Source organism: Streptomyces sp. NPDC037421, from assembly GCF_055602105.1.
The window spans coordinates 340493-386716 of sequence record NZ_JBVJWV010000002.1; the positions used below are offsets into that span (position 1 = coordinate 340493).

Sequence of the window (46224 nt, forward strand, 5' to 3'; positions counted from 1 at the left end):
CTTACTCCCCTCCCCCCCCCCCCCCCCCCCCCCCCCAGCCCCCCCCCCCCCCCCCCCCCCCAAACCCCCCCCCCCCCCCCCCCCTCCCCCCCCCGCCCCCCCCCCCCTCCTCCCCCCCCCCCCCCCCCCCGCCCCCCCCCCCCCCCCCCCCGGCCCGGGCAGCCGAGGCCGTGCCCCCATGTCCGCAACACGCCGATATTTCGTGAGAAGTGCCACTCCGCGGCTCCGGATGCGCGCCTCGCGGCGCACCAGGGCGCCGGTTCTGGCAACTTGGCTGGCATGAGTACGGCAACGCGCAGATCCCCCCTGACCGACTGGACCCTCCTGGTCCCCGTGGTGGCGCTCGTCGCGCTCGTCCTCAGCTGGGGACGGGACCTGCCCGGCTTCGCCGTGGCCCTGGTCGCCCTCTGCCTCGCCGGGGCCGTCCTCGCGGCCGTGCACCACGCCGAGGTCGTCGCCCACCGGGTCGGCGAACCCTTCGGCTCGCTGGTCCTCGCCGTCGCCGTCACCGTCATCGAAGTGGCCCTGATCGTCACCCTGATGGCCGATGGCGGCGACAAGACCGCCTCCCTCGCCCGGGACACCGTCTTCGCCGCCGTCATGATCACCTGCAACGGCATCGTCGGCCTGTCCCTGCTCGTTGGCGCCCTGCGCAACCGGGTCGCCGTCTTCAACGCCGAAGGCTCCGGGGCCGCCCTGGCCACCGTCGCGACCCTCGCCGTGCTGAGCCTGGTGCTGCCGACCTTCACCACCAGCAAGCCCGGCCCCGAGTTCTCCTCCGCCCAGCTGACCTTCGCCGCCGTCGCCTCCCTCGCCCTCTACGGGCTGTTCGTCGCCGTCCAGACGGTCCGCCACCGGGACTACTTCCTGCCCGTGGACACCGGGAGCACCGGCCCGGGCTCCGGCAACGGCGACGACGACCACGCCGAACCGCCCACCGCCCGCGCCGCCCTCATCAGCCTCGGCCTGCTCTTCGTCGCCCTCGTCGCGGTCGTCGGCAACGCCAAGGCCGTCTCCCCGACCATCGAGAAGGGCGTCTCCGACGCCGGACTGCCCCACGCCGTCGTCGGCGTGATCATCGCCCTGCTCGTCCTGCTCCCCGAGACCCTCGCCGCCGTCCGGGCCGCCCGCCGCGACCGCGTACAGACCAGCCTCAACCTGGCCTACGGCTCCGCCATCGCCAGCATCGGCCTGACCATCCCGGCCATCGCCCTCGCCTCCATCTGGCTGACCGGGCCGCTGCTGCTGGGCCTGGGCGCGATCCACATGGTGCTGCTCGCCCTGACGGTGGTGGTCGGCGCCCTGACGATCGTCCCGGGCCGTGCCACCCTGCTCCAGGGCGGCGTCCACCTCGTACTGCTGGCCGCCTACCTCTTCCTCGCCGTCAGCCCGTAGGACCCGGCCGGCGCAGCGATATTGACCTTGGAGCCGCGGCGGGGCGAGGATCGCGCCCATGACGGCAGTGCGGCACCAGACGGTCGACGGGCTCGTACGGGACAGCGCGCGGCGCGTCCCCGACCGGGTCGCCATCCGCTACCGGGAGCGGAGCTGGACGTACGGGGAACTCGACGCGGCGGTCTCCACCGGCGCCGCCGTGCTGAGGCAGAGGTACGGGCTGGCCGCGGGGGACCGGGTCGCGGCCTTCGCCCACAACTCCGACGCCTACCTCATCGCCTTCCTCGCCTGCGCCCGGGCCGGACTCACCCACGTCCCGGTCAACCAGAACCTCACCGGCGAGGACCTCGCGCACATCCTCGGCGACTGCGCGAGCGCCCTGGTCCTCGCCGACCCGGACCTGACCTCGCGGGTCCCCGCAGAACACCCCGTACGGGCGCTGCGCGACGCACCCGGGTCCTTCCTGTCCGCACTGGCCGGGCCGCTGGCGTACGAGTCCGCCGGCGATCCGGACGCCGTGGTGCAGCTCCTCTACACCTCGGGCACCACGGCCCTGCCCAAGGGCGCGATGATGACGCACCGGGCCCTGGCGCACGAGTACGAGAGCGCGATCGAGGCCCTGGACCTGGGGGAGGCCGACCGGCCGGTCCACTCGCTGCCGCTCTACCACTCGGCGCAGATGCACGTCTTCCTGCTGCCCTACCTGGCGGTCGGCGCGCACAACACGATCCTGGACGCGCCGGTCGCCGAGGAGGTCTTCGACCTGGTGGAGGCCGGCCGGGCCGACAGCCTCTTCGCGCCGCCCACGGTGTGGATCGCGCTGGCCAACCACCCGCAGTTCGGGCAACGGGAGCTCGGCGCCCTGCGCAAGGCCTACTACGGGGCCTCGGTCATGCCGGTACCGGTCCTGGAACGGCTGCGGGCCCGGCTGCCCGGGCTGGGCTTCTACAACTGCTTCGGGCAGAGCGAGATCGGCCCGCTGGCCACCGTCCTGGGGCCGGGGGAGCACGAGGGGCGGATGGACTCGTGCGGGCGCCCCGTGCGGCACGTGGAGGCCAGGGTCGTGGACGAGGAGGGCGCGGACGTCCCCGACGGCACGGCGGGGGAGGTCGTCTACCGCTCCCCGCAGCTCTGCCTGGGCTACTGGAACGACCCCGAGGCCACCGGGAAGGCATTCCGGGACGGCTGGTTCCGCTCCGGCGACCTCGCGGTACGGGACGCCGACGGGTACTTCACGGTGGTCGACCGGGTGAAGGACGTCATCAACTCGGGCGGGGTCCTCGTGGCGTCCCGGCAGGTGGAGGACGTGCTCTACACCCACCCCGGGGTGGCCGAGACGGCGGTCGTCGGGCTGCCCGACGAGCGGTGGATCGAGGCCGTCACGGCGGTGGTCGTGCCCCGCGGGGAGGTCACCGAGGCGGAGCTGACGGCCTACGCCCGCGAGCGGCTCGCGCACTTCAAGGCGCCCAAGCGGGTGCTGTTCGTCGATGCCCTCCCGCGCAACGCCAGCGGCAAGATCCTCAAGCGCGAACTCCGCGACCGGTTTGGCACCGGCTGAGGAACTCCCGGCCGGTCACTCCCGGCCGGTCACTCCCGTCCCGGATCGTCGGCGTGCCCGTGCCCGTGCCCGTGTGTGGGCGGCAGGACCCCGTCGGCGCGCAGCCGGCGCAGGGTCAGGTCCTCGTGGACGAGGCGGCCGACCATGGCGCCGCCGTAGACCACGAAGCCGACGCCGACGAGCCAGGACTGCACGACCAGCAGCGTCCCGAAGGGGCCGTACGTGACGGCGTTCGAGGCGATCAGCGGGGAGAACACCAGTTGTGAGAAGACCCGGAGGCCCAGCAGTCCGAGGCTCGTCGCCACCGCGCCGGGCAGCAGGGCCCGCCAGCGGACCCGGCCGCCCAGCAGGAGCCGCCCGGAGCTCCAGAAGAACAGGCAGGTGCCGACGGTGTCGCTGACGGTGCCCACCACGGTGCCCGCCACGCTGTCGGACGGGGCGGGGATCCCCACCAGCAGCGCGAGGTAGCAGACCAGCAGCGCCAGCCACACGACGTGCCGCCACATGGTGTGCCAGCGGGCCGTGGGCAGGTCCCACACCTTCTCGTAGCCGGTCTGCACGGCGGAGCCGAAGGTCAGCCCGAACACCGCGAGGGCCGCCAGGCCGAAGGCGGTGGTCCGCTCCAGCGCCAGGTCCGCAGCCCCGAACAGCATCTCGACCCGGGCCCGCGAGGACGCCGTCACCCCGAGGGCCTGGCCCAGCCAGCGGCCGAAGTTGGAACCGCTGCCCGGCGCGGCCGCCGCCACGACCACCAGCAGCGGCACCAGGGTGAGGAAGCCCAGCGCGGCGAAGCCCATCGCCCGGTGCATCAGCTCGATCTCCCGGCCGCGGCTCCAGGCCAGCCCGGCCGGGGAGCCCAAGAGCCGGTCGTGGAGGCGCCGGAGGGTCGAGGTCACACCTGATCCCCTACCCGGGCGGCCCCGGCCCTTCCCGGAAGGGGCCCCGAAATGAGCCCGAACAGGTGGTTTCGTCCGCCCGCCGGTGTACCCGGCCCGCTCAGGAGGCGTGCGGCTCCCGGAGGTCCCTCACCCGCTTGATCTTGCCGACCGAGCGCTCCAGGCTCTCCGGTTCCACCACCTCGACGGCGACGGACACCCCCACGGACTCCTTGACCGCCCGCACCAGCTCCGCGGCCGCCGCCCGCCGCCTGACGGGGTCGGCCTCCCGGCGCGCCTCCACCCGCACGGTGAGGGCGTCGAGGCGGCCCTCCCGGGTCAGCCGCAGCTGGAAGTGCGGGGCGAGGCCCGGGATGCGCAGGAGTATCTCCTCGATCTGGGTCGGGTAGAGGTTCACCCCGCGCAGGATGATCATGTCGTCGCTGCGGCCGGTCACCTTCTCCATCCGGCGGAAGGCCGGCCGGGCCGTCCCCGGCAGCAGCCGCGTCAGGTCCCGGGTGCGGTAGCGGATCACCGGCATGGCCTCCTTGGTGAGGGAGGTGAACACCAGCTCCCCGGGCTGCCCGTCCGGCAGCACCGCCCCGGTCAGCGGATCGACGACCTCGGGGTAGAAGTGGTCCTCCCAGATGTGCAGGCCGTCCTTGTGCGAGGCGAACTCCTGGGCGACGCCCGGTCCGATCACCTCGGACAGGCCGTATATGTCCACGGCGTCGATGCCCAGCCGGTCCTCGATCTCCCGGCGCATCTCCTCGGTCCAGGGTTCGGCGCCGAAGATCCCGGTGCGCAGCGAGGTACGGCGCGGGTCGATGCCCTGGCGCTCCATCTCGTCCAGCAGGGTGAGCATGTAGGAGGGGGTCACCATGATGACCTCGGGGCGGAAGTCCTGGATCAGTCTGACCTGGCGGTCCGTCATGCCCCCGGAGGCGGGGACCACCGTGCACCCCAGCCGCTCCGCGCCGTAGTGGGCGCCCAGGCCGCCGGTGAACAGGCCGTACCCGTACGCGACGTGCACGATGTGCCCCGGCCGGGCGCCCGCCGCGCGCAGCGACCGGGCCACCACATCGGCCCAGGTGGCCAGATCCCCGTCCGTGTAGCCCACCACCGTGGGGCGGCCCGTGGTGCCGCTGGAGGCGTGGATGCGGCGCACGTCCGTGCGCGGCACGGCGAACATCCCGAACGGGTACTGCTCGCGCAGGTCCGCCTTGGTGGTGAGCGGGAAGAGGGACAGGTCCGCCAGTGAGCGGCAGTCGTCGGGGTGGACCCCCGCCTTGTCGAAGGCCTGCTGGTAGAAGGGCACGCGGTCGTACGCCCGGTGCAGGGTCGCCCGCAGCCGCTTCAGCTGGAGCGCCGCCAGCTCGTCGGGGCTCAGCCGTTCGCCTTCGTCCTGGGAATCCCCGAGGTCTTCGAGACCCGCACGCGCCGTCATGGCCGTCACCTCATCGTCATCGTCGTCGAGAGTCGTATCGCCAAAGCCCAACCGAACGTTCATTCGGTAGACTGCCGGACCCCGCTGGGTAAATCAATGACTCGAACGAGTGATCGTCTGATCTGATGGCCCGCATGCCTGTATTCACCACCTATGACGGAACCGAACTCGCCTACCACGTCAAGGGCGAGGGCGAACCGCTCGTCTGCCTCCCCGGCGGCGCGATGCGGGCCTCCCGGTACCTGGGCGACCTCGGCGGGCTCTCCGCCGGCCGCCGCCTCATCCTCCTCGACCTGCGCGGCACCGGCGACTCCGCGACACCGTCCGACGGGTCCACGTACCGCGTGGACCACCAGGTCGCCGACGTCGAGGCGCTCCGCCAGCACCTGGGCCTGGACCGCATGGACGTCCTGGCCCACTCCGCCGCCGGCAACCTCGCCGTGCTGTACGCCGCCGCGCACCCCGAGCGCGTGCGCCGTCTGGTCCTCGTGACCCCGACCGCCTGGGCCGTGGACCTCGGGCCGACCCCGGAGCAGAGCCTGGAAGCGGTCCGGTCCCGGGCGGGCCGGGAGCCCTACGACGCGGCCATCGCCGCCTACGAGCGGCTGTGGGCGGCCGGCGGTGACCCCTCCCCGGAGGACCGCCGCCAGGCGATGGTCCTCGCCTACGGCCGCTGGGACGAGCGGGCGCGCGCCCACGTCGCCGCGAGCGAGCACGAGCGCAACCAGGAGGCCGCCGCCGTCTTCGCCGGCCCCGGGGCGTTCGACCCGCCCGCCACGCGCGCGGCGCTCCGCCGGTTCGACGGCGAGGCGCTGGTCCTGGCGGGGGAGCTGGACGGCTACCCCACCGTCGCCGTCGCCGCCGAACTCGCCGGGCTCCTGCCCTGCGGAACCGCCGACGTCCAGCGGGGCGCCGCGCACTTCCCCTGGCTGGACGACGCCGAGTGGTTCGCGGCCCGCGTGGAACGCTTCCTGTCCACCGGGGCCTGACCCCGGCCCCTTCCCCGCCCGGACCGGGCTCCGGGCGGGGAAGGGGCGGCCGACGCGCCCTAAGGCCCGTGGGTCCTGTACCCCACCCCGCCGAGCCACTGCGCCAGCGGCGCGTCCGGGTGGTCGGCCCGTACCCCGGCCGCCCGCCACGGCGCGTCGGCCAGGAACTCGCGTGCCAGCCGGTCCGCCTGCACCGCCGGGTCCTCGGCGGTCACTTCCCGGACGGCGCCGTAGCGGCCGGCCGTCCGCCAGGAGCCGTCCGGGTTCTCCAGGACGTGCTCGAAGAAGAGCCGTACGTCGCCGGGCCCGCCCAGATCCGACCAGACGCGCGGGACCTCACAGGACCAGCGCTCCTGCCAGGCCCCGTCGGCACGCAGCGCGTCGCCCAGCAGCCGCGCCACCGTCAGCGCGGGCCACTCCCAGCCGAAGTCCGCGGCGGCCCTGGCCAGTTCGGCTTCGTACTGCGCCGCGTCGAACCGGTCGGGGCCCAGCCCGGGCACATCCTCCGCCATGGGGTGCCACTGCCAGGTCACCACCCCGCCCTCGCGCCGGATCGTCACGTCGTAGGCGTCGTGGCAGCCGCACGCCTTGTGCGCCATCGTGATCCGCCGTGGCCGCTCGCCCGCCTCCAGGCCGCCGCCGGGGAGCAGCCACTCGCGCGGATCCCCGAAGATGACGTCGACGTCGTGGCCCGGGAGTTCGCTGCCGTCCGCGAGCGGGCGGAACTCCAGGTCCTCGAAGGACTTCGTGGGGTCCGGGCTGTTGACGCGGATGCCGAAGCGGCGCAGGTGTACTTCCATGTCCCCAGGCTGCGGGCCCGGGGGGCGGGAAGCCAACCGGGTTTCTCAGTGCGCCGCGTCGGCCTGCGCGGCGACCGCCTTCGCCCAGCGGTAGTCCGCCTTGCCGCTCGGGGAGCGCTGCACCGCCGGTGTGATGACCAGCTGGCGCGGGATCTTGTAGCCGGCCAGCCGCGTACGGCAGTGGCGCTGGATCTCCTCCAGCGTCGGCTCCGGCGCGCCCTCCCGTACCTGCACCACCGCGGCCACGTGGTTGCCCCACGTCGGGTCCGGGACTCCCGCCACCAGGGCGTCGTACACGTCCGGATGCGACTTCAGGGCCTGCTCGACCTCCTCCGGGTAGACCTTCTCCCCGCCGGTGTTGATGCACTGCGAGCCGCGCCCCAGCACGGTGACGATGCCCTCCTCGTCGACCGTCGCCATGTCGCCGAGCAGCACCCAGCGTTCGGCGCCCTTCAGGAAGAAGGTCTCCGCCGTCTTCGCCGGGTCGTTGTAGTAGCCGAGCGGGACGTGCCCGCGCTGCGCGAGACGTCCCGGGACGCCGACCGGCACGGGCTCGTGCGTCACCGGGTCCACCACCTGCGTACGGTCGTTGACCTGGAGGCGGAACCCCTTCTCCGGGCCCGAGTCGTCCGTCGCCCTGCCGTTGGAACCGGACTCGGACGAGCCGAAGTTGTTCAGCAGCAGCACGTTCGGCACCAGGCGCTGGAACTCGGCGCGGACGGTCTCCGACATGATCGCCCCGGAGGAGGAGACGCTGAACAGCGAGGACAGGTCCGTCCCCTTGAGCGGTCCGTTCAGGGCGTCGATCAGCGGCCGCAGCATCGCGTCGCCGACCAGCGACACGCTCGACACCTTCTCCTTCTCTATGGTGCGCAGTACCTCCTCGGGCGCGTACTTGCGGTGGATGACCACCCGCTGGCCGTAGTTGAAGGCGATGAACGAGGTCAGCGTCGAGGTTCCGTGCATCAGCGGTGGAGCGGGGAAGAAGGTGAGCCCGGCGCCGCGCGCCGCGACCCGCTCGGCCAGTTCCTCCGGCCGCTTCACCGGCTCGCCCGAGGGTTCCCCGCCGAACAGCCCCGCGAAGAACAGGTCCTCGGCCCGCCACATGACGCCCTTGGGCATGCCGGTGGTGCCGCCGGTGTAGATGATGAACAGGTCGTCGGGGCTGCGTTCGGGGAAGCCGCGCTCCGGGGACCCGGCCGCCTCGGCGTCCTCGTACGCGACCGGCGCGACCGCCGGCTCCGGCGCGCCGGCGGGCGCCCGCCCGACCCGGACGAGGTGCCGCAGCTTCGTCGTCTGCGGCAGCGCGGCCGACACCCGCCCGGTGAACTCGCCCTCGAAGACGAGCGCGGCGAGGTCGGCGTCGTTGTAGAGGTAGACCAGCTCCTCCTCCACGTACCGGTAGTTGACGTTCACCGGCACCAGGCGGGCCTTGAGGCAGGCCAGCACGGTCTGCAGGTACTCGATCCCGTTGTAGAGGTGCAGCCCCACGTGCTCACCGGGCCGCAGCCCGCTGTCCAGCAGGTGGTGCCCAACGCGGTTCGCCGCCGCGTCCAGTTCCGCGTACGTCAGGCGGCGCTCGGCGCCGGTCCCGGGGTGGTCGACGTACACCAGCGCCTCGCGGTCCGGGACCACGTCCACGACCGATTCGAACAGGTCGGCAAGGTTGTACTCCACCGTTCCTCCTGACCCGAAAGTGCTCACGGCTGGGCTGCTCGGCGGTCATTAGAGCGCCGCCCGGTCCAAGTGGGAAGGGCGCACGCGAAGAAATCTGACTGAGTGTCAGAAAACTATTGAACTGCACCCGGCCCTCCTGCAACCTGTTCTAGGTCTTGAGACGGGAGGACGGCAATGGGTGGGACGGAACACCTGACCGTGGAGCGCCGTGGCGCCACGCTGGTGCTCACCATGAACAGGCCGGAGGCGAAGAACGCGCTCTCGCTTCCGCTGCTGGTGGGCCTGTACGACGGCTGGCTGGAGGCGGACGGGGACGACACCGTCCGCTCGGTGGTCCTGACGGGCGCGGGCGGCGACTTCTGCGCCGGCATGGACCTCAAGGCGCTGGCCGGCAAGGGCATGGCGGGCGACCACTACCGGGACCGTCTCAAGGCCGACCCCGACCTGCACTGGAAGGCGATGCTCCGCCACCACCGGCCGCGCAAGCCGGTGATCGCGGCGGTCGAGGGCTACTGCGTGGCGGGCGGCACCGAGATCCTCCAGGGCACCGACATCCGGGTCGCGGGCGCGGGGGCCACGTTCGGCCTGTTCGAGGTCAAGCGGGGACTGTTCCCGATCGGCGGCTCCACGGTCCGGCTGCCCCGGCAGGTCCCGCGCACGCACGCGCTGGAGATGCTGCTGACGGGGCGTCCGTACTCGGCCGAGGAGGCGGCCCGGATCGGGCTCGTGGGGCGGGTGGTGCCGGACGGGACGGCGCTGGACGCCGCGCTGGAGACGGCGGAGCTGATCAACGCGTGCGGGCCGCTGGCCGTCGAGGCGGTGAAGGCCTCGGTGTACGAAGCCGCCGAGCTGACGGAGACGGAGGGCCTGGCCGCCGAACTGACCCGGGGCTGGCCCGTCTTCGAGACGGCCGACGCGAAGGAGGGGGCCCGGGCCTTCGCGGAGAAGCGGCCGCCGGTCTACCGCCGAGCCTAGGCGCCGGCCGCGCGTGTACCGGACCCCCCTCGGCCCCGCCCCCGAGCCCCACCCCGGGCCCGCGGCCCGCCCCCGTACCGGGCCTGCGGCCCGGGTCCGGCGTCGGGTGTGCGGTCCGGCCCCGTGCCGGGTTCGTGGCCGGTTCCCGAACCGGGCTGGTGGCCCGAGCCCGTACCCGGCTCGTGGTCCGGTCCCGTACCGGGTCTGCGGGGCGTGGTCCGTTCCCGGCCCGCGGCCAGGGTTCTGCTTCGGCCCCGCGGGCCGGTCCCCGTACCGGGCCTGGCGGCCGACCTCGGTGTCCGGTTCGGGGCACCGCCCGCTTCCGGTTCGCGGGCGGAGCCCGGCTTCGGGCCGGTGGGCGCGGTCCGTGGATGCCGAACCGGGTCCGCATCGGATCTGCGGTCCGGTCCCGGCGCCGGGCTGGGGTACCCGGCGCTGCCGGTCCGCGGTGCGGATCGCGCAGCGGACTCGCGTGGCCCGGGTCCGGTGCTGCGCGTGCGGAGCGAACTTCCTTCCGGACCTGCGGTCCGGCGCCGACCGCCGGGGTGGGGAGGGCTGCCCGTTCCTGGCCTGTGTCCGGGCGGCCCGCCCCCGGCGTCCCAGGGCCGGCCGATCGGCGCACCGGCCCGCCGGTCCACGGCTCGGCGTCCGAACGGTCCGTCAGCCCACCGGCTCGGTGTCCGAATGGCTCACTGGCCCGGCCCGCCGGCCCAACGACCTGCTGCCCAAATGGCCCACCGGCCACCGGCCACCGGCTCACCAGCGCACCGGCCCAGCAGCCCACCGGCCCGCCGGGGCCGGTCAGGGCGGTCGGGGTGGTGCGCAGGACCAGCCGTGTGTGCCGCGTGGCGATACAGACCCCCGAGAATCGGAGAGACAACCATGACAGCCGCGTCCCCGCCCGAGGTGCTGCGTGCGCCCCTCGTCGTCGAGTTCCCCTTCACCCGGTCCCTCGGGCCCGTGCAGAGCGCCTTCCTCACAGGGCTCCGGGAGGGCGTCGTGCTCGGCGTCAAGACCTCCGACGGGCGGGTCATGGTGCCGCCCGCCGAGTACGACCCCGTCACCGCCGAGGAGATCCGGGAGCTCGTCGAGGTCGCCCCCACGGGTACCGTCACCACCTGGGCCTGGAACGGCGAACCCCGCCCCCAGCAGCCCCTCGGCACCCCCTTCGCCTGGGTGCTCGTGCGGCTCGACGGCGCCGACACCGCGATCCTGCACGCCCTCGACGCCCCCGGCCCGGAGGCCGTGGCCACCGGGATGCGGGTACGGGTCCGCTGGGCCGCCGAGCGCACCGGGGCCATCACCGACATCGCCTGCTTCGAGCCGTACGGGGGTCAGGACGCGGGCGGAGCCGGCCCGCACGACGGGGTGTTCGCCGACCCCGTCACCGGCATCGTCGCCGAGGCCCGCCTCGACTACACCTACAGCCCCGGCCGTGCCCAGACCGCCTACATCAACGCCCTCTCCGAGCGGCGCACCGTCGGCGAGCGCTGCCCCTCCTGTCACAAGGTGTACGTCCCCCCGCGCGGCGCGTGCCCCACCTGCGGGGTGGCCACCACCGACCGGGTCGAGGTCGGCCCGGCCGGGACCGTCACCACCTTCTGCATCGTCAACATCAAGGCGCGCAACCTCGACATCGAGGTCCCCTACGTCTACGCCCACATCGCCCTCGACGGCGCCGGCCTCGCCCTCCACGGCCGGATCGGCGGAATCCCGTACGACCAGGTCCGCATGGGCCTGCGCGTCGAACCGGTGTGGACCGACGGCGGCCGCTACCCCGACCACTACCGCCCCACCGGCGAGCCGGACGCGGACTACGACGCGTACAAGGAGCTCCTCTGATGCCCAGGAACACCCGCCACGCGCGCGAGGTGGCCGTCGTCGCCTTCGCCCAGAGCGACCACCTGCGCCGCACCGACGAACTCAGCGAAGTCGAGATGGTGATGCCCGTCCTGCACCAGGTGCTGGCCGCCACCGGACTCAAGGCCGGCGAGATCGGCTTCACCTGCTCCGGCTCCAGCGACTACCTCGCCGGCCGGGCCTTCTCCTTCACCATGACCCTCGACGGGGTCGGCGCCTGGCCGCCGATCCCGGAGTCGCACGTCGAGATGGACGGCGCCTGGGCGCTCTACGAGGCCTGGGTCAAGATCCAGACCGGCGAGGCCGACACCGCGCTCGTCTACGCGTACGGGAAGTCCTCGCCCGGATCCGTACGGGACGTCCTGACCCGGCAGCTCGACCCGTACTACCTCGCCCCCCTGTGGCCCGACTCGGTGGCCCTGGCCGCCCTCCAGGCGCAGGCGCTGATCGACGCGGGCGAGACCGACGAGCGCGCGCTCGCCGGGATCGGAGCCCGCAGCCGCGCCTCCGCCGGGGGCAATCCGCACGCCCAGCTCAGCGGCCCCGTCCCGCAGGGCGGCTACCAGGTCCGGCCGCTGCGTACGGGCGACTGCCCGCCCGTCGGGGACGGCGCGGCCGCCGTCGTCCTGGCCGCGGGCGACACCGCGCGGCGGCTGTGCGAGCGGCCCGCCTGGATCACCGGCATCGACCACCGCATCGAGGCGCACGGCCTCGGCCTGCGCGACCTCACCGACTCCCCGTCCACCCGGACCGCCGCCGGGCACGCCGGGGTCTTCGACGCCCCCGTCGACACGGCGGAACTGCACGCGCCGTTCTCCTCCCAGGAGGTCGTGCTCCGCAAGGCGCTCGGACTCGGCGACGCGGTGGCCGTCAACCCCTCGGGCGGGGCGCTCGCCGCCAACCCGATGATGGCCGCCGGCCTGATCCGGATCGGCGAGGCGGCCGCCCGCATCCACCGCGGCGAGTCCCGCCGGGCCGTCGCGCACGCCACCTCCGGCCCCTGCCTCCAGCAGAACCTGGTCGCCGTCCTGGAAGGGGACCCCGCATGAGCGCTTCCGGCACCTCCGGCACACCGGGCAAGGAGCCCGTGGCCGTCGTCGGGATCGGCCAGACCAAGCACGTCGCCGCCCGGCACGACGTCTCCATCGCGGGCCTGGTCCGCGAGGCCGCCGTCCGCGCCCTCGCCGACGCCGAGCTGACCTGGGCCGACATCGACGCGGTCGTCATCGGCAAGGCCCCCGACTTCTTCGAGGGCGTGATGATGCCGGAGCTCTACCTGGCCGACGCCCTCGGCGCGGTCGGCAAACCGATGCTCCGCGTCCACACGGCCGGGTCCGTCGGCGGGTCCACCGCCCTGGTCGCCGCCAACCTGGTCGCGGCCCGGGTCCACCGCACCGTCCTGACCCTGGCCTTCGAGAAGCAGTCCGAGTCCAACGCCATGTGGGGGCTCTCGCTGCCCGTCCCCTTCCAGCAGCCGCTGCTGGCGGGCGCGGGCGGCTTCTTCGCCCCGCACGTGCGCGCGTACATGCGGCGCACCGGCGCCCCCGACTCGGTGGGATCGCTCGTCGCGTACAAGGACCGGCGCAACGCGCTGAAGAACCCGTACGCGCACCTGCACGAGCACGACCTCACCCTGGAGAAGGTCCAGGCCTCGCCGATGCTCTGGGACCCGATCCGGTACTCCGAGACCTGCCCGTCCTCGGACGGCGCCTGCGCGATGGTCCTCACCGACCGTGCGGGCGCGGCCCGTTCGCCGAAACCGGCGGCCTGGGTGCACGGCGGGGCGATGCGCAGCGAGCCGACGCTCTTCGCGGGCAAGGACTTCGTCTCGCCGCAGGCCGGGAAGGACTGCGCGGCCGACGTCTACCGGCAGGCCGGGATCACCGACCCGCGCCGGGAGATCGACGCGGTCGAGATGTACGTGCCGTTCTCCTGGTACGAGCCGATGTGGCTGGAGAACCTGGGCTTCGCGCAGGAGGGCGAGGGCTGGAAGCTCACCGAGGCGGGGGTGACCGAACTGGACGGCGACCTCCCGGTGAACCCCTCCGGCGGGGTGCTGTCCACCAACCCGATCGGCGCCTCGGGCATGATCCGCTTCGCGGAGGCGGCCCTCCAGGTCCGCGGCCAGGCCGGGGAACACCAGGTCCCGGGGGCCCGCCGGGCGCTGGGGCACGCGTACGGCGGCGGCGCGCAGTTCTTCGCGATGTGGCTCGTGGGCGCGGAGCCGCCGCGCTCCTGACCGGGCAGGGGCGGGGGCGGTGTGCCGCACCGGCCGCGGGTGACCCACCGTGGCCTGTGCGGCACCCGCCGCGATCGCTACCCTGGGCCCCCGGACGACGTACCCGCACCGGGAGGAGCACGCACGTGGCCGAGAGCACGACTCCGAAGCCGTTCGCCGGCTGGGGCAAGCCCGAGCTCGATCTCAGCGCGGCCGACTGGCAGTCGAGCAGCCGGGGGGTGGGCGACGTCCAGATCGCCTTCGTCGAGGGGTTCATCGCGATGCGCAACGGCGAGCGCCCCGACGGCCCCTCGCTGGTCTTCGCGCCGCGCGAGTGGCGCAAGTTCGTCCTGGGGACGCGGGGCGGACGCTTCGGCCCGAGCTGAGCCGGCGCCGGCCGGGTCAGGCCGGCCGGGCGGTCAGCCGCAGGGAGACCTGGAGCTCGTGCTCCCCGGACACGGTGCCGAGGTGCTCGCCGGCGAAGGCGTCCTCCAGTACGGCGCGGACCGCGCGCACCGGCTCCGCGGCGCCGTCCAGCTCGGCGGTCACGGGGGCGGCCGGCCGGGCCCGCGGGCTCGCGCCGGGCGCCCGGTGGCGGACGTCCACCGTCGCCGACCAGATGCTCGGAGCCGCCGCGGCCCCGGCCGCCCGCTCCGGGACCGGCGGGGCCATCCCGGGGAACGCCTCCGCCAGGACGCCGAGGACGGCGTCGGCACCCGCCCGGTCGCAGTGACTGACCAGTACGTTCACTTCCGCCTCGGCGGCCCGTACCGCGTCCACCCGCGCCGGGTCGGCCGCCGGACCCGCACCCGTCCCGGTACGGGAGGCAGCGCCCGGCGCGCGGCCGTGCTCGTCCACCATGGCCCCCGCGTCCGGGAGCAGCGCGGCGCGCCGCTCCGGGGCGTCGTGCCCGCGGTTCGTGTTCATCGTTCGCCTCCGGGTCGGGGTGCGGCCCCGCGCGCAGCCCGGGGCCGACCGTGGACCGGCACGTCAGGTGCCTCACCCGGCGGCTGTCCACAGACGGCCGCCCCAAACCCGCCCGGGCCGGATCCGCCGGATCCGCCGCCGGGCCGCCCGCGAAATCCGGTGGCGGCCGTCGCGGCCACCGCCTTACGGTCGCCCCCGATGGACATCTCCTTCCGGAAGCTGCCGGGAAACCAGCACGAGATCACGGTCACCGGCCGCCGCGGCCCCGACGTACGGCTGCCCGCGCAGCCCACCGGTCCGACCCTCCCGCACGACCTCGCCCACGCCGCCGTGGAGGAGGCGCTCGGCATCACCGACGGCTTCTGGGGCGCGATGGCGGCCGGCGCCACCTTCCAGGGCTTCGAGACGACCGGGCCGAGCCGCCACCGCCGGTCGGGCCTCAAGGTGCTGCGCCGCGGGGGCGACGCCGTGATGGCGGCGGAGATGGCCGTCAACTGGGCCTACCGCGCCTGGTCCGGACTGCCCGTCACGGGCCGCGGCGTGGGCCGGCCCCCGCTCGGCGAAGCCGAAGTGGAGCGGGCCCGCACCGCCCTCGACGCGGCCTCGGCCCGCTGGACCGCGGTCCCGGTGGGCGGAACCCTCACCTGGCGGTGGCGCTGACGGCGCCACCCCCGCGGCCCGTGCGGCGAGGGCCCGGAGCAGAAGATCGGATTCTTTCCCGATAGTGGGATCCATCGGCTCGTGCGCGGGCGTACGCTGATCTCCCGAGCCGGCCTGGGGGGTACGAGCCATGACGGAACGCCGGACCCGCACACGGCGCGCTCTCTTCGAACGCGAAGCCGAACTCCTCGCCGTGGACGAGGCACTGGACCGGCTCACCGGATCCGGCCCCGACACCGGCGGCGGCCTCCTCGCACTCTCGGGCCCGGCCGGCCTCGGCAAGACCACCCTGCTCGCCGAAGTACGCCGCCGCGCCCTCGCCCGCTCCTGCACCCTGCTCGCCGCACGCGGCGGCGAACAGGAGCAGACCCAGCCCTTCCACGTCGCCCGGCAGCTCGTCCAGCCCCAGCTGGCCGGCCGCCCGGAGGCCGAACTGCGCGCCGCGCTCGGCAGCTGGTACGCCATCGTCGGCCCCGCGCTCGGCCTGTGCGCCCCCGCCCAGGGCGCCCCGCCCGACCCGCAGGGCCTGCGCGACGGGCTCGACTGGGTCCTGACCCACCTCACCGTCCATCGGCCCCCCGTCGTCCTCGTCCTGGACGACGCCCACTGGGCCGACCCGGAGTCCCTCGGCTGGCTCGCCGGCTTCGCCCCGCGCGCCGAACACCTCCCCCTGCTCCTCGTCACCGCCTACCGCCCCGACGAACTCCCCGCACACGCCGAGGCCTTCCGCACGCTGCCCGGCCGCGCCGGACAACGCCCCCTCAGCCTCGCCCCGCTCAGCGCGGACGCCGTCTCCACCCTGGTCCGCGAGACCGTCGGCGCGCACGCCGAGGACGCCTTCTGCCGCGAGGCCTGGGCCGTGACCACCGGCAACCCCTTCGAGGCCGTCGAACTCACCGCCAAGGTCCGCGCCAAGGGACTCGACCCCGTCGAGGCCAGCGCCCCGCTGCTGCGCGACCTCGCCGCCGCCCAGCGCGGCAGCGGGCTCGTCGCCCGCCTGCACAGCCTCGGCCCCTCCACCGTCCGCTTCGCCTGGGCCTGCGCCGTCCTCGGCACCGCCATCCCGCGGCGCATCGCCGCCCGCGTCGCGGTCCTCGGCGCGGAGGAGGCCGCCGACGCCACCGTCCGGCTCCGCGACGCCCGCATCCTGTCCGCCCCGCCGGCGGAGGCCGGACCCGGCGAAGCCGAGGACACCGGACTGGAGTTCGTCCACCCGCTCATCGCCACGGCCATATACCGGGCCATCCCCGACGCCCTGCGCGTCGCCCTGCACGGCAAGGCCGCCGCGGCCGTCGTCGACGCCGGGCTCGGCTCCTCCGCCGCCGCCCGCCACCTGCTGGAGACCCAGCCGGAGAACGACCCCTGGGTGGTGCGCACCCTGCGCGAGGCCGCCGCCGAGAACCTCCGGGCCGGCGCCCCCGAAGCCGCCCGCCGCCAGCTCGCCCGCGCCCTCGAAGAACCCCCGGACTTCGACGAACGCGCCGCCGTCCTCTACGAACTGGGCTGCGCCTCCCTGCTCACCGAACCCGCCAACACCGTCAACCACCTGCGCGCCGCCCTCGCCGAACCCTTCGACGACCCCGCACTGCGCCAGGGCATCGTCATCAGGCTCGCCCAGGTCCTCGCCCACAGCGACCACCTCGCCGCCGCCTCGGAGCTCCTCGGCCGCGAGATCCCGCGCACCCACGACGCCCGCGCCCGGCTGCGCCTGCAGTCCGAGCAGTTCATGTGGGACGCCTTCAACGCCGCCGAACCCGACTCCCCGGCCCGCTCGCGCCGCCTGGCCCGCCTCGCCGACCGCCTCCCCGGCCGCGACCTCACCGAGCGCTACGTCATCGGACTGCGCGCGTGGGACGCCTGCCTGCGCGGAGAACCCCTCGACGTGGTCCTCCACCACGCCGACCGGGTCCTGCGGGAACCCTTCAGCTGGGCCCACGAGGACCGCGGCTTCGAGGTCCCCGTGCTCGCCGCCATGGTCCACATGTACGCCGACCGGCCCGGGCGCGCCGAGGAGCTCTTCGAGGAGGGCACCGCCGAGTTCGAACGCCAGGGCTGGCACGGCGCCCACCTGTCCTTCGCGTACAGCCTCCGCGCCTACCTCCGCTACCGCCGCGGACGGCTCGTCGAGGCCGAGGAACTGGCCCGGGCCGGACTGCGCCTCGCCGAGCGCGTGGGGCGGCGCACGCCCGTGCACTGGTACGCCATCGCCATCCTCCTCACCACCCTCGTCGCCCGGGGCCGGACCGACGAGGCCTGGGGCCTGGCGCGGGAGCACGAGTACGGGGAGCCCTTCCCCGCCGCCGTGGTCTTCCCCGACTCGCAGACCGTGTACGCCGAACTGCTGCTGGCCGGCGGCGACCGGAAGGCGGCCGCCGCCGAACTGGAGGCCGTCGAGCGGCGGCTGACCCCCCGCGGCATCCAGAACCCTGCCTGGTGCCCCTGGCGGCTTCTCCTGGCCCGCGCCGTCGCCCCCGAGGACCCCGCCAGGGCCCGCGCCCTGACGGCCGAGGCCGTCCGCCGCGCCCGCGCCTTCGGTGCGCCCTCCGCCATCGGCCAGGCCCTGCGCGTCGCGGCGGAGGTGGCGGCCCCGCAGGACCGCGCCGATCTGCTGCGCGAGGCCGTCGCCCTGCTGGAGGACTCCCCGGCCGCCTACGAACTGGCCCGGGCGCTGGCCGCGCTGGGCACCGAACTCCAGGACCCCGGGCTGCTCGCCCGCGCCCGCCTCACCAGCCGCGAATGCGGCGCCGACGCCCTGGAGGCGAGTACCGCCCTGGCCCTGGAGTCGTTCGCCCAGCGCGCGAGCTGAGTCCCAGGGGACGCCAGGGGGCAGGGTGGACCCCATGGACCACCTCACCCGGCTCGACATCTTCCGCAGCGAGGCGGCGGCCTTCGACAAGGCCGTCCGCCGGGCGGCCGACGGCGGGCGGGAGGCACCGCCGGTGCCCTCCTGCCCCGGCTGGTCGGTCGCCGACCTCGTCGGACACCTCGGCAGCGTCCAGCGCTACCTCGCGCACATCCTCCGGGAGCGGCTCACCGAGCCCTGCGACCCCACGGACCCGGAGCTCTACGCACTCCCCGCCGACCCGGCCGTACGGGCGGCCTGGCCGGTGCCGGACCGGACCCCGCACCGGGGGCCCGTGCCCGAGGAGCTGTTCGACTGGTCGGCGGCGGCCGCCCGGGACCTGGTGACGCTGCTGCGCGAACTGGGCCCGGACGTACCGGTGTGGACCTGGTCGGCGGACGGTGACCGCACCAGCGGCTTCTGGATCCGGATGCAGACCGTCGAACAGGCCGTCCACCGCTGGGACGCCGAAGCCGCCACGGGGGACCCGGCCCCCTTCGACCCCGTCCTCGCGGTGGACTCCGTGGCCCAGGCCTTCGAGGTGATGGCCCCCGCCCGGCGGGTCATGCGGCCCGCCCCGCCCGGCGCGGGGGAGCGCTACCGCTTCCGCCGCACCGACGGCCCCGGCACCTGGACGGTGGCGTTCGACGGCGACGAGGTCCGGCTCGACCCCGACGGCACCGCCCCCGTCCACGTCGAGGCGGCGGGCACCGCCTCCGACCTGATGCTGTTCCTCTGGCAGCGGCTCCCCGCCGAGGCACTGCACGTCACGGGTGACAGCGCACTCCTGGAGCGCTGGTTCACCCTCGTCCCGCCGGTCTGAACGCCGCCGCCCGCTACCCCCGCAGCGCCGCGACCGCCGCCAGCTCCGCCGGCGCGAGCGGAGGCTCCGTCAGCTGCGTCCGGCGCGGCCCCAGGAGGGCCGCCAGCAGCACCGGCGGAGTGAACAGCCGGGTGGCGGGCCGCTCCAGGGTCATCACGTCGGTCACCGCCCGGGCCACCCGCCCGTTGCCGGTGCTCGTGCGCATCAGCCGCCGTACGTAGGCGGCGGCGGCCCGCTCGGCCGCCGTCGGGCCGTTCTCGGTGGCCCCCGGGTAGAAGACGTCGTTCCCCGTGGACAGCGCCCAGGCGGCGGCCACCGGCCCGGCGAGGGCCTTCTGGGCGCGGGCGGCGAGCCGCTCGTCGGACAGGCCGTACCGGGTGACGGCGGCCCGCAGGGCGAGGGCGCTCTGCGCCGCCACCGACATCCCGTGCCCGTACACCGGGTTGTAGGCGGCGACCGCGTCCCCGAGCACCAGGAACCCCGCCGGCAGCGCGGCCTTCTCGTAGTGGTGCCTGCGGTTGACGGTCGTACGGGTGAGCACCACGTCCGTCAGCGGCTCCGCCCCGGCGATGAGCTCGCTCACGATCGGGTGCCGCAGCGCCCGGGCGAAGTCCCCGAAGGCCTCCGGGTCCCTGCCGGGTTCGCCGCCGCGCGTCCCCGACAGGGTGACGAGCCAGCGGTCGCCCTCGATCGGGACCAGGGTCGCGGACCGGCCGGGACCGGCCTGGCGGGGATCGGCCGCCTGGACGTTCACGATGACCGGGAAGGCCTTCCCGAGGTCCTCCGGGGCCCGGAAGATCCGGCTGGCGTAGACGAGCCCGGGGTCGACCGTCCGGACGGCGGCCCCGGGCACCCCGAACTCCTCCAGCCACAGCGGCGTACGCGAGGCCCGCCCGGAGGCGTCCACCACCAGGTCCGCGTCCAGGACCCGCTCCACGGCGTCCTCCCCGCGCACCCGGACCCCGGTGACGCGCCGGGCGCCGCCCGCCAGGCCCAGCACCTCGGTGCGGTCGGTGACGGTGACGTTCGCCAGCGCCGCCACGGCCCGGCGGACGTGCCAGTCGAGCAGGTCGCGGCTGGCGATGAGCACGTAGTGGGACTCCCGCGCCCAGCGGCGGAACCAGCCCTCGGGAGAGAAGCCGACCATGTTCGTGGGCAGCGAGATCCGGTGGGCCCCGTCCTTCATCAGCGCACCGATGGTGCCGGGCAGCAGGGAGTCGACGGCCGCGGCCCCGCCGGACCACAGCAGGTGCGCGTGGTGGGCCTGCGGGAGCCCCTTGCGGGGGAACGGCCCGTCGGGCAGCGCGTCCCGCTCGACGACGACGACCTCACCGGAACCGGCCCCGGCGAGCGCGGCGGCCGTGAGCATGCCGGCCAGGCTGCCCCCGATGACGACCGAGGTGTGCCGGCCGGGCGACCGCGGTGTACTGCTCATGGCCTCACGCTCTCTGGGTGGTCTGACGGCCCGGACCGGGCGCGGAAGGAGGAGACGGCGGGGGACCGGCGCAGGGCCTTGGCCACCGCGACCAGGTCCGGCGCCGCCGCCGGGCCCGGTACCGGTGCCGATGCGTCCTCCGGCTCGGCCCAGGCGCCGCCGCGCAGGGCCGTGACCGCCGCGACCACGGCCACCGCCTCGGCGGTTGCCGCCGCCCGCTTCGGCGCCTCGCCCCGCGCCCGGGCCTCGGCGAGCGCCCGTTCGCGGATCCCGGGGTCGAGGTACGGCTGGAGCCGCAGCAGCCCGTCGCTGATCTGGGTCCTGCGCTGGACCAGCCGGCGGCTGATGGGCGACCGCCGGGGCAGCCGCATCGAGGCGGTGTCCAGGTCCGCCAGCTCCCGCACGAACGGGGCCAGGCACCGGTAGTGGTAGTAGTCGGTGCACAGCCCCTGGAGCGCCTGGCCCGCGTGGGGCAGGATGAACCCCACGGCGATGAACAGGGCGCACACGGAGGCGATGGGCGGGGCCACGTACGTGCTGAGCCAGTCCAGGTCGTGGCCGTTCCAGCGGGCGAACACCGCCGTGAGCTTCACGGTGTCGTAGCAGAGGTTCAGGATGAACCCGATGACCAGGAGCACCAGGCCGGCGCGCAGCCAGCCCGCGACCTCCCGCAGCCAGGACCAGGTGACGGCGGCGGTGATGGCGCAGGCGGTGGTGTGGGCCCCCAGGTAGAGCATGATGTGCTCGCGCATCCAGGGGGTGTTGGCGTAGTACGTGTCCAGGTCCCGCAGCCGCTCGACCGGTACGTCGGCGAACGCGAAGGTGATCCACAGGCCGGCCACCACGGCCGAGTAGACGACGCCGATGGTCCAGCTGGTCCGGCGCACCAGCCGGGGATCGCCGCCCCGCCAGTGGATGATCATGATCAGGCAGGAGGCGCAGAACATCGTGAGCAGCGTGTAGACCAGTGGCGCCGCGAAGTTGCTGACGCCCGTGGCGCTGTTCAGCAGCACCAGGGTCTTCGGCCGGCCGAAGTAGAAGACGGCCGAGGCCAGCAGGAGCAGGCCGCCGACCGAGCGCACGTTGGGGTCGATCCGCCAGAACCTCATCATGACCGGGAGGCGGATCGCGAAGGCCAGGGTGAGGATCGCCGCCGGTATGAGGTACGGGATGTAGTACTTGTCCGAGGTCACCGTCAACCGATCGGTCCGCGGTAGCCCAGGGCGTTGCCTATCCGGCCGGCGACGTCGCTGCGGCGGGCGGCCCCGGCCGCGTCGCCGCCCGTCAGCCACGGCCGGCACCTGTCCCCGAGCATCAGCCCGAAGCTCTCGGCCTCGATCTCCTGCGCGTCCTCGTAGTGGGACCTCGCGGCGACGCTGGCGTACGTCAGGTCCGAGGCGTCGGGCAGGGAGCGCGCGGCGTCGGCCGCCCCGCCCCCGTGGCCGGTGCAGTGGCCGGCCTTCATGTGCCACAGCTCGTGCCCGAGGATGACCAGTTGGTGGTCGGGCGTCGTGTACTTCTCCACCACGACGATGTCGTAGTCCTCCATGTTCAGCCACAGGCCCGAGGTGGTGAGCCCGGACGGGAAGCGCTCGAAGCGCAGCACGATCGGGCGGCCGCCGCGGGTGCGGCTCATGGCGTCGCACAGGGCGCGGAAGAGGGTCTGCGGCTCGACCGGCGCCTCCAGGTCGAGCGAGGAGGTCAGCGCGGTGCACAGCTTGCGCATCGAACGGGACAGGTTCACCGGACCACCTCGGAGGAGAGGATTCCGGTGATCATGCCCAGGAGCAGCGTCTCCTGTGTGCGGGTGAGGGCTCTGCCCCGGGTGGAGATGGAGACCAGCCCGTACTGGTTCGTGAGGTCGGCCATCAAGTCGCCCGATCGGTAGTTGAGGGATTCGACCGCGGGCCACAGGGCCCTGTTCACCGCCTGGGCCGGCGTGTCCGTCAGGAAGGTGATGTCACGGCCGAAGAAGGCCGCGAACTCCTCGCAGTGCAGCAGGTGCGGCGGTTTCCCGCCCGACACCAGGTCGCCGACCCAGCGGGGGTCGGCGCCGATGGCCGCCGCGATCTCCGCGACCGCGTACGGCTGTCCCCGGGTGTCGGGCGAGACGGCGTACAGGAAGGCCGCGCGACGGCGGACGGTCTCCTCGGTCTCCTCGGGCGTGGGGTCGGCGAACTCCTCGCCGCGCAGCAGCGCCGCCGTCACCTCCACGGGGACGCCGGTCCGCTCGGAGAGGGACACCGCGTCGAGGATCTCGTCCACGTCCAGTCGTCTCTCCGCGGCGAGCGCCCGGATCCGGGCGAGCGTCGTGGTGAGGGCAAGCGGCGGACCGCCAACGGGGACAGTCATCTGTCTGTGCTCCCATACGTCCGAAGGGCAGATCCGTCTGCGCACCGGGGACGACGGTAGGTCCCCCCGGGCCACAAGATCCCCAGCATCGGGCTGATCGTTGTCGAATCGAAAACGATCGATGACCGGCGGTTGGGGACGCACAGCAAGATACAGCCAGTGCGGCGGCCTGTGGCGGGAAAGGGCGCATGCCCGCAGCTCATCGAGCCGGCCCGCCCCACTGGTAAGGAGTACGCGGCGGAACCGCCCCATACCCGCAGGTCCGACAGCCCGGGCCGTCCTCCGGCCCGGCCCTCCGGCGACCTCACGCCCCGGCCCCCGGCCCTCCCGGGACTCCTCCGGCGCCCCCTCCCGCCGCCGCCGCGCCCCGCTGCGCCGGGAGGGAGCCCCCGGCGCCGGAAAACCCGCGCGGCCACGTACCATGGCGGCATGTCCTTCCTCCGCCGCCACCGCGCCGCCACACCCGCGGGCCCGGACTTCGACGTCCTGGCCATGGACCCGGGGGACTGGCCGGGCAACCTCGGGGCCGGGCTGCTGCCCGCGCCCGACGGCAGCTGCCAGGGCGTCTTCCTCCGCTACGACCTGTTCGGCGGCCGCGGCCCCGCGATGATCATCGGGAACCTTCCCGAGGGGTCCCCGGCGCGCGAGCTCGCCGAGGGCCAGGTCCCCTTCGAGGTGGCCCAGCTCCTCGACGCCCTGGAGAACGACGAGGACGTCGAGGTCACCGGGACCGAGGACTGCCCCGTCATGCAGGGCGACAACCTCCTCATCGTCCGCAAGGTCAAGCTCTCCGAGGGCCGGATCTCCTGCGTGCAGTTCGACCGCAGCGACAACGTCCTCGTGACGATCGCCAGCTGGGACCGCCCGATCACCGACGACCTCTACGCGCTGCTGAAGCCGCTCCCCGCCGAGCTCTTCCAGCAGGGCTAAGGCGTGTCCGCGATGTCGTTCGCCGCGACGTAGCCGAACGTCATCGCGGGCCCGATCGTCGATCCGGCCCCCGCGTAGCTGTGGCCCATCACCGCCGCGCTCGCGTTGCCCGCCGCCCACAGGCCCCGGATCACCGATCCGTCCGCCCGCAGCGCCCGCGCCCGGGCGTCCGTGACGATACCGCCCTTGGTGCCCAGGTCGCCCGGGACGATCCTGAACGCGTAGAACGGCGGCGCCCAGACCGGGGCCAGGCACGAGTTCGGCACCACGTTCGGATCCGTGTAGTAGTGGTCGTACGCCGTGTCCCCCCGGTGGAAGTCCGCGTCGTTCCCGCTCCACGCCTGCGCGTTGAAGCGGTTCAGCGTCGCTCGCAGCGCGGCCGCCGGCACCCCGATCTGCCCGGCGAGCGCGTCCCAGGTCCACGCCTTCCGCGCCGCCCCCGACTCGAACCACGCGTCCGGGAAGGGCAGGGTCGGCAGGATGTCCTTGAACAGGTACTTGTTGCGGTAGTTCTGGTCCACGATCAGCCATGCCGGGATGTGCGAGCCCGCCGCGCCGCGGTCCCTCTCGTACATCACGTGCACCACGTCGCTGTACGGCGCGGCCTCGTTCACGAAGCGGGTGCCCGCCCGGTTCACGATCAGACTGCCCGGCAGGGTCCGCTCCGCCAGGCAGAAGTACGGCTCCCCGGGCAGCGGGATCGACGGCCCCCACCAGGCGTCCTCCATCAACGCCAGCGCGGCGCCCGCCCGTTGCCCCGCCCGGATCCCGTCCCCGGTGTTCTCCTTCGCGCCCACCGACCACTGCGTGCCGATCGGCTGCTGCTGGTACTGGGCCCGCATCTGCGCGTTGTGCTCGAAGCCGCCCGAGCCGATCACCACGCCCCTGCGGGCCCGTACGACACCCCGTACGCCCTCCTTCTCCACCACGACCCCGGTGACCGCCCCGCCCTCCTGGACCAGGTCGACCAGCGGGCTGTTCAGCCACACCGGCACCCGCGCCCGCAGCAGCCCGGCCCGCAGCCCCGCGGCCAGCGACTGACCCATCGTCAGCGGTTTCTGCCCGAGCAGCGCGGCCTTCGTGCCGCGCGCCAGGCACTCCGTGGACACCGCGAGCCCCTTCGCGCTGACCGCCGCGAGGTTCAGCCACTTGTAGTCCTGGCTGAACACCACCATGCCGGCGGGCACCGGCATGTACGCCGGGTTCAGGCGCGCCAGTTCGGCACCCAGTATGTTGCCGTCGATCTGGTCCGGCTCGATGGAGCGGCCGTTCGGCAGCCCGCCCGGCAGGTTCGGGTAGTAGTCGCTGTAGCCGTCCATGAAACGGAACCTCAGCGGGCTGTTCGCCATCACGAAGTCCAGCATCCGGGGGCCGTTGTCCAGGAACGCCCGCTGCCGGTCGGCCGGAACCTCCGGCCCCACCACCGCCGACAGGTACGCCGCCGCCTTCTCCGGGGTGTCCGGCACCCCCGCGCCCAGGATCACCGAGTTGTTCGGCAGCCAGATCCCCGCGCCGGAGCGCGCCGCGGAACCGCCGAACGTCGGGGCCTTCTCCACCACCAGCACGCTCAGCCCCCGCTCGGCCGCGGTCAGGGCGGCCGTCATCCCCGCCGCCCCCGAGCCGACCACGACGACGTCGTACTCGCCGAGCGGGCTCTCGGCGGCCCGAGCGGCCGCACCCGGCAGCACGGCGGCGGCGAGCACCCCGGCCCCCGTCCCGGCGAGGACCGCCCGGCGGGAGGGGAGGGCGGGACGCGGCCGGTCGGGGCTCTCGGTCATGGGCAGGGGCTCGGTCACGGGTATGGCCTCGGTCATGGACGGGCTCCAGCGGGGTGGGAGGACGGGAGGGCCGAACCGGCATTTCTGATGCCGAGTCAGAGAAACTGTTCGCGGGATCATGTGAAGTCAAGTCACGCGCGCGCACAACCGCCCCGACCCCGGACAGGCCGAATCCCGTGCCCCGCACACTGGGTGTGCGGCGCACGGGATCCGTACGGGCCGGACGGGCGGGCGGTCAGCGGGTGCCGACCGCCGCCCGGACCGCTCTACGGGCCATACCCGCGTCGTCGTGCAGGCGGCGCAGCAGAAGGCGCTGCTCCTCCCCCGAGGAGAGTGCGCCCAGCGGCAGCGGCTGGGCCGGAGCCGACGCCAGCATGGAGCGCTGCACCGCCGTCTCGCACATCCGGATCTCCCGCGTCAGCACCAGCATCAGGTTGACCAGGAAGGCGTCCCGCGCCGCCGGGCCGGCCGACTGCGCCAGCCGGCTGATCTGGCCGCGCGCCGCCGGGGCGTCACCCAGTACCGTCCACAGCGTGGCGAGGTCGTAGCCGGGCAGGTACCAGCCGGCGTGCTCCCAGTCGAGGAGCACCGGACCGGCCGGGGACAGCAGCAGGTTCGACAGCAGCGCGTCCCCGTGGTTGAACTGCCACGGGATGCCCGCCGGCCGCAGCCCGTGCAGCAGCTTCTGGAGGTCGCCGAAGTCCCGGTCGGTCAGCAGGCCCAGCTCGTGGTCACGCGAGATCCGCCGCACGTAGTCCACCGGATGCCCGAAAAGATCGGCCGGCGGCCGCCACTGGTTCACCCGGCACACCGCTCCCAGCGCGGCCCGTACGTCGGTCCGCGGCGGCGCCTCCACCGGGTGCCGCTGGAGCGCGGCGACCCGGCCCGCCATCCGTTCCACCACCAGTACGCAGTTCTCCGGGTCCGCGGCGATCAGCCGGGGCACGCGGACCGGCGGGCGGTGCCGGACGAAGGTCCGGTACGTCCCTATTTCGTGCCGGTACCGCTCGCGCCACTCGGGCGAGTGGTCCAGTAAAACCTTCGCCACGGCGGTCATCCGTCCGGTCGTCCCCACCAGGAGGACCGACCGGCCGCTGCGCCGCAGGACCTGGACCGGCGCGAACTCCGGACAGATGCGCTGCACCGACGCGAGCGCGGTGCGCAGCTGCGCCCCCTGCGGCCCGGACAGGTCGATTCTTCCGCTGAGCGGCTGCGGTCCGCCGCCCGGCATCCGCCGTGCCCGTACGGCGCCCTGCGCCGGTACCGGCTGGCGGCCGGGTTCGAGGTAGGAGCCGCCCCCCGCCTGGAGGGTGCGGTGCTGGCGGACCGGGGCGGACACGGAGGACGTTGCTGCGTACATGGCGTTTACGGTTCCCTTCGTGCGCCGACGAGTGCGTACGCCGCCCCGCCGGATCCCGTACTTCACCCTGGGGAGTTCCGCCGGTGAACCGGGTCGGGGAGGCGCATTCCTACCTGACACCCGCCCGCAGGTGGCGAACCACGGGGCGGCGGGTGGCGAACCCTGGCGAATAGTCGCTGGGCATCTGACGGGCAGCTACTGTCAACTCAGCCGAGAACCTGGGGGCTTGACGTGAGCAAAGGTCCAAACACCCGTCTGAACGACCTGTTCGGCCTGGCCGGCTGGTCGAAGGGCGAACTCGCGAGGATGGTGAACCGGCAGGCGGCCGCGATGGGCCACCACCAGCTGGCCACCGACACCTCGCGGGTGCGGCGCTGGATCGACATGGGGGAGACCCCTCGCGAACCGGTGCCCACGGTACTGGCAGCACTGTTCACCGAGCGGCTCGGTCGTGTCGTGACCATCGAGGACCTCGGGTTCGTACGGCAGCGGCGCACCACCAAACGGCAGCCGGACGGGGTTCAGGAGAACCCCGACGGAGTGCCATGGGCGCCCGAACGCACAGCCGCGGTCCTCACCGAATTCACGGGAATGGACCTCATGCTCAACCGTCGCGGCCTGATGGGCGCGGGAGCCGCGCTCACCGCCGGCTCAGCCCTCAGCAACGCCATGTACGACTGGCTGCACACCGAGCCCGCCGGCGCCAAGAACGCGAAGACCTTCGGCGACCCCTACCAGGCCGATCCGGCGGGCTACGACCGCTACGAGGCCGCGCCCATCGGCTCCCAGGAGATCGAGGCCCTGGAGCGCTCCGTCGAGGTATTCCGGGCCTGGGACGCCTCCAGAGGCGGCGGGCTCCAGCGGAAGGCCGTCGTGGGCCAGCTGAACGAGGTCGGCGGCATGCTGGCCTACCACCACCCGGACCACCTCCAGCGCAGGCTGTGGGGGGTGGCGGCCAACCTGGCGGTGCTGGCGGGCTGGATGTCGCACGACGTGGGCCTCGAACCGACCGCGCAGAAGTACTTCGTCATCGCCGCGCACGCGGCCCGCGAGGGCGGCGACCGGCCCCGCGCCGGCGAGGCCCTCTCCCGCGCCGCCCGCCAGATGGTCCACCTCGGCAAGCCGAACGAGGCCCTGGACCTGATGAAGCTGGCGCAGTCCGGCTCCGGCGAGCAGACCCTGCCGCGCACCCGCGCCATGCTGCACACCATCGAGGCCTGGGCCCAGGCCGCCATGGGCAAGGGCCAGGCCATGCGCCGCACCCTGGGCGAGGCCGAGGACCTCTTCGTGTCCGACAAGGGCGACGTACCGCCGCCCTCGTGGATGCAGCACTTCGACGAGGCCGACCTGCACGGCATGCAGGCCCTCGCGTACCGCACCCTCGCCGACCACGACGCCTCGGCGGCGCCCATCGCGGCACGGCACGCGCGGGAGGCGCTGCGGCTGCGCGGAGACGGCTACCAGCGCTCGCAGATCTTCGACTACATCTCCATGGCCTCGGCCTGTTTCATCGCGGACGACCCGGAGCAGGCGGACCGCTACGCCCGCCTCGCGCTGGTGTCGATGAACGAGACGTCCTCGCACCGGACATGGGACCGGCTCCGCGAGATGTACCGGCTGACCGGCCAGTACGCCGGGTACGCGGGCATCGGGGACCTGCGCGAGGAGATCAAGCTGGCCCTCCCCAACAGCCCCGCCCCCGTCGCCCGCGGAGCGGAGGTCTAGGGGGTGTCCGGCGGATCAGGGCCGGACACCCCCTAGGGGTCAGGTGTCGCCGCGCGCCGGACGGGCACGGCAGGGGGCCGGAAACGACAGCGAAGGAGGGGCCGTGCCTCACCGGCGCGGCCCCTGGAATGCCCGGACTTCCCTACCGCCGTCAGCCGCCGATCCGGGCGACCAGGACGCAGGCGTCGTCCTCCCGCTCGCTCTCGCCGAACTCCTCCGTGACCATCCGTACGCAGTCCCGCGCCGACCGGGCCTCCGAGAACCTCGGCGCGAGCGCCAGCAGCCGCTCGGTACCGTCCGCCCGGCTGAACTCGATGCTCCGCGGGGTCAGTCCGTCCGTGTGCAGCACGAGTACGTCGCCCAGTTCGAGCCGTTCCTCGGCCTGCCCGTACACGGCTCCGGAGGTGGCTCCGAGCAGCACCCCCTCCGGGGGTTGGAGGGCCCGGCCCTGGCCGCGCCGGAAGAGCAGGGGCGCGGGGTGCCCGGCCTGGGCCCAGGAGAGCACCCGGCGGGCGGGGTCGTACCGGCAGCAGACGGCCGAGCCGAGGGCCGGCTGCACGGAGGTCTCCAGCAGCTGGTTGAGCCAGCCCATCAGCGGTCCGGGCTCGATCCCGGCCATGGCCATCCCGCGCAGGGCGCCGAGCATCATCGCCATCCCGGAGGTGGCGCTCACCCCGTGCCCGGTCAGGTCGCCGACCGTCAGCAGGGAGCGGCCGTCGGGCAGTTCGAGGGCGTCGTACCAGTCGCCGCCGATCAGCGCGCTGGTCGCGGAGGGCAGGTAGTGCGCGGCCACGTCCATCGTGCCCGCGTTCTCGTGCGGGAACCGCAGGGAGCCGCGCCACGGGGGGAGCACGGCTTCCTGCAGCTCGACCGCCAGCCGGTGTTCGGTCTGCGCGATCTCCCGCTGGCGCTGGAGCGAGTCCCGTGACTCGCGCACCGCCCGCTGGCTCCGACGCAGTTCACTCACGTCCCGCAGCACCGCCCACATGGAGGCCGTGCAGCCGTCGGAGTCGAGCACCGGCTCGCCCCTCATGTGCAGCGTCCGGACCCGCCCGTCGGCGCGGACGATGCGGAACTCACCGTCTATGGGCTTGCCGTCGACCAGGCAGTCCGTGACCATCGAGGTCATCAGGGGCTGGTCCTCGGAGAACAGGGTGGAGCCCAGCTCGTCGAGCGGCAGCGGGCCCGCCTCGGGCGGCCGCCCGAAGATCTGGAAGAGCTCCTCGGACCAGGTGACCTCGTCCGTCAGCAGGTTCCACTCGGCGCTGCCGACGCGGGTCTGCCGGTCCTCCTGGGTGGCCTCCGGGGCCGCCAGGGGGAGTTCGGCGGGCTCGGGAGCGGGCGGCAGCCCCTCCTTGAGCTGGCCGAGGTGCTGGCCGAGGTCGTCGAGGTGGTGCACGGCGAGGTCGCACAGAGCCCGCTGCCAGCGGCCCTGGGCGTCGTCGTCGTCCACGACGGTGTCGCGGCGCACGGCGTCCACCTCGCCGCGCAGCCGGCGGGTCTGCGAGATCAGTGCGTCCACCGATCCCGGCTCGGGCGGCTGCGCGGGACGGTCCGCGTACAGGTGGGACGGCATGATGACTCCGATGCAGGCGCGGCGATACAGACGCGGCTCGGCCAGGTCCCGGAGGACGACCGGTGACGGCTGTGGACCGACTACGACTGTGGCACAGCCGCAGAGTGCCTGTAAGGCGTTTGGCAACATCCGTAACGGTCTTGCTCGGGGCATATGCCGAAGGCCTCCCGGTTACCTCCCGTCCGTACGAACATTTCCGGTCAGCCGTGGTTGTCGTTCCTGCGCCGTTCCTGCCCGCTCCGGGCCGCGTTCACGCCGTATCCGGCCGGAGTCCACCGCTCCGTCACACCGTCAGCGGCACCGGGTGGATCTCGTCGGCGGGGTGTCCCGCGCGCTCGTGGATCCGGCGGATCGCGTCCGCCGAGGGGGCCTCGGACAGGCAGTAGACCTCGCCGGAGGCGGGGTCCGCCCAGGCCCGCTCGAACTGCACCTTCTCGTCCGCCTGGATCGCCAGGTCCGCCCGGTGGGCGGCCATCAGCTCGTCCGCCGTGATGCCCTTCATCCCGTGGTGGACATCCATGTACTTGGCCACCGCGAACACCTCCTCACGTGTCGCGACGTGTACGGGTCTGCTTCCATCGTGCGCCCGCGGCCGGAAAAGGGCCCTCCGGCGGGCGGCGGTCGATCGTACGGTCGACGTGTACGAGCCGCCCGCACCCCGGATCCCGTCCGCCGCCGCGGTCATCGGCCCGTCAGGGGCACCACTCGAACGAAGGACCCCGTTCCGCACCGCGCTTCCCACCTCTCCCGGTGATCGCTACCCTACGTGTCGGTAATGAGCCGGGGGAGGTCCGTTCCGCGGACCCTGGGAGCGTTGGGGACACGACCAGATGACCGAACAGAGCAGCGCCCCGACGGGGCGGAGCCGCCGCTCCTTCCTGACCCACCTCGTCGCGGCGCCCACGCTGGCCCTGGTCACCCGGGCCGGGGCCGACCTGCTCGCCCCCCAGGCCGCGCACGCGGTGATACCGACCCTGCCCGCCATCGCCGACATCGTGGACCTGGGCGACCTCTTCATCCTGGCCGGCGCACCCACTTCGGCCCTGCTGGCGCTCGCCGTGGAGACGGACGGCACCGTCCGCTTCCGGCTGCCGCGCGAGGAGGTCGGCCAGGGCCTCACCACGGCCGTGGCCATGCTGGTCGCGGAGGAGCTGGACGCGCCGCTGGACACGGTCCGGGTGGAACTGGACGACGCCCGCCCCGAGCTGCTGTTCAACCAGCTCACCGGCTCCTCCAACTCGATCCGCTCGCTCTACGGGCCGGTCCGCCAGTGCGCCGCCACCGCGCGGGCCCGCCTGGTCGCCGCGGCCGCCGCCCGCTGGGGCCTCTCCGCCGCCGCGCTGACCACCGCGAACGGCGCCGTACGGGCCCCCGACGGCCGCACCGCGGGCTACGGCAGCCTCTCCGCGGCCGCCGCCTCGCCCGGCCTGCTCGTCCTCGGCGCCTCCCCGAAGCCGGCGGCCCGGCACGCCCTCATCGGCACCCCGACCCGGCGGATCGACGCCCGCGCCATGGTCACCGGCGCCCAGAAGTACACCCTCGACCTCGACGTACCGGGCGCCAAGCCCTGCGTGGTGCGCCGCCCGCCCTCCGTCGGCGGCACCGTCCGCGCCGTCAGCAACCTCGCGGCGGTCCGGGCCATGCCGGGCGTCCTGGACGTGGTGACCGTCAAGACCGGCGTCGCCGTCGTCGCGGAAACGTTCGGGCAGGCCCTCACCGCCAAGGCCGCCCTCACGGTCGACTGGGGCCCCGGCCCGGCCGACCAGCTCTCCGACGCGCAGATCCGTACGAAGCTGCGCGCCGCCACCCCGCCGCTGCTGGTGCCGCCGCTGCTCACCCCGTACGTGGACGCCGAGTTCGACTTCGCCTTCGTCAGCCACGCCCCGATGGAGACCAACTCGGCCGTCGCCGACGTGCGGGACGACCGGGCCGAGATCTGGTCCGGGCTCAAGTCCCCCATCGTCGCGCGGGAGACCATCGCCGCCGAGCTCGGACTGCCGCTGGACAGGGTGAAGGTGCACGTGGTCCAGGCCGGCGGCTCCTTCGGAAGGCGGCTGTTCTTCGACGCGGCCCTGGAAGCCGCCCGGGTCTCCAAGGCCTGCCGCCGACCGGTCAAGCTCATGTGGACCCGCGTGGACGACACCCGGCACGGGCGGATGCGCCCCGCCACCCACCACCGGATCCGGGCCACCCACCTGCTCGGCGAGGTCCTCAGCTTCGAGCACCGGGTGGCCGCCGCCGAGACCGACTTCCGGCACGGACTCGGCGAGATCATCACCGCCACCGCCGCCAGCCTGCCCTCCGGCATCGGCAACGCCACCCTCGCCCAGACCCTGTTCCTCACCACCGTGAAGTCCCCGTACCACTTCGGGCTCACCACCCAGGTCCTGACCGAGGTGCCGACGGGCATCCCCACCGGGTCCTGGCGCTCGGTCTACTCGGCCAACACCCGCGGCGCCGAGGAGATCATGGTGGACGAACTCGCCGCGGCCACCGGCAAGGACCCGTACCGCTTCCGGCGCACCTTCCTCAAGACCGACGCGCAGCGCGCGGTGCTCGACAAGGTCGCCACCGAGGGGCAGTGGGGCCGCGCCGTGCCGGCCGGCTGCGCGCAGGGCATCGCCTTCCACGAGGAGTACAAGTCGCGCACCGCCTGCCTGGTGGAGATCGACACCCGCGACCCGGAGCGCGTCCGCGTCACCAAGGCGGTCATCGCCGTGGACGTGGGACTGCCCGTCAACCCCCGCGGGCTGGAGGCCCAGATGATCGGCGGGCTCACCGACGCGATCTCCACCACCCTGCGGGCGGGGCTGCACCTGGACAAGGGTCTTCCACTGGAAGGCAGTTACAGCCAGTTCCACTGGGCGCAGCAGCGCGACACCCCGCGTGACGTACGGGTCTTCGTACTCCCGGCCACCGGCAGCGAGCCGGGCGGCGCGGGCGAGCTCGGGGTGCCGGCCGCCGTGGGCGCCATCGCCAACGCCTGGGCCCGGGCCACCGGTTCCAAGCCCCGCAGCTTCCCCCTCGACTTCGACGTCGACTTCACCCCCTATCCGCGCTGACCGCTGGAGTACGCCGCCGTGCCTCTGCACACCTTCATAGTCAACGGCCGGAGCGTCACCGTCGACGCCCCCGACGACCTGCCCCTGCTGTGGGTGCTCCGCGACATGCTGGGCGTCACCGGCCCCAAGTACGGCTGCGGGGTGGACGTCTGCAAGGCCTGCACCAGCCACCTCGACGGCGTCGACGTCCGCCCGTGCGTGGTGCCCGTGTCCGCCTGCGCGGGCAAGCGGGTCACCACCATCGAGGGGCTGGCCGACGGCGACCGGCTGCACCCCGTCCAGGAGGCCTGGCTCGAACAGGACGTCGCCCAGTGCGGCTTCTGCCAGCCCGGGCAGATCATGGCCGCCGTGGCGCTGCTGAAGCGGACCGGCGAACCCACCGACGAGGACATCGACGCCATCGCCAACATCTGCCGCTGCGGCACCTACTTCCGCATCCGCGAAGCCATCCGCGCCGCGGCCGCCAGGATGTGACGGCCGCGGCGCGGGGGCGGGGAGGGGGAGGGGGCTGCGGTCAGGCCAGCAGCTTCTGCTTAGCCTTCTGGAACTCCTCCTCGCTCAGCTCGCCCTTGGCCTTGAGTTCGGAGAGCTTGAACAGGTCGTCGGCGCCGGCCTTCGCGGGAGTGGCCGAGCCGGCGGTCTCCCGGATGTAGGTGTTGAACGCCTCCTGCTGCGCCTGCGCGTGCTTGATCTCCCGCCTGCCCATGTCCTTGCCGCGGGCGATGACGTACACGAGCACGCCCAGGAACGGGATCAGGAAGAGGAAGAGCAGCCAGGCGGCCTTGACCCAGCCGCTCATCTCGTGGTCGCGGAACACGTCGACCACGACCCTGAAGAGCAGGATCAGCCACATGACCCACAGGAAGATCCACATCACGGTCCAGAACGCGCCCAGCACCGGGTAGTCGTAGGCCAGGTCGACAGCTGCGTGCACGGCCGTCTCCTTCCGTCGGGGCGGCCGCCGGGTTCGGGAAGACCGTGCGGTGGCCGACCCGATCACCATCGCAGCGGCCCCGCAAGATCGCCACTGGGCCGTACGGCGTAACGCCTCGCCCCGGGACATAGCCCGATAGTGCCTGCTATCCGGTGGAAATGGATGATTATGCCGGGATGAGGCGAATCAATGCGAAACGCGTGCTGGTCGGTGAACCCCTCGACACCGCGCGCCTGGGCGAGACCCTGCTGCCCAAACGGCTCGCGCTGCCGATCTTCTGCAGCGACCCGCTCTCCTCCGTGGCCTACGCCACCGAGGAGATCCTGCTGATCCTCGCCCTCGGCGGAGTCGCCCTGCTCCACCTCACCTGGTACGCGGCCGCCGCCATCGTCTTCCTGCTGGTCGTCGTCGTCGCCTCCTACCGGCAGACCTGTCATGCCTACCCCGGCGGCGGGGGCGCCTACATCGTCAGCTCCGAGAACCTGGGGCCGGCCGCCGCCCTCACGGCCGCCAGCGCCCTGCTCGTCGACTACGTGATGACCGTCGCCGTCTCCGTCGTCTCCGGGGTCGCCGCCATCACCTCGGCGATCCCCTCCCTCAGCGACCACGAAGTCGCCCTGTCCGTGGGCTTCGTGGTGCTGCTCACCCTGATGAACCTGCGCGGCGTGCGGGAGTCGGGGCGCGTCTTCGCCATCCCCACCTACGGGTTCGTCCTCGTCATCTACGTGATGTTCGCCGTCGCCGCCGTCCGGCTCGCCACCGGCGACACCATCCGGGCCGAGTCCGCCCACCTCCCGATCACCGCCGCCGGCACCTACACGGGCCTCGCCGTGGTGCTCCTCGCCATGCGCGCCTTCGCCTCCGGCTGTACGGCCCTCACCGGCGTCGAGGCCATCAGCAACGGGGTCCCCGCCTTCCGGAAGCCCAAGGCCGAGAACGCCGCCACCACCCTGGCAGCCATGGGCGCGCTCTCCGTGACCATGTTCGCCGGCATCACCGTCCTGGCCATGGCCTACCAGGTGCACGCCGCCGCCGACCCCACCGAACTGGGCCTGCCCCCCGGCACCCCGATGTCCACCGCGCTGGCCCAGATCGGCCGCGCCACCTTCGGGAGCTGGCACTTCCTCTTCTACCTGCTCCAGGCCGTCACCGCCGGCGTCCTGATCCTCGCCGCGAACACCGCCTTCAACGGCTTCCCGATGCTGGCCTCGATCCTCGCCAAGGACCGGTACGCGCCCCGCCAGCTCTTCAACCGCGGCGACCGTCTCGTCTACTCCAACGGCGTCGTCCTGCTCGCGCTCGCCGCCATCGCGCTGATCGTCGCCTTCGACGCCCAGCTCACCCGCCTCATCCAGCTCTACATCATCGGCGTCTTCGTCTCCTTCACCCTCTCCCAGTCCGGGATGGTCCGGCACTGGAGGCGCGAACTCGCCTCGTCCGCCACGCCCCGGTCGGAACGCGTCCACATCCACCGCCGGCTCGCCATCAACGCCGTCGGCGCCGTCATGACGGCCCTGGTCCTCGTCATCGTCCTGATCACCAAGTTCACGCACGGGGCCTGGCTGGTCGTCATCGCGATGCCCGCCCTCTTCCTCGGCATGAAGGGGGTGCGCCGCCACTACGACCGGGTCGCCCGCCAGGTGGCCGTGGCCCCCGGGGCCAGACCCCGCATGCCCTCCCGCCACCACGTCGTCGTCCTCGTCGCCAACGTGCACGCCCCGACCCTCAAGGCCCTCGGCTACGCCCGGGCACTGCGGCCCGACAGCCTCACCGCCCTGTCCGTCGCCGCCGACGAGGAGGACGCCCGGCAGCTGCGCGAGGCCTGGGCCGAGCACGACCCCGGCATCCCGCTCAAGGTGCTGCACTCCCCCTACCGGGAGGTCGTCGGGCCGGTCCTGGAGTACATCGAGGAGGCCGCGGCCGCCGAGGGGACGGACGCGCTCTCGGTGGTCATCCCGGAGTACGTGGTCGGGCACTGGTGGGAGCAGCCCCTGCACAACCAGAACGCGCTGCGGCTGAAGGCGCGGCTGCTGTTCACCCCGGGGATCGCGGTGATCGACGTGCCGTACCTGCTGGAGTCGGCCCGGCATGGGGAGCCGCAGGGGCGGTAGCCCCGGCGGGGGAGGGGGCCTGGGCCGCCGCCGCGTGGGCCAGGGCCAGTTCCACCACGTGCGCCGGGTCCGAGAGCGCGCGGCCGGTGAGCCGCTCCAGCCGGCGCAGCCGGTTCGAGACGGTGTTGCGGTGGCAGTACAGCCGCTGCGCGGCGTGCGTGGTCGAGCCCTGGCAGGTCAGCCAGGTGCCCAGCGTGGTCAGCAGCAGCCTGGCGTCCTCCGCGGGCAGCTCCAGCACCGGCCCCAGCACCACCCGCCGCAGCCGGGCGGCGAGTTCGGGATCGGCCGCCACCAGCGCCGCCGGGAGCCGCTCGTCCAGCAGGGCGGTACCCGGCGCGGCGGACGGCGGGGCGGTGCGCAGGGCGAGGACCGCCAGCCGGCGGGCCCCGGCCAGCTCGGCCGGGGTCCCGACCACCGGGCTGACCCCGGCGTGCACGGCGAGCGGGGCCAGCAGCGCGCGCAGGGACTCCAGCGGCTGGAGGCCCAGGTCGGCGAGGCCCGTCTCCCCGTCGGCCCGTACCCGCCAGAGCAGCCGGGGGGAGCCGGGCCCCGTGCCCGGTCCGCCGTCCGGCCGGGACGGGCCGCCGGGGCCGGCCGGCCCGAGCGCGACCACCGCGAAGCGCCCCCGCTCCGGCAGCCCCAGCTGCGCCGCCGCCTCCGCCGCCGGGCCCGGGCCCTCGAACAGCGCGTCCAGCAGGGCGGCCCGGCGCTCGCGTTCGCGCCCGCCCCGCTCGGCCTCGGCCAGCCGGTACGCCTCCGAGGCGGCCTCCGTCATCTGGTCCAGTACGTCCCACAGCGCGCCCGCCCCCGGCAGCAGCCGCGGCAGCGCCGCCCGGTCGTGCGCGGCGACCGCCTCGGTCAGGCTCTGCCACAGCAGCCGCCCGCCGTACCGGTAGGTCCGCCGCAGGGATTCGAGCGGCAGCCCCTGCCCGGCGCGCAGGGCGCCGGTGGCCCGGGCGCCGGCCAGTTCGACGGGCAGCCCCCGGGAGCTGCGGACCAGGCCCTCGACGGCCTGGTGGAGGGTGTGGTGGATCCGCTCGCGCAGCTCGGCCCGCCCGGTCAGGGCGGCGTAGGCGGGATCCTCGGTCAGCGTCCGGTCGGTGAGCCGGTCCGCCGCGACGGCGATCCGGCGGCTCAGGTCCTCGCGTATCTCCTCGATGATCCGGTCCATGACGGGCAGGGTGACACGGGAGACGGGGCCGTGGGGAGGCTTCGGAGTCCGGTGGTCCGGTCCGCCGGTCTGCGCAGAGTACTGTGGATGCAGTGCTTACGAGCACGCGCCCCTACCGCCGCAACCCCCGGGAACGCCCATGCGCCAGAATCCGCAGCGCCGAGCCGCGCTCCTCGACGCCGCCATCGAGGTCCTGGCCCGCGAGGGCTCGCGCGGCCTTACCCTGCGCGCCGTGGACGCCGAGGCCGGGGTGCCGACCGGCACCGCCTCCAACTACTTCGCCAACCGGGGCCAGCTGCTGGTGCAGATACTGCACCGCACCCGCGAACGCCTCACCCCCGGACCCGAGGAGCTGGCCGGCCCCCTCGACACCGAGGTGCTGCTCGGCCGCCTCCTCGGCCGGATCCGCCGCGAGCGCAGCGTCCACACCGCCGTGCTGGAGCTGCGCCTGGAGGCCACCCGCAGGCCCGAGCTCCAGGCGGAGCTGTCCGCCTTCCTCGCCGCCGAGCTGGAGGAGAACATCGCCTGGCACCTGGACGCGGGCCTGCCCGGGGACCGGGCCGGCGTGGCACTGGTCTACTTCGCGATGCAGGGCCTGATCGTGGACGACCTCACCATCCCCGCCCTGCTCGAAGCCCACCCGGTGGACGACCTCCTCCGGGTGATGGTGGAGCGCCTGCTCCCGGAGCGGCCCGCCGGCTGACTGACGCGGCGGCGGGGGAGCGCCGGAACCCGCATTCGGCAGGACGGCTGTTCGGCGGGGGTGCGGCGGGCGTCGGATTTACAGTCTTGATCAAAAACAAACGGGTTCCGGCCAAGCTGTCGAGCGGTACCGCGCATGTTCCAGCGGAAAATGCCAGAACCCCCTTCCGCAGTGTGGAACTTGAGTAAGTTCCCTCCTGTCACGCCGTACGACCGTGCGACCAGCACGTCCGGCCGGGAGGGGAGCCCGCGTGCCTGGGATCGACGAATGCCTGCTCGAAGCCATGGCCCTGCCCGGTGCGCGGGGCGCCGCGCTCGTCGACTGGAGCAGCGGACTGGCCCTGGGCACCGCCGGGGACTCGCCCGTCGGAGACCATGAGACCACGGCCGCCGAGACCGCGGAACTGGCCCGGGCGGCAGCCGAGTACGAGTCCTTCGCGCCCGGCCCGGACGACGCGGGCGCCCCCGGCCCGCCCGTGGAAGACCTGATCGTCACCACGCGCAGCGGCTACCACGTGCTCCGCTTCGTCGAGACGAGCTTCGACAGCAGCGTCTTCCTGCACCTGTGGCTCGACCGCACCGACGGCAACCTCGCCCTCGCCCGGCACCGACTCCGCGCCCTCGCCGAAGGACTGGTCCTGAGATGACCGCCGTCACCGCCGTCTCCCCGCTGCTCACCCGGCTCGCCGCCGAGCGCGCCACCGGCGCCCTGCTGCGCGACCGGGGCACGCTCTTCCTGGAGGACGGCCGCGTCGTGCACGCCGAGAGCCCCTCCACCCCGGGCCTCGACGTCCTGCTCACCACCGGCGGGGGCCTCGCCCCCGAGCGCTGGACCGAGGCCGTGAACGAGGCCGGTGCCCGCCGCCAGGTCGGCCGCTTCCTCGTGGACAACGGCCGGCTGGCCGGCGGCGAACTGGAGATCTGCCACCTCGCGGCGATCTTCGACGCGGCCTTCTTCGCGCTCTCCCCCGGCAGCGGCCCCTCGCGGTTCCGCCGCGGCGCCACCCACTGGATCGGCTCCGTCCGCTCCGTTCCGGCGGCCGCCGTGGAACGGGAGACCTGCCGGCGCCGCGAACTGCTGGACTCGGTGTGGCCCTACCCGCTGCTCGACATATGCCCGGTGGTGCCGCGCCCGGCCGCGCCCGGCCAGACCGTCACCGCCCGCCAGCGGCTCCTGCTCGAACAGGCGGACGGCGTGCGGACCCCCGCCGACCTCGCGTGGGTGCTGGGCCGGCCCGCCTTCCACACGCTGCTGGAGGTGCGAAGACTCGCGGCGGCCGGCCTCGTCGAGACCCCGCACCCGGCCGCGCCGGCCCCCGCGCCGCCGCCCCCCGAACCCCTGCCCGACTGGATGACCCAGGTCCAACCCCCGGACGTGGCACTGCTCCGCCGGTTACGCGACGCACTGGAGGCAAGCCTGTGAGGCTCCCGCTGCGACCGGTTCTGCGAGCCGACCGCTCCGAGCGGAGGCAGCCCGAGGAGAGGCGGCCCGAAGAGAGGAAGGCCGACATGAGCCCCCCGATGGTGCCCGCAGAGGCCGAAGCAGAGATACGCGCCGAGCTCCGGCGGCTGCGGGCGCGCGTGCCCCAGCTCACCGGCGTGCTCGCCGCGAGCGCCGACGGCCTGGTGCTCGCCCAGGAGAGCGCCGCCACCGAGGCCGAGCCCCTCGCGGCCCTGACCGCGGCCGCCCTCGGCGTCGCCCAGCGGCTCAGCGACTGCACCGGGCAGGGCGGCTTCCGCGAGCTGCTCGTACGCGGCGAGCACGGATACGTCGCCACCTACGCCGCGGGGGACGCGGCCGTGCTCACCCTGATCGCCGAGCCGCGCGTCAACGTCGGCCGCCTCCATCTGGAGGCACGGCGCTCCACCCTGCGCATCACCGAGCTCATAGACCACAGCCTCGGCCGCCGCGGCCCCGAGGCGCCGCCCGCCGGCGCCGCGCCCCCCGGCCGCGAGCCGGACCGTCCCTGACCTTCTTCGACAGCAAACAAGCGATACGCAAGAGCAAATCATCCGGCCCGTACCGGTACGGGCGCCTGCAGAAAGAGGAAGAACCCCATGATCAACGTGGAGACCGCTCTCAAGGAAGCCGCCGGCATCGAGGGCACCCTCGGTGCGGCCCTCGTCGACTACGGCAGCGGCATGCCCCTGGGCACCGTCGGCGGGAACAAGGACCTGGACCTCTCGGTGGCCGCCGCGGGCAACACGGACGTGGTCCGGGCGAAGGTCCGGACGATGGAGATGCTGGGCCTGAAGGACGAGATCGAGGACATCCTGATCACGCTCGGCAGTCAGTACCACCTGATCAGGCTGCTGAAGGGGCGCAGTGGCGAGGGGTTCTTCCTCTACCTCGCGCTCGACCGCAGCCGGGCCAACCTCGCGATGGCCCGGCTCCAGCTGAAGAAGATCGAAGCCGATCTGGACATCTGACAGCGGTCCCGGGGCCGTGACGGCGCGGTGGCGGGCGGCGGAATTCTTTGCCGTCCGCCCCGGCGGACCTCGGTCATATGTCCGGGATGGGCGGACTTTATCATCCTGTTACAGAGTAAGATGCTGTAATCAGCTGATCTTCGAGCCCGTCGACAAAGCCAAAACCGCTGGAGAACCCGTCACCCATGCCCCCGCGCCTGAGCATCGTCGTACCCGTCTACAACGTCGAGCTCTATCTCGACGAGTGCCTGGAATCCATAGCAGCCCAGACGTTCGCCGACTTCGAGGTCGTGATCGTCGACGACGGGTCCACCGACACCAGTGCGGTGATCGCCAAGGCCTTCGCTGAGCGTGACAAACGGTTCCGGGTGGTCCTGCAGGAGAACGCCGGCCTCGGCGCCGCACGGAACGTAGGCTTCCGTCACGCGACGCCGGGCAGCGAGTACATCGCCTTCGTCGACAGCGACGACACCATGCCGACGTACGCCTACCAGCGGATGATCGACTCCCTCGACGAGACCGGCTCGGACTTCGCCGCCGGCAACGTCACCCGCTTCCGGTCCGTCGGCATGCAGCAGTCGTGGGGCCACCGGGTCGCATTCGCGAAGGACCGGCCCAAGACCCACATCTCGAAGTTCCCCGCGCTGGTCACCGACCGCACCGCGTGGAACAAGGTCTACCGCCGCAGCTTCTGGGAGGAGCACGGCTTCCAGTACCCGGAAGGCATCCTCTACGAGGACGCCCCCGTCAGCATCCCCGCGCACTACTTCGCCGAGAGCGTCGACGTCATCAGCGACGTCGTCTACCACTGGCGGGTCCGCGAGACCGGCGAGCGCTCCATCACCCAGCGCTCCACCGACCCGGTCTCCGTCATCGACCGCGTCACCTCGGTCCGGCTGGTCCGCGAGGCCCTGCTCGCCAAGTCCGGCGAGAAGTACGCCCGCTACCTGCGCGACTACGACCACAACGTGCTCAGCGAGGAACTGCCCCTCATCTACAAGTACGTCGGCGAGGGCGGCCCCGACTTCCGCGCCGCCTTCGTCAAGGAGGTCGGCGGCCTCGTCCGGGAGATCGGCACCGAGCCGTGGTCCGAGCTGACGGTCGCCGACCGGCTCAAGGCCTACCTGGCCCGCGAGGGCCGCGTCGAGGAGTTCATCGCCCTCACGCGCCACCAGAGCGACTTCAGCTACAGCGTCCCGGTCAAGGGACTGGCCCGCCCGCAGGCCGACTACCCCTTCCTCAAGGCGCCGGTGCCGCCCAAGCTGCTGACCCTCGGCACGCGCGAGCGCCGCGTCGTCAGCCGCCTGGAGCAGGCGGTCTGGAGCGACGGCAAGCTCCTGCTGCGCGGCTACGCCCTGCCCGGGCACATGGGCGCCGAGAGCCGTCTCGGCTCGCGCAAGATGCTGGTCTTCCGCGAGCAGGGCAAGCGCCGCCGCAACGTCGTCAGCGCCCGCACCGTCGCCTCCCCGATGGCCACGGTGAACACCCCGCACCTCGCCCTGCGGCACGCCGACTGGGCCGGGTTCACCGCCGTCGTCGACCCCACCGTCTTCCAGTCGGGCGGCAAGTGGCACGACGGCATATGGACCACCTCCATCGCCGTCACCGGCGCCGGAGGACTGCACCGCGCCCGCCTCAAGGGCGGCGAGCACGACAGCGGCATGGCCCCGCCGGCCCACTGGGCCACCCCCGACGTCCGCATCCTGCCGACCGTCGCGGGCTCCCTCACCGTCCACGTCGAGGTCGTCCGGGCCCGGGTCCTGGACGTCCGCCGCGGTGACGGCACCCTGGAACTCGTCGGCGAGCTCGCCGCCGAGGTCGGCGCCGGCGCCACCCTGCACGCCCAGCACGCCCGCACCGGCACCGCCGTCACCGTGCCGCTGACCACCGGTGCCGCCGCGGCCGGCGGCCGGACCTCCTTCACCGCGGTCGTCCCGCTCGCCGAGCTGGCCGCCGTGCCGGCCGTCGAGACGAAGCCCGGCGGCTGGAGCCCCGAGCCGTGGGAGCTCTCGGTGGTCCGCGCGGACGGCACCCGCCACCCCCTGGCCCACGACGAGCGCGGCGGCTTCACCGGCCTCGTCGCACCGCTGCCCGGCACCGCGGGGGAGCGCGCCGTCTTCGCCAAGCGCGGGACCACCGGACACCTCGTCCTCTCCGTCCAGCCCTCCCCGCCGCTGGTCGACACCGTCACCGCGCGCGACGGCACCCTGACCCTGGGCGGCACCTTCCACGCCCCGGACGCCCACGCCGGCGAAGCGTACGAACTGGTCTTCCACGACCAGCACGGCACGGAGTTCTGCTACCCCGTCACCCGGGACGGCGACCGCTTCGAAGCCTCCTTCCAGCCCGTGCTGCCCGAGCCGTACGCCGGCCGCACCACCATCCCGGCGGGCCGCTGGTGGCCCACCCTGCGCCCGGTCGCCCAGGGCGGCACCACCGCGGGCCTCCTCGGCATCGACCGCGGCGCGCCCGTCCAGCTGATCGCGCCCGCCCTGAACTCCGGTCCGCACGCCGTCACGGTCCTGGGCCGCCGGATGCGCGTCGAGGCACGCCTGCGCGACCGCATGGTCCTCGTCAGCGACCCGCTGCTGAGCCCGCACGACCGCTCCCGCCACGCGCAGCGCATCGCCCGCGACGAGACGTACCCGGCCCAGCGCCGGCTGCCGGTCAAGGACATGGTCGTCTACGACACCTTCCAGGGCCACGGCGCCGGCGACTCCCCCCGCGCCATCCACGAGGAGCTCGTGCGCCGGGGCGAGAAGCTGGACCACGTCTGGCTGGTCCGCGACGGCCGGGCCGAGGTCCCGCCGACCGCGCGCGCCGTCCAGTACGACAGCCTGGAGGCCTGGGAGGTGCTGGCCCGCGCCCGGTACTACGTCGTCAACGACAGCGTGCCGTCGCACTTCCTGCGCCGCCCGGGCCAGACCGTCGTGCAGACCTGGCACGGGACGCCGGTCAAGCAGATCGGCTACGACTACACGCACGACTACTACACCAGCCCCGAGGTGCTGGAGGGCCTGGAGCACGACAGCGCCCAGTGGACGCTGCTCGCCTCCCCGAGCTCGTACGCCACGCCCGTCCTCAAGCGCGCCCTCGGCTACCAGGGCGAGGTCATCGAGGTCGGCAGCCCGCGCACGGACGCCCTCGTGCGCCCGGACGCCGAGCGGATCGCGGAGGTCCGGCGGCGGCTCGGCCTGCCGGAGGGCAAGAAGGTCGTCCTCTACGCGCCCACCTGGCGCGAGAACCGCGAAGGGTTCTCCGGCGGCTACAAGCTCGACCTGCGGATCGACCTGGACGCGGCCCGCCGAGAGCTGGGCGAGGACCACGTCCTGCTGGTCCGCGGCCACTACCGGGTGACCGAGCAGCTCCGCGACGGCGTGCGCGACGGCTTCGTCGTCGACGTCTCGCGCTGGCCCGACACCACGGACCTGCTGCTCGTCGCCGACGTCCTGATCTCGGACTACTCGTCCGTGCTCTTCGACTTCGCGCTGACCGACCGGCCGATCCTGCTGTTCACGTACGACCTGGAGCACTACCGCGACACCCTGCGCGGCTTCACCTTCGACCTGGAGGAGAAGGCCCCCGGCCCGCTGCTGGCGGACTCGGCGAGCCTGATCGGGGCCGTGCGCGACGCGGACGCCCTGGGCGCCGAGTACGCCGACGCGCGGGCCGCGTTCCGCGCGGAGTTCTGCGACCTCGATGACGGCCGCGCCGCCGAGCTGGTCGTCGACCGCATGCTCGGGATGTAGCCCTTACGGGTGAACGTACGGACCGGTCCCGCGCCCCCGATGAGTTTCGGGCGCGGGACCGGTCTGTATGTGAGGGACGGCGTTCCAGCCCCCTCACCCACCCGCCCGGAGGCAGTCATGACCACCCAGGGTTTCACCACGTGCCTGTGGTTCGACGGCGAAGCGGAAGCCGCCGCCGACTACTACCTGTCCGTCTTCAAGGACGGCCGGATCCTGCGGACCGGCCGGTACACCGAGGCGGGCCCGGGCCCGGCCGGGTCGGTGCTGGTCGTGGAGTTCGAGATCAACGGACAGAAGTTCGTCGCGCTCAACGGCGGCCCCGAGTTCCACTTCAGCGAGGCCATCTCCTTCCAGATCCACTGCTCCGACGAACAGGAAGCGGACTACTACTACGGCACGCTGACCGGGGACGGCGGCCAGGAGTCCGCCTGCGGCTGGGTCAAGGACAGGTTCGGCGTTTCCTGGCAGGTGATCCCGCCCGGCGCCATCGACCTGATCAGCGACGAGGACCCGGGCCGTGCCGCCCGTGCCACGGCCGCCATGCTGGGCATGAAGAAGCTGGACGTGGCCGAGATGCGCCGGGCGGCCGACGCCGGCTAGGCGTCTTCGGATCTCGCCGGTCAGCGCACGCGGGGAACGTGCTGCGTCACGCAGTGGACGCCCCCGCCGCCCCAGGCGAGGTTGCGGGCCGGGGCGCCGACCACCTGGCGGCCCGGGAAGAGCGTGGCGAACTGGGCGAGCGCCAGGGCGTCGGCCGGTTCGCCCGCCGTCGGTACGACGACGTTGCCGCTGGTCTCGTAGTAGTTGGTGTAGCTGAACGTCCGCACCGTCAGCCCGTTGTGCCGGAACTGCGGCTGATGGTGCATCTCCACGATGTCGAAGGGACGCCCGCCGGCGTCGGTGGCGGCGTCCAGCACCGCCTTGTTGGCGGCCATCCGGTCGTGGTTGGGGTTGGCGGGGTCGGGCTGGGTGTGCAGCAGCAGCCTGGCCGGGCCGAGGTAGGAGGCGACGAGGTCGACGTGCCCGTTGGTGATGTCGTCGCCGGCCAGGCCGTACGGCAGCCAGACCACCTTGCTCGCGCCGTACGAGGCCAGCAGCGCGGCCTCGATCTGCGCGCGGGTCATGCCCGGGTTGCGGTTGGGGTCGAGGAGGCACTCCTCGGTGGTGATGAGGGTGCCCTGGCCGTCGGTGATGACGGATCCGCCCTCCAGGACCATGTCCACGGGCTGCCGCGGGACGTCCAGGTACGCGCAGACGCCGGCGGGCAGGAAGTCGTCCTTGTCGTACGGGTACTTCCCGCCCCAGCCGTTGAAGCGGAAGTCCAGGCCGGCCGAGCGGGTCCTCGCGTCGTTCACGGTGAAGACGGGGCCGGTGTCGCGGGCCCAGCAGTCGTTGACGGGGTACTCGGTGACGGTGACCGAGTCGCCGCAGCGGGCCCGGGCCTGCGCCGCCTGGCCCGGTTCGGCGACCATCACGACCGTTTCGAAGCGGGCGACGGCCTGCGCGATGCCCGCTATCTCGCCCTGGACGTCGGTGAGCAGCCCGCCCCAGCCGACGTTCCTGTCCCACGGCCAGGCCATGACGCAGGCGGAGTGCGGCTCCCATTCGGCGGGGGCGTGCCGGCGCTCGCCGCCCTTGGCCTGCGCGTCCTCGGCGAACGCGGGGGCCGGGCCGCCGAAGAGGGGGTACGCGGCGGCCGTGAGGGCGGCGGCACCGAAACCGCGCCGGCTCATGCGTGGCAGGTGCATGACATTTCTCCTTCTGGTGGTGGGGCGGGGGCGGGCCGGGGGGGGGGGGGGGGGGGGGGGGGGGGGGGGGGGGGGGGGGGGGGGGGGGGGGGGGGGGGGGGGGGGGGGGATACGT

The 46224-nt window shown here is 73.7% G+C and carries 39 protein-coding genes; 23 read left to right on the forward strand and 16 right to left on the reverse strand.

The features are described from left to right. The first annotated feature begins 279 nt into the window (after positions 1-279). Entirely contained in the window at positions 280-1395 is a 1116-nt protein-coding gene (locus ACZ7IF_RS05030; RefSeq protein WP_470963171.1) for a calcium:cation antiporter, read from the forward strand. 58 nt (positions 1396-1453) lie between these two features. Further along, a complete protein-coding gene (locus ACZ7IF_RS05035) occupies positions 1454-2953 on the forward strand; it encodes a fatty acyl-CoA synthetase (protein WP_470963174.1) in 1500 nt (499 codons plus the stop codon). A 29-nt stretch (positions 2954-2982) separates the two neighbouring features. Here ACZ7IF_RS05035 and ACZ7IF_RS05040 read toward each other — a convergent pair whose 3' ends face one another. Both ACZ7IF_RS05040 and paaK read right to left on the reverse strand, forming a co-directional pair. Then, positions 2983-3849 carry a YhjD/YihY/BrkB family envelope integrity protein gene (locus ACZ7IF_RS05040; protein ID WP_470963176.1) on the reverse strand — a complete coding sequence of 289 codons (867 nt, stop codon included), beginning with the start codon at positions 3847-3849 and terminating at the stop codon, positions 2983-2985. Between the two features lie 100 nt (positions 3850-3949). Next, positions 3950-5275: a phenylacetate--CoA ligase PaaK gene (paaK, locus tag ACZ7IF_RS05045; protein ID WP_470963178.1), complete on the reverse strand. Its 1326-nt coding sequence runs from the start codon at positions 5273-5275 to the stop codon at positions 3950-3952. Positions 5276-5409: 134 nt separating this feature from the next. Here paaK and ACZ7IF_RS05050 point away from each other — a divergent pair, with 134 nt between their 5' ends. Further along, on the forward strand, positions 5410-6264 hold the full coding sequence (locus ACZ7IF_RS05050) for an alpha/beta fold hydrolase (protein WP_470963180.1): 855 nt from the start codon (positions 5410-5412) through the stop codon (positions 6262-6264). Between the two features lie 59 nt (positions 6265-6323). On the opposite strand, the gene ACZ7IF_RS05055 is transcribed toward ACZ7IF_RS05050, so the two are convergent. Beyond that, the gene (locus ACZ7IF_RS05055) at positions 6324-7064 is read right to left on the reverse strand and encodes a hypothetical protein (protein ID WP_470963182.1); all 741 of its coding nucleotides are present in this window, start codon (positions 7062-7064) and stop codon (positions 6324-6326) included. 45 nt (positions 7065-7109) lie between these two features. Continuing rightward, on the reverse strand, positions 7110-8741 hold the full coding sequence (locus ACZ7IF_RS05060; RefSeq protein ID WP_470963184.1) for an acyl-CoA synthetase: 1632 nt from the start codon (positions 8739-8741) through the stop codon (positions 7110-7112). A gap of 174 nt (positions 8742-8915) precedes the next feature. Here ACZ7IF_RS05060 and ACZ7IF_RS05065 point away from each other — a divergent pair, with 174 nt between their 5' ends. The 5 genes from ACZ7IF_RS05065 (at position 8916) to ACZ7IF_RS05085 (ending at position 14180) form a co-directional block, all read left to right on the forward strand. Next, on the forward strand, positions 8916-9716 hold the full coding sequence (locus tag ACZ7IF_RS05065; RefSeq protein WP_470963187.1) for a crotonase/enoyl-CoA hydratase family protein: 801 nt from the start codon (positions 8916-8918) through the stop codon (positions 9714-9716). 882 nt (positions 9717-10598) lie between these two features. Beyond that, positions 10599-11558: a Zn-ribbon domain-containing OB-fold protein gene (locus tag ACZ7IF_RS05070; protein WP_470963190.1), complete on the forward strand. Its 960-nt coding sequence runs from the start codon at positions 10599-10601 to the stop codon at positions 11556-11558. Then, on the forward strand, positions 11558-12625 hold the full coding sequence (locus tag ACZ7IF_RS05075; RefSeq protein WP_470963193.1) for a thiolase domain-containing protein: 1068 nt from the start codon (positions 11558-11560) through the stop codon (positions 12623-12625). The genes ACZ7IF_RS05070 and ACZ7IF_RS05075 overlap by 1 nt, the downstream gene beginning before the upstream one ends. Then, entirely contained in the window at positions 12622-13815 is a 1194-nt protein-coding gene (locus ACZ7IF_RS05080) for a thiolase domain-containing protein (RefSeq protein ID WP_470963196.1), read from the forward strand. Before ACZ7IF_RS05075 ends, ACZ7IF_RS05080 begins: the two co-directional genes overlap by 4 nt. A 125-nt stretch (positions 13816-13940) precedes the next feature. Then, the gene (locus ACZ7IF_RS05085; RefSeq protein WP_470963199.1) at positions 13941-14180 is read left to right on the forward strand and encodes a DUF397 domain-containing protein; all 240 of its coding nucleotides are present in this window, start codon (positions 13941-13943) and stop codon (positions 14178-14180) included. 16 nt (positions 14181-14196) lie between these two features. Here the strand turns inward: ACZ7IF_RS05085 and ACZ7IF_RS05090 are convergent, their stop codons facing one another. Then, on the reverse strand, positions 14197-14721 hold the full coding sequence (locus ACZ7IF_RS05090) for a hypothetical protein (RefSeq protein WP_470963202.1): 525 nt from the start codon (positions 14719-14721) through the stop codon (positions 14197-14199). 198 nt (positions 14722-14919) lie between these two features. Between ACZ7IF_RS05090 and ACZ7IF_RS05095 the strand changes: the two genes are divergently transcribed. The 3 genes from ACZ7IF_RS05095 to ACZ7IF_RS05105 all read left to right on the forward strand — a co-directional run bounded on the left by ACZ7IF_RS05095 (position 14920) and on the right by ACZ7IF_RS05105 (position 19046). After that, positions 14920-15381: a hypothetical protein gene (locus tag ACZ7IF_RS05095; protein ID WP_470963205.1), complete on the forward strand. Its 462-nt coding sequence runs from the start codon at positions 14920-14922 to the stop codon at positions 15379-15381. A 130-nt stretch (positions 15382-15511) separates the two neighbouring features. After that, the gene (locus tag ACZ7IF_RS05100; RefSeq protein ID WP_470963208.1) at positions 15512-18187 is read left to right on the forward strand and encodes an ATP-binding protein; all 2676 of its coding nucleotides are present in this window, start codon (positions 15512-15514) and stop codon (positions 18185-18187) included. Positions 18188-18221: 34 nt separating this feature from the next. Then, positions 18222-19046: a maleylpyruvate isomerase family mycothiol-dependent enzyme gene (locus tag ACZ7IF_RS05105; protein WP_470963211.1), complete on the forward strand. Its 825-nt coding sequence runs from the start codon at positions 18222-18224 to the stop codon at positions 19044-19046. A gap of 13 nt (positions 19047-19059) precedes the next feature. On the opposite strand, the gene ACZ7IF_RS05110 is transcribed toward ACZ7IF_RS05105, so the two are convergent. The 4 genes from ACZ7IF_RS05110 to ACZ7IF_RS05125 are packed head-to-tail and all read right to left on the reverse strand — an operon-like array spanning position 19060 to position 22833. Beyond that, positions 19060-20481 carry a pyridine nucleotide-disulfide oxidoreductase gene (locus ACZ7IF_RS05110; protein WP_470963214.1) on the reverse strand — a complete coding sequence of 474 codons (1422 nt, stop codon included), beginning with the start codon at positions 20479-20481 and terminating at the stop codon, positions 19060-19062. After that, entirely contained in the window at positions 20478-21674 is a 1197-nt protein-coding gene (locus ACZ7IF_RS05115) for an MAB_1171c family putative transporter (protein ID WP_470963217.1), read from the reverse strand. The genes ACZ7IF_RS05110 and ACZ7IF_RS05115 overlap by 4 nt, the downstream gene beginning before the upstream one ends. A 2-nt stretch (positions 21675-21676) precedes the next feature. Beyond that, a complete protein-coding gene (locus ACZ7IF_RS05120) occupies positions 21677-22207 on the reverse strand; it encodes a toxin-antitoxin system, toxin component (protein ID WP_470963493.1) in 531 nt (176 codons plus the stop codon). A gap of 14 nt (positions 22208-22221) precedes the next feature. Then, on the reverse strand, positions 22222-22833 hold the full coding sequence (locus ACZ7IF_RS05125) for a hypothetical protein (protein WP_470963220.1): 612 nt from the start codon (positions 22831-22833) through the stop codon (positions 22222-22224). 429 nt (positions 22834-23262) lie between these two features. Between ACZ7IF_RS05125 and ACZ7IF_RS05130 the strand changes: the two genes are divergently transcribed. Further along, positions 23263-23763, forward strand: coding sequence for a hypothetical protein (locus tag ACZ7IF_RS05130; RefSeq protein WP_469112751.1), 501 nt, complete (start codon positions 23263-23265; stop codon positions 23761-23763). Here ACZ7IF_RS05130 and kstD read toward each other — a convergent pair. Both kstD and ACZ7IF_RS05140 read right to left on the reverse strand, forming a co-directional pair. Continuing rightward, positions 23760-25541: a 3-oxosteroid 1-dehydrogenase gene (kstD, locus tag ACZ7IF_RS05135; protein WP_470963496.1), complete on the reverse strand. Its 1782-nt coding sequence runs from the start codon at positions 25539-25541 to the stop codon at positions 23760-23762. The genes ACZ7IF_RS05130 and kstD overlap by 4 nt on opposite strands. 235 nt (positions 25542-25776) lie before the next feature. Next, complete coding sequence (locus ACZ7IF_RS05140; RefSeq protein ID WP_470963224.1) at positions 25777-26901, reverse strand: aminoglycoside phosphotransferase family protein; 1125 nt, start codon at positions 26899-26901, stop codon at positions 25777-25779. Between the two features lie 231 nt (positions 26902-27132). Between ACZ7IF_RS05140 and ACZ7IF_RS05145 the strand changes: the two genes are divergently transcribed. Continuing rightward, positions 27133-28626: a DNA-binding protein NsdB gene (locus ACZ7IF_RS05145; RefSeq protein WP_362467350.1), complete on the forward strand. Its 1494-nt coding sequence runs from the start codon at positions 27133-27135 to the stop codon at positions 28624-28626. A gap of 151 nt (positions 28627-28777) precedes the next feature. On the opposite strand, the gene ACZ7IF_RS05150 is transcribed toward ACZ7IF_RS05145, so the two are convergent. Further along, positions 28778-30202 carry a PP2C family protein-serine/threonine phosphatase gene (locus tag ACZ7IF_RS05150; RefSeq protein ID WP_470963227.1) on the reverse strand — a complete coding sequence of 475 codons (1425 nt, stop codon included), beginning with the start codon at positions 30200-30202 and terminating at the stop codon, positions 28778-28780. A 283-nt stretch (positions 30203-30485) separates the two neighbouring features. After that, positions 30486-30734, reverse strand: a complete 249-nt coding sequence (locus ACZ7IF_RS05155) for an SCO4226 family nickel-binding protein (protein ID WP_470963230.1) — start codon at positions 30732-30734, stop codon at positions 30486-30488. A 298-nt stretch (positions 30735-31032) separates the two neighbouring features. Between ACZ7IF_RS05155 and ACZ7IF_RS05160 the strand changes: the two genes are divergently transcribed. Next, positions 31033-33264: a xanthine dehydrogenase family protein molybdopterin-binding subunit gene (locus ACZ7IF_RS05160; protein WP_470963233.1), complete on the forward strand. Its 2232-nt coding sequence runs from the start codon at positions 31033-31035 to the stop codon at positions 33262-33264. Between the two features lie 18 nt (positions 33265-33282). Further along, positions 33283-33738 carry a (2Fe-2S)-binding protein gene (locus ACZ7IF_RS05165; RefSeq protein ID WP_470963236.1) on the forward strand — a complete coding sequence of 152 codons (456 nt, stop codon included), beginning with the start codon at positions 33283-33285 and terminating at the stop codon, positions 33736-33738. 40 nt (positions 33739-33778) lie between these two features. On the opposite strand, the gene ACZ7IF_RS05170 is transcribed toward ACZ7IF_RS05165, so the two are convergent. After that, the gene (locus ACZ7IF_RS05170; protein ID WP_470963239.1) at positions 33779-34198 is read right to left on the reverse strand and encodes an SHOCT domain-containing protein; all 420 of its coding nucleotides are present in this window, start codon (positions 34196-34198) and stop codon (positions 33779-33781) included. Positions 34199-34374: 176 nt separating this feature from the next. Here ACZ7IF_RS05170 and ACZ7IF_RS05175 point away from each other — a divergent pair, with 176 nt between their 5' ends. Further along, positions 34375-36309, forward strand: coding sequence for an APC family permease (locus ACZ7IF_RS05175; protein WP_470963242.1), 1935 nt, complete (start codon positions 34375-34377; stop codon positions 36307-36309). On the opposite strand, the gene ACZ7IF_RS05180 is transcribed toward ACZ7IF_RS05175, so the two are convergent. Continuing rightward, complete coding sequence (locus tag ACZ7IF_RS05180; RefSeq protein WP_470963245.1) at positions 36233-37480, reverse strand: RsbRD N-terminal domain-containing protein; 1248 nt, start codon at positions 37478-37480, stop codon at positions 36233-36235. The genes ACZ7IF_RS05175 and ACZ7IF_RS05180 overlap by 77 nt on opposite strands. Positions 37481-37619: 139 nt before the next feature. Here ACZ7IF_RS05180 and ACZ7IF_RS05185 point away from each other — a divergent pair, with 139 nt between their 5' ends. The 7 genes from ACZ7IF_RS05185 to ACZ7IF_RS05215 all read left to right on the forward strand — a co-directional run bounded on the left by ACZ7IF_RS05185 (position 37620) and on the right by ACZ7IF_RS05215 (position 44961). Next, positions 37620-38183 (forward strand): TetR/AcrR family transcriptional regulator, encoded by a 564-nt coding sequence (locus ACZ7IF_RS05185; RefSeq protein WP_470963248.1) that lies wholly within the window; start codon positions 37620-37622, stop codon positions 38181-38183. Between the two features lie 250 nt (positions 38184-38433). After that, on the forward strand, positions 38434-38829 hold the full coding sequence (locus tag ACZ7IF_RS05190) for a hypothetical protein (RefSeq protein WP_125814369.1): 396 nt from the start codon (positions 38434-38436) through the stop codon (positions 38827-38829). Continuing rightward, a complete protein-coding gene (locus ACZ7IF_RS05195; RefSeq protein ID WP_470963251.1) occupies positions 38826-39605 on the forward strand; it encodes a transcriptional regulator in 780 nt (259 codons plus the stop codon). Before ACZ7IF_RS05190 ends, ACZ7IF_RS05195 begins: the two co-directional genes overlap by 4 nt. An 86-nt stretch (positions 39606-39691) precedes the next feature. Next, positions 39692-40153 (forward strand): roadblock/LC7 domain-containing protein, encoded by a 462-nt coding sequence (locus tag ACZ7IF_RS05200; protein WP_470963254.1) that lies wholly within the window; start codon positions 39692-39694, stop codon positions 40151-40153. 87 nt (positions 40154-40240) lie between these two features. Beyond that, positions 40241-40612: a hypothetical protein gene (locus ACZ7IF_RS05205; protein WP_470963257.1), complete on the forward strand. Its 372-nt coding sequence runs from the start codon at positions 40241-40243 to the stop codon at positions 40610-40612. Between the two features lie 185 nt (positions 40613-40797). Beyond that, positions 40798-44361: a bifunctional glycosyltransferase/CDP-glycerol:glycerophosphate glycerophosphotransferase gene (locus tag ACZ7IF_RS05210; RefSeq protein ID WP_470963260.1), complete on the forward strand. Its 3564-nt coding sequence runs from the start codon at positions 40798-40800 to the stop codon at positions 44359-44361. 117 nt (positions 44362-44478) lie between these two features. Then, positions 44479-44961, forward strand: a complete 483-nt coding sequence (locus tag ACZ7IF_RS05215; RefSeq protein ID WP_470963262.1) for a VOC family protein — start codon at positions 44479-44481, stop codon at positions 44959-44961. Between the two features lie 20 nt (positions 44962-44981). On the opposite strand, the gene ACZ7IF_RS05220 is transcribed toward ACZ7IF_RS05215, so the two are convergent. Further along, complete coding sequence (locus ACZ7IF_RS05220) at positions 44982-46109, reverse strand: agmatine deiminase family protein (protein ID WP_470963264.1); 1128 nt, start codon at positions 46107-46109, stop codon at positions 44982-44984. Between the last annotated feature and the right edge of the window lie 115 nt (positions 46110-46224).

Coding starts and splice junctions, on each gene's coding strand:
- ACZ7IF_RS05030 (WP_470963171.1), top strand. CDS start 280: ATGAGTACGGCAACGCGCAGATCCCCCCTGACCGACTGGACCCTCCTG.
- ACZ7IF_RS05035 (WP_470963174.1), top strand. CDS start 1,454: ATGACGGCAGTGCGGCACCAGACGGTCGACGGGCTCGTACGGGACAGC.
- paaK (WP_470963178.1), bottom strand. CDS start 5,275: ATGACGGCGCGTGCGGGTCTCGAAGACCTCGGGGATTCCCAGGACGAA.
- ACZ7IF_RS05050 (WP_470963180.1), top strand. CDS start 5,410: ATGCCTGTATTCACCACCTATGACGGAACCGAACTCGCCTACCACGTC.
- ACZ7IF_RS05055 (WP_470963182.1), bottom strand. CDS start 7,064: ATGGAAGTACACCTGCGCCGCTTCGGCATCCGCGTCAACAGCCCGGAC.
- ACZ7IF_RS05065 (WP_470963187.1), top strand. CDS start 8,916: ATGGGTGGGACGGAACACCTGACCGTGGAGCGCCGTGGCGCCACGCTG.
- ACZ7IF_RS05070 (WP_470963190.1), top strand. CDS start 10,599: ATGACAGCCGCGTCCCCGCCCGAGGTGCTGCGTGCGCCCCTCGTCGTC.
- ACZ7IF_RS05075 (WP_470963193.1), top strand. CDS start 11,558: ATGCCCAGGAACACCCGCCACGCGCGCGAGGTGGCCGTCGTCGCCTTC.
- ACZ7IF_RS05080 (WP_470963196.1), top strand. CDS start 12,622: ATGAGCGCTTCCGGCACCTCCGGCACACCGGGCAAGGAGCCCGTGGCC.
- ACZ7IF_RS05090 (WP_470963202.1), bottom strand. CDS start 14,721: ATGAACACGAACCGCGGGCACGACGCCCCGGAGCGGCGCGCCGCGCTG.
- ACZ7IF_RS05095 (WP_470963205.1), top strand. CDS start 14,920: ATGGACATCTCCTTCCGGAAGCTGCCGGGAAACCAGCACGAGATCACG.
- ACZ7IF_RS05100 (WP_470963208.1), top strand. CDS start 15,512: ATGACGGAACGCCGGACCCGCACACGGCGCGCTCTCTTCGAACGCGAA.
- ACZ7IF_RS05105 (WP_470963211.1), top strand. CDS start 18,222: ATGGACCACCTCACCCGGCTCGACATCTTCCGCAGCGAGGCGGCGGCC.
- ACZ7IF_RS05110 (WP_470963214.1), bottom strand. CDS start 20,481: ATGAGCAGTACACCGCGGTCGCCCGGCCGGCACACCTCGGTCGTCATC.
- ACZ7IF_RS05120 (WP_470963493.1), bottom strand. CDS start 22,207: ATGCGCAAGCTGTGCACCGCGCTGACCTCCTCGCTCGACCTGGAGGCG.
- ACZ7IF_RS05125 (WP_470963220.1), bottom strand. CDS start 22,833: ATGACTGTCCCCGTTGGCGGTCCGCCGCTTGCCCTCACCACGACGCTC.
- ACZ7IF_RS05130 (WP_469112751.1), top strand. CDS start 23,263: ATGTCCTTCCTCCGCCGCCACCGCGCCGCCACACCCGCGGGCCCGGAC.
- kstD (WP_470963496.1), bottom strand. CDS start 25,541: ATGACCGAGAGCCCCGACCGGCCGCGTCCCGCCCTCCCCTCCCGCCGG.
- ACZ7IF_RS05140 (WP_470963224.1), bottom strand. CDS start 26,901: ATGTACGCAGCAACGTCCTCCGTGTCCGCCCCGGTCCGCCAGCACCGC.
- ACZ7IF_RS05150 (WP_470963227.1), bottom strand. CDS start 30,202: ATGCCGTCCCACCTGTACGCGGACCGTCCCGCGCAGCCGCCCGAGCCG.
- ACZ7IF_RS05160 (WP_470963233.1), top strand. CDS start 31,033: ATGACCGAACAGAGCAGCGCCCCGACGGGGCGGAGCCGCCGCTCCTTC.
- ACZ7IF_RS05175 (WP_470963242.1), top strand. CDS start 34,375: ATGAGGCGAATCAATGCGAAACGCGTGCTGGTCGGTGAACCCCTCGAC.
- ACZ7IF_RS05180 (WP_470963245.1), bottom strand. CDS start 37,480: ATGGACCGGATCATCGAGGAGATACGCGAGGACCTGAGCCGCCGGATC.
- ACZ7IF_RS05185 (WP_470963248.1), top strand. CDS start 37,620: ATGCGCCAGAATCCGCAGCGCCGAGCCGCGCTCCTCGACGCCGCCATC.
- ACZ7IF_RS05195 (WP_470963251.1), top strand. CDS start 38,826: ATGACCGCCGTCACCGCCGTCTCCCCGCTGCTCACCCGGCTCGCCGCC.
- ACZ7IF_RS05200 (WP_470963254.1), top strand. CDS start 39,692: ATGAGCCCCCCGATGGTGCCCGCAGAGGCCGAAGCAGAGATACGCGCC.
- ACZ7IF_RS05205 (WP_470963257.1), top strand. CDS start 40,241: ATGATCAACGTGGAGACCGCTCTCAAGGAAGCCGCCGGCATCGAGGGC.
- ACZ7IF_RS05210 (WP_470963260.1), top strand. CDS start 40,798: ATGCCCCCGCGCCTGAGCATCGTCGTACCCGTCTACAACGTCGAGCTC.
- ACZ7IF_RS05215 (WP_470963262.1), top strand. CDS start 44,479: ATGACCACCCAGGGTTTCACCACGTGCCTGTGGTTCGACGGCGAAGCG.
- ACZ7IF_RS05220 (WP_470963264.1), bottom strand. CDS start 46,109: ATGCACCTGCCACGCATGAGCCGGCGCGGTTTCGGTGCCGCCGCCCTC.